This is a genomic window from Allocatelliglobosispora scoriae, assembly GCF_014204945.1.
GTDB lineage: Bacteria > Actinomycetota > Actinomycetes > Mycobacteriales > Micromonosporaceae > Allocatelliglobosispora > Allocatelliglobosispora scoriae.
The window spans coordinates 398,991-453,008 of record NZ_JACHMN010000001.1 but is presented as its reverse complement, the minus strand read 5'-3'; the positions used below and the strand labels follow the sequence as shown (position 1 = coordinate 453,008).

64 protein-coding genes (2 of these 64 running past the window's edge) are annotated in these 54,018 nt (G+C 70.9%); 26 read left to right on the top strand and 38 right to left on the bottom strand.

The features are described 5' to 3' along the window. From F4553_RS02040 to F4553_RS02030, 3 genes are all read left to right on the top strand, one after another. A protein-coding gene (locus tag F4553_RS02040; RefSeq protein ID WP_184831316.1) for a hypothetical protein crosses the window boundary here: on the top strand, positions 1-385 show its 3' portion. Its footprint begins 566 nt before the window's first position; only the last 385 of its 951 coding nucleotides appear in the window; the start codon falls outside the window, past its left edge; it ends in the stop codon at positions 383-385. A 6-nt stretch (positions 386-391) separates the two neighbouring features. Further along, positions 392-1,393 (top strand): cation:proton antiporter, encoded by a 1,002-nt coding sequence (locus F4553_RS02035; protein ID WP_184831314.1) that lies wholly within the window; start codon positions 392-394, stop codon positions 1,391-1,393. 81 nt (positions 1,394-1,474) lie between these two features. Then, the gene (locus tag F4553_RS02030) at positions 1,475-1,906 is read left to right on the top strand and encodes a GNAT family N-acetyltransferase (RefSeq protein ID WP_312875060.1); all 432 of its coding nucleotides are present in this window, start codon (positions 1,475-1,477) and stop codon (positions 1,904-1,906) included. On the opposite strand, the gene F4553_RS02025 is transcribed toward F4553_RS02030, so the two are convergent. Beyond that, positions 1,903-2,694, bottom strand: a complete 792-nt coding sequence (locus F4553_RS02025) for a DUF3592 domain-containing protein (RefSeq protein ID WP_184831310.1) — start codon at positions 2,692-2,694, stop codon at positions 1,903-1,905. The genes F4553_RS02030 and F4553_RS02025 overlap by 4 nt on opposite strands. A 96-nt stretch (positions 2,695-2,790) precedes the next feature. Then, positions 2,791-3,561: an SDR family NAD(P)-dependent oxidoreductase gene (locus tag F4553_RS02020; protein WP_184831308.1), complete on the bottom strand. Its 771-nt coding sequence runs from the start codon at positions 3,559-3,561 to the stop codon at positions 2,791-2,793. Between the two features lie 47 nt (positions 3,562-3,608). Here F4553_RS02020 and F4553_RS02015 point away from each other — a divergent pair, with 47 nt between their 5' ends. Both F4553_RS02015 and F4553_RS02010 read left to right on the top strand, forming a co-directional pair. Further along, positions 3,609-4,226 (top strand): TetR/AcrR family transcriptional regulator, encoded by a 618-nt coding sequence (locus F4553_RS02015; RefSeq protein ID WP_184831306.1) that lies wholly within the window; start codon positions 3,609-3,611, stop codon positions 4,224-4,226. 59 nt (positions 4,227-4,285) lie between these two features. Further along, a complete protein-coding gene (locus tag F4553_RS02010; protein WP_184831304.1) occupies positions 4,286-5,248 on the top strand; it encodes a tyrosine-type recombinase/integrase in 963 nt (320 codons plus the stop codon). Between the two features lie 49 nt (positions 5,249-5,297). Here the strand turns inward: F4553_RS02010 and F4553_RS02005 are convergent, their stop codons facing one another. Both F4553_RS02005 and F4553_RS02000 read right to left on the bottom strand, forming a co-directional pair. Then, positions 5,298-5,687, bottom strand: a complete 390-nt coding sequence (locus tag F4553_RS02005; RefSeq protein ID WP_184831302.1) for a hypothetical protein — start codon at positions 5,685-5,687, stop codon at positions 5,298-5,300. Positions 5,688-5,778: 91 nt separating this feature from the next. Continuing rightward, positions 5,779-6,309, bottom strand: a complete 531-nt coding sequence (locus F4553_RS02000; RefSeq protein WP_184831300.1) for a DinB family protein — start codon at positions 6,307-6,309, stop codon at positions 5,779-5,781. Positions 6,310-6,464: 155 nt separating this feature from the next. On the opposite strand from F4553_RS02000, the gene F4553_RS01995 reads away from it, so the two are divergent. Beyond that, positions 6,465-6,818: a YciI family protein gene (locus F4553_RS01995; protein ID WP_184831298.1), complete on the top strand. Its 354-nt coding sequence runs from the start codon at positions 6,465-6,467 to the stop codon at positions 6,816-6,818. 96 nt (positions 6,819-6,914) lie between these two features. Further along, positions 6,915-7,589 (top strand): GOLPH3/VPS74 family protein, encoded by a 675-nt coding sequence (locus tag F4553_RS01990; RefSeq protein ID WP_184831296.1) that lies wholly within the window; start codon positions 6,915-6,917, stop codon positions 7,587-7,589. 48 nt (positions 7,590-7,637) lie between these two features. On the opposite strand, the gene F4553_RS01985 is transcribed toward F4553_RS01990, so the two are convergent. Further along, positions 7,638-8,120, bottom strand: coding sequence for an RICIN domain-containing protein (locus F4553_RS01985; protein WP_184831294.1), 483 nt, complete (start codon positions 8,118-8,120; stop codon positions 7,638-7,640). Positions 8,121-8,276: 156 nt separating this feature from the next. Between F4553_RS01985 and F4553_RS01980 the strand changes: the two genes are divergently transcribed. Next, a complete protein-coding gene (locus F4553_RS01980; protein WP_184831291.1) occupies positions 8,277-8,990 on the top strand; it encodes a VOC family protein in 714 nt (237 codons plus the stop codon). 100 nt (positions 8,991-9,090) lie between these two features. Here the strand turns inward: F4553_RS01980 and corA (F4553_RS01975) are convergent, their stop codons facing one another. The 6 genes from corA (F4553_RS01975) to F4553_RS41655 all read right to left on the bottom strand — a co-directional run bounded on the left by corA (F4553_RS01975) (position 9,091) and on the right by F4553_RS41655 (position 14,078). Continuing rightward, on the bottom strand, positions 9,091-10,209 hold the full coding sequence (corA, locus tag F4553_RS01975) for a magnesium/cobalt transporter CorA (RefSeq protein WP_184831289.1): 1,119 nt from the start codon (positions 10,207-10,209) through the stop codon (positions 9,091-9,093). 263 nt (positions 10,210-10,472) lie between these two features. Beyond that, a complete protein-coding gene (locus F4553_RS01970) occupies positions 10,473-10,667 on the bottom strand; it encodes a hypothetical protein (protein WP_184831287.1) in 195 nt (64 codons plus the stop codon). A gap of 134 nt (positions 10,668-10,801) precedes the next feature. Further along, complete coding sequence (gene corA / locus F4553_RS01965; protein ID WP_184831285.1) at positions 10,802-11,800, bottom strand: magnesium/cobalt transporter CorA; 999 nt, start codon at positions 11,798-11,800, stop codon at positions 10,802-10,804. A 295-nt stretch (positions 11,801-12,095) separates the two neighbouring features. Further along, a complete protein-coding gene (locus tag F4553_RS01960) occupies positions 12,096-12,599 on the bottom strand; it encodes a PLL family lectin (RefSeq protein ID WP_184831283.1) in 504 nt (167 codons plus the stop codon). Positions 12,600-12,857: 258 nt separating this feature from the next. Continuing rightward, complete coding sequence (locus F4553_RS01955) at positions 12,858-13,946, bottom strand: methyltransferase domain-containing protein (RefSeq protein ID WP_184831281.1); 1,089 nt, start codon at positions 13,944-13,946, stop codon at positions 12,858-12,860. Continuing rightward, positions 13,947-14,078 (bottom strand): hypothetical protein, encoded by a 132-nt coding sequence (locus tag F4553_RS41655; RefSeq protein WP_281394929.1) that lies wholly within the window; start codon positions 14,076-14,078, stop codon positions 13,947-13,949. It abuts the gene before it with no gap. 212 nt (positions 14,079-14,290) lie between these two features. Here F4553_RS41655 and F4553_RS01950 point away from each other — a divergent pair, with 212 nt between their 5' ends. Next, complete coding sequence (locus F4553_RS01950) at positions 14,291-15,052, top strand: helix-turn-helix domain-containing protein (protein WP_184833124.1); 762 nt, start codon at positions 14,291-14,293, stop codon at positions 15,050-15,052. 3 nt (positions 15,053-15,055) lie between these two features. On the opposite strand, the gene F4553_RS40545 is transcribed toward F4553_RS01950, so the two are convergent. Both F4553_RS40545 and F4553_RS40540 read right to left on the bottom strand, forming a co-directional pair. Beyond that, positions 15,056-15,322, bottom strand: coding sequence for a hypothetical protein (locus tag F4553_RS40545; RefSeq protein WP_184831279.1), 267 nt, complete (start codon positions 15,320-15,322; stop codon positions 15,056-15,058). A gap of 45 nt (positions 15,323-15,367) precedes the next feature. Then, complete coding sequence (locus F4553_RS40540; RefSeq protein ID WP_184831277.1) at positions 15,368-15,751, bottom strand: hypothetical protein; 384 nt, start codon at positions 15,749-15,751, stop codon at positions 15,368-15,370. Positions 15,752-15,928: 177 nt separating this feature from the next. Between F4553_RS40540 and F4553_RS01935 the strand changes: the two genes are divergently transcribed. Genes F4553_RS01935 through F4553_RS01920 form a run of 4 tightly spaced genes read left to right on the top strand, consistent with a single transcriptional unit; the run spans position 15,929 to position 17,783 of the window. Then, positions 15,929-16,291, top strand: coding sequence for a DUF2089 domain-containing protein (locus F4553_RS01935; protein ID WP_184831275.1), 363 nt, complete (start codon positions 15,929-15,931; stop codon positions 16,289-16,291). Continuing rightward, positions 16,288-16,536 carry a hypothetical protein gene (locus F4553_RS01930; protein WP_246465802.1) on the top strand — a complete coding sequence of 83 codons (249 nt, stop codon included), beginning with the start codon at positions 16,288-16,290 and terminating at the stop codon, positions 16,534-16,536. The genes F4553_RS01935 and F4553_RS01930 overlap by 4 nt, the downstream gene beginning before the upstream one ends. A 33-nt stretch (positions 16,537-16,569) precedes the next feature. Continuing rightward, complete coding sequence (locus F4553_RS01925; protein WP_184831274.1) at positions 16,570-17,001, top strand: SHOCT-like domain-containing protein; 432 nt, start codon at positions 16,570-16,572, stop codon at positions 16,999-17,001. After that, the gene (locus F4553_RS01920) at positions 16,998-17,783 is read left to right on the top strand and encodes an alpha/beta fold hydrolase (RefSeq protein ID WP_221469655.1); all 786 of its coding nucleotides are present in this window, start codon (positions 16,998-17,000) and stop codon (positions 17,781-17,783) included. The genes F4553_RS01925 and F4553_RS01920 overlap by 4 nt, the downstream gene beginning before the upstream one ends. 16 nt (positions 17,784-17,799) lie before the next feature. Here the strand turns inward: F4553_RS01920 and F4553_RS01915 are convergent, their stop codons facing one another. Together F4553_RS01915 and F4553_RS01910 are read right to left on the bottom strand one after the other, a co-directional pair. Then, positions 17,800-18,159, bottom strand: coding sequence for a VOC family protein (locus F4553_RS01915; protein ID WP_184831272.1), 360 nt, complete (start codon positions 18,157-18,159; stop codon positions 17,800-17,802). Between the two features lie 146 nt (positions 18,160-18,305). After that, positions 18,306-20,120, bottom strand: coding sequence for a right-handed parallel beta-helix repeat-containing protein (locus tag F4553_RS01910; RefSeq protein WP_184831270.1), 1,815 nt, complete (start codon positions 20,118-20,120; stop codon positions 18,306-18,308). A gap of 159 nt (positions 20,121-20,279) precedes the next feature. Between F4553_RS01910 and F4553_RS01905 the strand changes: the two genes are divergently transcribed. Next, positions 20,280-21,434, top strand: coding sequence for a hypothetical protein (locus tag F4553_RS01905; RefSeq protein WP_184831267.1), 1,155 nt, complete (start codon positions 20,280-20,282; stop codon positions 21,432-21,434). A 5-nt stretch (positions 21,435-21,439) separates the two neighbouring features. Here F4553_RS01905 and F4553_RS01900 read toward each other — a convergent pair whose 3' ends face one another. From F4553_RS01900 to F4553_RS01875, 7 genes are all read right to left on the bottom strand, one after another. Then, a complete protein-coding gene (locus F4553_RS01900) occupies positions 21,440-22,342 on the bottom strand; it encodes an alpha/beta hydrolase family protein (protein WP_184831265.1) in 903 nt (300 codons plus the stop codon). Continuing rightward, positions 22,339-23,379: a glutathione S-transferase family protein gene (locus F4553_RS01895; protein WP_246465801.1), complete on the bottom strand. Its 1,041-nt coding sequence runs from the start codon at positions 23,377-23,379 to the stop codon at positions 22,339-22,341. The genes F4553_RS01900 and F4553_RS01895 overlap by 4 nt, the downstream gene beginning before the upstream one ends. 154 nt (positions 23,380-23,533) lie before the next feature. Next, complete coding sequence (locus tag F4553_RS01890) at positions 23,534-24,484, bottom strand: acyl-CoA desaturase (protein ID WP_184831261.1); 951 nt, start codon at positions 24,482-24,484, stop codon at positions 23,534-23,536. Between the two features lie 106 nt (positions 24,485-24,590). Then, positions 24,591-25,007 (bottom strand): DUF4395 domain-containing protein, encoded by a 417-nt coding sequence (locus F4553_RS01885; RefSeq protein WP_184831259.1) that lies wholly within the window; start codon positions 25,005-25,007, stop codon positions 24,591-24,593. An 87-nt stretch (positions 25,008-25,094) separates the two neighbouring features. Further along, a complete protein-coding gene (locus tag F4553_RS42800) occupies positions 25,095-25,175 on the bottom strand; it encodes a putative leader peptide (RefSeq protein ID WP_376776186.1) in 81 nt (26 codons plus the stop codon). After that, positions 25,175-25,678: a TlpA family protein disulfide reductase gene (locus tag F4553_RS01880; protein WP_184831257.1), complete on the bottom strand. Its 504-nt coding sequence runs from the start codon at positions 25,676-25,678 to the stop codon at positions 25,175-25,177. The genes F4553_RS42800 and F4553_RS01880 overlap by 1 nt, the downstream gene beginning before the upstream one ends. 4 nt (positions 25,679-25,682) lie before the next feature. Beyond that, positions 25,683-26,885 (bottom strand): MFS transporter, encoded by a 1,203-nt coding sequence (locus F4553_RS01875; RefSeq protein WP_184831255.1) that lies wholly within the window; start codon positions 26,883-26,885, stop codon positions 25,683-25,685. A 62-nt stretch (positions 26,886-26,947) separates the two neighbouring features. Here F4553_RS01875 and F4553_RS01870 point away from each other — a divergent pair, with 62 nt between their 5' ends. Next, the gene (locus F4553_RS01870) at positions 26,948-27,916 is read left to right on the top strand and encodes a phosphotransferase (protein WP_184831253.1); all 969 of its coding nucleotides are present in this window, start codon (positions 26,948-26,950) and stop codon (positions 27,914-27,916) included. A gap of 116 nt (positions 27,917-28,032) precedes the next feature. After that, entirely contained in the window at positions 28,033-29,109 is a 1,077-nt protein-coding gene (locus tag F4553_RS01865) for a class I SAM-dependent methyltransferase (protein ID WP_184831245.1), read from the top strand. 175 nt (positions 29,110-29,284) lie between these two features. On the opposite strand, the gene F4553_RS01860 is transcribed toward F4553_RS01865, so the two are convergent. Further along, on the bottom strand, positions 29,285-31,990 hold the full coding sequence (locus F4553_RS01860) for a VWA domain-containing protein (RefSeq protein ID WP_184831243.1): 2,706 nt from the start codon (positions 31,988-31,990) through the stop codon (positions 29,285-29,287). A 216-nt stretch (positions 31,991-32,206) separates the two neighbouring features. On the opposite strand from F4553_RS01860, the gene F4553_RS01855 reads away from it, so the two are divergent. After that, positions 32,207-33,091, top strand: coding sequence for a hypothetical protein (locus F4553_RS01855; protein ID WP_184831242.1), 885 nt, complete (start codon positions 32,207-32,209; stop codon positions 33,089-33,091). A gap of 120 nt (positions 33,092-33,211) precedes the next feature. On the opposite strand, the gene F4553_RS01850 is transcribed toward F4553_RS01855, so the two are convergent. After that, entirely contained in the window at positions 33,212-33,709 is a 498-nt protein-coding gene (locus F4553_RS01850) for a GNAT family N-acetyltransferase (RefSeq protein WP_184831240.1), read from the bottom strand. Positions 33,710-33,756: 47 nt separating this feature from the next. Next, positions 33,757-34,701: a DUF3500 domain-containing protein gene (locus F4553_RS01845; RefSeq protein WP_376776156.1), complete on the bottom strand. Its 945-nt coding sequence runs from the start codon at positions 34,699-34,701 to the stop codon at positions 33,757-33,759. A gap of 114 nt (positions 34,702-34,815) precedes the next feature. On the opposite strand from F4553_RS01845, the gene F4553_RS01840 reads away from it, so the two are divergent. The 4 genes from F4553_RS01840 to F4553_RS01825 all read left to right on the top strand — a co-directional run bounded on the left by F4553_RS01840 (position 34,816) and on the right by F4553_RS01825 (position 38,009). Beyond that, positions 34,816-35,148, top strand: a complete 333-nt coding sequence (locus F4553_RS01840) for a hypothetical protein (protein ID WP_184831238.1) — start codon at positions 34,816-34,818, stop codon at positions 35,146-35,148. A gap of 111 nt (positions 35,149-35,259) precedes the next feature. Further along, entirely contained in the window at positions 35,260-35,742 is a 483-nt protein-coding gene (locus F4553_RS01835; protein ID WP_184831236.1) for an SRPBCC family protein, read from the top strand. Then, positions 35,739-37,112 (top strand): methyltransferase family protein, encoded by a 1,374-nt coding sequence (locus F4553_RS42190; protein WP_184831234.1) that lies wholly within the window; start codon positions 35,739-35,741, stop codon positions 37,110-37,112. Before F4553_RS01835 ends, F4553_RS42190 begins: the two co-directional genes overlap by 4 nt. A 213-nt stretch (positions 37,113-37,325) precedes the next feature. Then, complete coding sequence (locus F4553_RS01825; RefSeq protein WP_184831232.1) at positions 37,326-38,009, top strand: hypothetical protein; 684 nt, start codon at positions 37,326-37,328, stop codon at positions 38,007-38,009. A 143-nt stretch (positions 38,010-38,152) separates the two neighbouring features. Here F4553_RS01825 and F4553_RS01820 read toward each other — a convergent pair whose 3' ends face one another. Continuing rightward, positions 38,153-38,485 carry a hypothetical protein gene (locus F4553_RS01820; protein ID WP_184831230.1) on the bottom strand — a complete coding sequence of 111 codons (333 nt, stop codon included), beginning with the start codon at positions 38,483-38,485 and terminating at the stop codon, positions 38,153-38,155. Between the two features lie 279 nt (positions 38,486-38,764). Between F4553_RS01820 and F4553_RS01815 the strand changes: the two genes are divergently transcribed. Then, positions 38,765-39,709 (top strand): helix-turn-helix domain-containing protein, encoded by a 945-nt coding sequence (locus F4553_RS01815; RefSeq protein ID WP_184831228.1) that lies wholly within the window; start codon positions 38,765-38,767, stop codon positions 39,707-39,709. A 9-nt stretch (positions 39,710-39,718) separates the two neighbouring features. On the opposite strand, the gene F4553_RS01810 is transcribed toward F4553_RS01815, so the two are convergent. From F4553_RS01810 to F4553_RS01800, 3 genes are all read right to left on the bottom strand, one after another. Further along, positions 39,719-40,750: a carcinine hydrolase/isopenicillin-N N-acyltransferase family protein gene (locus F4553_RS01810; protein ID WP_184831226.1), complete on the bottom strand. Its 1,032-nt coding sequence runs from the start codon at positions 40,748-40,750 to the stop codon at positions 39,719-39,721. 34 nt (positions 40,751-40,784) lie between these two features. Continuing rightward, entirely contained in the window at positions 40,785-41,324 is a 540-nt protein-coding gene (locus F4553_RS01805) for a hypothetical protein (protein WP_184831224.1), read from the bottom strand. A gap of 90 nt (positions 41,325-41,414) precedes the next feature. Continuing rightward, entirely contained in the window at positions 41,415-42,320 is a 906-nt protein-coding gene (locus F4553_RS01800) for a homogentisate phytyltransferase (protein ID WP_184831222.1), read from the bottom strand. A gap of 102 nt (positions 42,321-42,422) precedes the next feature. Here F4553_RS01800 and F4553_RS01795 point away from each other — a divergent pair, with 102 nt between their 5' ends. After that, positions 42,423-42,776 carry a hypothetical protein gene (locus F4553_RS01795; protein ID WP_184831220.1) on the top strand — a complete coding sequence of 118 codons (354 nt, stop codon included), beginning with the start codon at positions 42,423-42,425 and terminating at the stop codon, positions 42,774-42,776. 115 nt (positions 42,777-42,891) lie between these two features. On the opposite strand, the gene F4553_RS01790 is transcribed toward F4553_RS01795, so the two are convergent. Then, complete coding sequence (locus F4553_RS01790; RefSeq protein WP_184831218.1) at positions 42,892-43,524, bottom strand: TMEM175 family protein; 633 nt, start codon at positions 43,522-43,524, stop codon at positions 42,892-42,894. Between the two features lie 81 nt (positions 43,525-43,605). Between F4553_RS01790 and F4553_RS01785 the strand changes: the two genes are divergently transcribed. Both F4553_RS01785 and F4553_RS01780 read left to right on the top strand, forming a co-directional pair. Next, entirely contained in the window at positions 43,606-44,196 is a 591-nt protein-coding gene (locus F4553_RS01785; protein WP_184831216.1) for a hypothetical protein, read from the top strand. Continuing rightward, entirely contained in the window at positions 44,193-44,588 is a 396-nt protein-coding gene (locus tag F4553_RS01780; RefSeq protein WP_184831214.1) for a hypothetical protein, read from the top strand. The genes F4553_RS01785 and F4553_RS01780 overlap by 4 nt, the downstream gene beginning before the upstream one ends. A 10-nt stretch (positions 44,589-44,598) precedes the next feature. On the opposite strand, the gene F4553_RS01775 is transcribed toward F4553_RS01780, so the two are convergent. The 5 genes from F4553_RS01775 to F4553_RS01755 all read right to left on the bottom strand — a co-directional run bounded on the left by F4553_RS01775 (position 44,599) and on the right by F4553_RS01755 (position 51,506). After that, complete coding sequence (locus F4553_RS01775; protein WP_184831212.1) at positions 44,599-45,375, bottom strand: hypothetical protein; 777 nt, start codon at positions 45,373-45,375, stop codon at positions 44,599-44,601. Positions 45,376-45,540: 165 nt separating this feature from the next. Next, positions 45,541-46,065 carry an SMI1/KNR4 family protein gene (locus tag F4553_RS01770; RefSeq protein ID WP_312875059.1) on the bottom strand — a complete coding sequence of 175 codons (525 nt, stop codon included), beginning with the start codon at positions 46,063-46,065 and terminating at the stop codon, positions 45,541-45,543. Continuing rightward, on the bottom strand, positions 46,062-46,805 hold the full coding sequence (locus F4553_RS01765) for a dienelactone hydrolase family protein (protein WP_184831210.1): 744 nt from the start codon (positions 46,803-46,805) through the stop codon (positions 46,062-46,064). The genes F4553_RS01770 and F4553_RS01765 overlap by 4 nt, the downstream gene beginning before the upstream one ends. A gap of 166 nt (positions 46,806-46,971) precedes the next feature. After that, the gene (locus tag F4553_RS01760) at positions 46,972-49,176 is read right to left on the bottom strand and encodes a M4 family metallopeptidase (RefSeq protein ID WP_184831208.1); all 2,205 of its coding nucleotides are present in this window, start codon (positions 49,174-49,176) and stop codon (positions 46,972-46,974) included. 83 nt (positions 49,177-49,259) lie between these two features. Then, positions 49,260-51,506, bottom strand: coding sequence for a M4 family metallopeptidase (locus F4553_RS01755; RefSeq protein WP_184831206.1), 2,247 nt, complete (start codon positions 51,504-51,506; stop codon positions 49,260-49,262). A gap of 149 nt (positions 51,507-51,655) precedes the next feature. Between F4553_RS01755 and F4553_RS01750 the strand changes: the two genes are divergently transcribed. Next, a complete protein-coding gene (locus F4553_RS01750; protein ID WP_184831204.1) occupies positions 51,656-52,108 on the top strand; it encodes a GNAT family N-acetyltransferase in 453 nt (150 codons plus the stop codon). 239 nt (positions 52,109-52,347) lie between these two features. On the opposite strand, the gene F4553_RS01745 is transcribed toward F4553_RS01750, so the two are convergent. The 3 genes in view from F4553_RS01745 to F4553_RS01735 are tightly spaced (at most 51 nt apart) and all read right to left on the bottom strand, a layout consistent with a single transcriptional unit that may run on beyond the window. Continuing rightward, complete coding sequence (locus tag F4553_RS01745; RefSeq protein ID WP_184831203.1) at positions 52,348-53,262, bottom strand: aminoglycoside phosphotransferase family protein; 915 nt, start codon at positions 53,260-53,262, stop codon at positions 52,348-52,350. 51 nt (positions 53,263-53,313) lie between these two features. Further along, entirely contained in the window at positions 53,314-53,772 is a 459-nt protein-coding gene (locus F4553_RS01740) for a hypothetical protein (RefSeq protein ID WP_184831201.1), read from the bottom strand. 10 nt (positions 53,773-53,782) lie between these two features. Next, on the bottom strand, positions 53,783-54,018 hold the end of the coding sequence (locus F4553_RS01735; RefSeq protein ID WP_184831199.1) for an alpha/beta hydrolase. The gene runs 1,186 nt beyond the window's last position; only the last 236 of its 1,422 coding nucleotides appear in the window; its start codon lies beyond the right edge, outside the window — the gene reads right to left on this strand; its stop codon occupies positions 53,783-53,785.

The window sequence follows — 54,018 nt, the reverse complement described above, 5'->3', positions numbered from 1 at the left end:
CTACGTCGCCTACTACGAGGGCGGCCACCGCATCTTCAACGTCGACGTCTTCGACCAGCTCACCAAGTTCGCCCCCATCGAGACCACCCACGCCGTCCGCCGCGAGCAGTACAACGACTACGGACCCACCATCATCGACCTGCTCGCCGACCTCAACACCAAGTTCTCCGTCCTGGAGACCGGCCCCCTGGTGCGCCTCGTCTTCGACGTCGAGCAGGGTGCGATCTACTACTACCTCGTCAGCAGCTCGCCCCGCCTGCACGTCATCGGCGTCACCCTCGACCAGGAGCAGATCCACCGCACCGACGACGACCTCGAACACCTCACCGACCAGCTCCGCGCCATCCGGGGCCTGCTCCCCGTCAACCGCGTCCGCACGGTCTGACCCGCCGTGCGACGCTTCGCGGCCCTCATCGCCGCCGTCGGCCTCGGCGCGGCCATCGCGTGGGTCACCGGCCTGCACGTGGCGGACCTCCCCGACACCGCCGGCTACCTGGTGGGTACGGCGGCCCTGCTCGCCATCGGACTCTACGGCTCGACATACGGCATCGACCTGCCCTCGGCCCGCCAGGACGGCAGGCTCATCGCCACCGCCGTCACCGTCGGCGTCGTCGCCAAGGCGGCCCTCATCGGCACCGTGCTCGCCCTCGCCTGGCAGGACCCGCTCTTCCTGCTCCTCGGCGTCGTCGTCGCCCAGATCGACCCGCTGTCGGTGGCCGCACTCATGGGCGACGACCGGATGACGCCCCGCGCGAAGACGATCCTCGCCGCCTGGTCCTCCTTCGACGACCCGGTGACGGTGATCCTCACCGTCTACGTCGCCGCGATCGCCCTGGACTCCACCGCCCGCCACGACCCGCTCTCCATCGCCGCCGACCTCGCCCTCAACCTCGCCTTCGCCGCCGTCGCATGGCTGGTGTGGCGGCTGGTCCGCACCCGCGAATGGGCCGTCACCGCGCTGGTCGCGCTCGCGGCGGGCGTCGCGGTGTGGCAGCTCTGGATGCTGGGCCTCGCCCTGGTCGGCCTGTTCGCCCGCCCCCGATGGCTGGACCGATGGCTGCCCCGCCTCACCACCGGCGCCCTGCTGGCGGCGGCGGTCCTGGTCGGTGTCCTGCTGACCGGCCTGACCGCACCGATCGCCCTCGTCCAGGGCGCCACCCTGGGCCTGGCCGCGTTCACCGCCCAGATCGCCGTCGGGTGGCTGCTCACGAAGGGCCTGCCCCGCCAGGACCGGTGGCACCTGGCCCTGGCCCAGCAGAACGGCATCACCGCGATCATCCTCGCCCTGCGCCTGGAGTCGACCTTCACCGGCATCGCCGCGATCGTCGCCCCCGCGATCGTCGCCACCAACCTGACCCACGCAGCGGTCAACCGGGCCCACGACCACCCCTGAATTTTAATGCTGGACACGCCGCTGAAACTGCAACAAAAGTCAGGGTCACTCCGTACGCGCGGCTCGCCTACACTCCGGCGGGTGATCATCAGGAAGGCCGGCACGGCGGACGCGGCGGCGCTCGCCGAACTGCGCGGCATCGACGCGGACAACCTCGCGGCCTACACGGGCTGGGTCGACGCCCACGCGGAGACACACCTGCCGTTCGTGGCCGAGGTCGACGGGTCCGTGGTCGGCGCCGCCTGGCTGCACGTCGCCGAACGGGTGCCCGGCAACGCCTCACTGGACCGGCGCTACGGCGACGTCCAGTCCGTCGAGGTACGCGAGGAGCACCGCAACCGCGGCATCGGCAGCGCGCTGATCGCCGCGATCCTGGCCGAGGCCGCCGCCCGTGGCCTGCTCCACGTGACCGTCCACTCCGGCCGCCGCGCCGTCGACTTCTACCAACGCGCAGGCTTCCGCCACCACCGCCGGCTCCTGCTGTGGAAACAGGTCTCGGAAGCCGACGCCTAGCCCAGGAGCCGGGACTTCGCGGCGCTGAACTCCCCGTCGGTCAGGCTGCCGTCACGGTGCAGGCGGGCCAGCCGCTCCAACTCCAGCGACAGGCCCCCGGCGGGAGCAGGCACCACCGGGACCCGGTTCTCCTGAATGTCCACGACGGCCGGGTCCTCAGGCAGGTAGCGGACGATGACCTGGTCACCGCTCCGGGGCAGGTCGTGCTCGGGGTAGAACGCGGTCGCCGTACCGGTCCGCTCGCTGCCGTCCACGGTGAACCGGACGTTCAGCAGCAGCTCGGGATCCTCACCGGACGTCCGGCCCGTCTGCTGAACACCGATGACCACCCCCGAGGAGATCACACCTCGAGCGGTCAGAGCCGCGACGCGTCCCTCGTCACGCTGCTCGCGCCCGAGCTGCCGGGCCCGCCACCGCTCGTGCATCACCACGGAGAGGACGGCGAAGGGCAGCGTCACCGCGACCACGATCAGCATCACCGGTGACCGGTTCGCCCAGTAGCCGCCGAGCAGGCCGAAGCTCAGGCAGATCCACAGCACCAGGCCCAGCGGCAGCCGACCGGCGGTGCCGCCTCGGTAGCAGAGGCCACCGGCCCAGGTCAGACCGGTGATGGCGAGCAGCAGCCCACCGACGATCCGCAGCGCCGACCCCGCGCTCTCGGCTCCGGCCTCGTTCTGGATGGTGATGCCGTCGACGAGCAGACGACCGGCGGCCAGGGTGAGAAGTGCTGCGCAGCCGATGCCGGCGATGCGGGCGAGGGTGAGGCGCCGGGGGGCGGATGGATCCACCGGGGAATCCTAGTCCCGGCTCGGGGGGCTCGCCGCTCGCGAGTTGATCCTGACTTCTGTTGCGGTTTCAGCGGCGTGTCCAGCATTAAAATTCAGTTAGTGGACGGAGAAACCGCCGTCGACGTAGATGGTCTGGCCGGTGACATAGGACGACGCGTCGCTCGCCAGGAAGACCGTGGTGCCGGCGAAGTCCTGCGGTAGGCCGTTGCGGCCGGTCATGGTGCGGGCGGCGAGCGCCTCCACGCGGCCGGGGACCGCCAGGTGCGGAGCGGCGAGCGGGGTGATGACGAAGCCGGGCATGACGGTGTTGACGCAGACGCCGTGCGGGGACCACGCTTCGGCCTGGGACCGGGTGAGGCCGGTGATGGCGGCTTTGGCGACGCCGTAGATCCCGCTGTTGCCGAAGGCCCGCACGGCCTGCTGGGAGCCGATGTTGATGATCCGGCCCCAGCCGCGCTCGGCCATCCGGGGTCCGAAGGCCTGCCCGAGGAGGTAGGGGGCGGTGACGTTGACGGCGTGGTTGAGGTCCCAGTCGGCGTCGGTCAGCTCACCCATCGGCGGGCGGATGTTGACGGCTGCGGAGTTCACCAGGATGTCGATGTCGCCGAAGTGGTCGGCGGCGGTAGCGATGACGCGGTTGACGTCGGCGCGTTCGCCGAGGTCGGCGCTGATGGCGGTGGCGGTCACGGCGTACCCGGCGAGGGTGTCGACTGCCGCTGCGAGCTCGCGCTCGCGGCGGGCGACCAGGACCACCGCGGCGCCCGCGCGTCCGAGTGCCTCGGCCATGCCGAGGCCGATGCCGGAACTGCCGCCGGTGACGAGGGCGGTACGGCCGGCCAGTGAGAAGAGCTCCCCCAGGTAGGTCATGGAGCACACGCTAGCATTTCCTAATGCCGTTAGGATAACCTTCGGGCATGAGTACGATTGACCGCCGCCAGACGCGGCACCTGGAAACCCGCGACGAGGTGGTCGCGACGGCGCTGGAGATCATGGCGGAGTCCGGCCCGGGCAGCGTCAGCCTCGGCGAGGTGGCCCGCCGGATGGGGATCAAACCGCCGTCGCTGTATGTCTATTTCCCCAGCAAGGCGGCGCTCTATGACGAGCTGTTCGTGCGCGGCTGGGCCGGGCTGCTGCTCGCGATGGGCCGCTACACGGACTTCGTCGCGCCCGGGACGGAGCCGTTCGCGGTGCTGCGCGACGCGGGCGCGGAGTTCGTCCGGTGGTCGGTGGAGCACTCGAGTGAGGCGCAGCTCATATTCTGGCGGCCGGTGCCGGGCTGGGAGCCGTCGGTGCGGGCGGCCGGTGCTGCGGCGGGCGTGATGGATCAGCTCCAGCGGACCCTGGCGGGGCTGTCCGAGCGCGGTGCCCTGCGCCCCGATGCCGACCTGGTCGAGGCGGGCCGGGTCTGGCTGGTGCTGCTCGCCGGGGTGATCGGGCTGCATCTGGGCAACGAGCCCGCCGACGGGACTCGTTTCACGTCGCTGGTCGAGCCGCTGACGGAGATGTTCCTCGCCCGGTACGGCGCCGTTTAGCTGCGCGAATTCAACTTCCATTGTGGACATGCGTGCTAAATTGGTGCATAATATCCCTTATGCACCAATCGAACCGAGCGCTGATCGTCCTCTTCGAGGAGTTCCTCGCGGACCGCGGCACCCGCAAGCCGTCGCCGCACACCCTCGCCGCCTATCGCCGGGATCTGACCACGATCGGTGACCTCCTCGGGCCACTCCCCCAGCTCAGCCTCGATGATTGCACCGTCAAGGCGCTGCGGGCGGCGTTCGCCGAGTTCGCCCTCCCCCGGTCCGTCGCCTCGATCCGCCGGGCCTGGTCGACGTGGAACGCGTTCTTCACGTTCCTCGTCACCGACGGGGTGGTGCCCGGCAACCCGATGTCGGGCATCGCGAAGCCCCGCTCCCCCCTCGCCACGCCGAAACCGCTGCGCGGTGAGCAGACCCCGGAGCACCTGCTCACCGCCGTGTCGGAGGCCGACCCGAACGCCCGGCACCCGTGGCCCGAGCGGGACCTGGCGGTGCTGGCGCTGGCGCTGTGCGCGGGGCTGCGCTCGGCGGAGCTGCTGTCGCTGCGGGTCGGCTCGATCGCGGGTCGGCCCGGCGAGCGGCGGGTCGACGTGCTGGGCAAGGGTGGTCAGCCGCGGACGATCCCGATCAGCGACGACCTCGACGCGGTGCTGGAGGCCTATCTGGCGTCCCGGCGGTCGAAGTTCGGGTCGCGGGCGGTGCTGCGCAGCTCTCCCCTGTTCGTGGACCGCCACGGCGAGCAGCTGCTGCGCGGCGGTATGCAGTATCTGGTGAAGTCGTGCTTCCGGCGGGCGCAGATCACCGACCGGGTGCCGCGCGGTGCGCAGCTGCACTCGTTGCGGCACACGTTCGCGACGCGGCTGGCCGAGGACGGGGCGTCGGCGGTGGAGATCATGCGGTTGCTGGGGCATGCGAGCCTGGCGACGAGCCAGAACTACATCGACTCGACGGCGGAGCAGCAGCGGGCTGCGGTGCTGTCCAACCGCACCAACCGGGCGCTGCGCGGGCTGGGCTGAGATGGACGCGGGTAGCACCACACTGCTACCCGCGTCCCGGTGTGGTCGGTCAGCTGGGGCTGCAGAGGTGGCCGAACCTGTCGTCGTCGCTGACGGCGGTCTGCATGCCGTCGAGCGTCGCGAGCACCTTGCCCTTGTAGTCCGTCCCGGCGGCTTTCAGCGCCGCCGTGTGCTTCGCCCAGGCGGCGATGTCCGAGGTGATCGCGGCCTTCAGCTCGGCGGTGGTCACGGTCGGCAGGATCTTCTTCAGGTACGCCTGGTAAGAGCTGATGTCGGCCTTGAGGTCGACCAGCACTTTCCACATCGATGTCGTGCCGCCCTTGTAGGTGCCCTTGGCGAAGCCGGAGTAGAGGACCCGCAGCGTGAAGATGCTGCCGCAGGCCGTCCCGGTGAGGAGGATAGCGCTGGTGAATGCGGCCAGGATGATGGTTCGACGCACTGAGAATGCTCCCCGTTGTCAGTTGAGTGCGTCAGCATCACCGATCCGGCCGCGGAGTGTCCAGCTCGGCGGATTCCAGTTTGATCACGTGCTATTCGGCGGCTGCGCTGCGGTCCAGTGCCGGCATGTAGGCGCGCCAGGGGCCGACGTCGTGGCGGTAGCGGCCGGCGAGGACCTCGGCGATCTGTGCGAGGTGGGTGAGGTCGTGTGCCACCCATGCCGCGAGCAGCTGCCCGAGGGTGACGTCGCCGAGCTCGGGGTGGGTGCCGCGGCGGTCCAGGTCGGCCGGTGTGAGGTGCCATGAGGCGAGTTCGGTGAGGCTGGTCCGGCGGGCGGTGTGGAGTTGGTCGACGAGGTCGGCGACGGGTTCGGGTGCGTGCCGCAGCATCGCTTCCCGGTCGAACGGTTCGAATGCGCGTTCGGTGCCGTGGGTGCGGATGAGGTGTGCTCGGGGTACCCAGTTGGTCGCGTCGCCGTGCAGGAGGTGGCCGACGATGTCGTAGGCGCTCCAGGTGCCGGGGCCGTCGTCGCGGTGGACCCATGCGGGTGGCAGGTCGGTGAGCAGGGCTGCGACGACCGCGGGTGTCTTGGAGAGGGTGAGGGTGGCCTCGGACAGATCCATAGGGCCAGGTTAGGCGGGTTGCGGGGCGCGGTCCGCAAGCGTCGGGACAGTCTGCGAACGATTCGGGCCGTGGTTGGTGTCGTTATCGGGGTGTCCCGTTCGTCGTAGGGGTGGATGCACTCGTGGGAGTGTGGTTTTCCGAGCTGGAGGTTGAGATGAAGTACCTGATGCTGGTGTGTGTCGAGGACAAGGGCGCCGTTGTCGAGGCGGGCCGGCCGGCGGGGGTCGCCCCGGTGGAGGTCGACATCGACTCGTGGGTGGAGGAGATGGACGGCCGGGGTGCGCGGCTGATGGGTGACCGGGTCCGGCCGGGCAGCGATGCGACGGTGGTCCGGGTCGTGAACGGTGAGGTGCTGCTGACCGACGGCCCGTACGCGGAGACGAAGGACCTGATCGCGGGGTTCGATGTGATCGAGTGCGCGGATCTGGACGAGGCGATCCAGATCGCGGCGAAGCATCCGATGTCGCGGGGCGGGGTTCTGGAGCTGCGGGCGTTCTGGACGGACTGAGCGGGTCGGCCGGGGGTGTACGACCGACACGGGGCGGTCCGTGCGCCCCCGGCTGAGCGGTCGCAGCGCCGGCGGAGTGGATCTATGCTCGGGTTCATGACGAGCCTGGCTGAGGATCTGCTGCTGCTGGCCTATAACGCCGAGGGTGCGAACTCGGTGGGGCAACCGGGTCTGGACTACGGTCTCGCGGGTGCGCTCCTGGTGGCCCTGACCCTGGAGGGCCGGGTCGACGTGGTGGACAAGCGGGTGGTGGTGCTGGACTCCCGCCCGACGGGTGAGGTGCTCGCCGATGCGGCGCTGGCGGTGATCGCCGCCGATCCGAAGGCCCGCAAGCCCGAGGACTGGATCTCCCGGCTCAGCAAGGGGCTGCGTGAGCGGGTGCTTGCCGGGCTGGTCGAGGCGGGTGTGCTGCGGGCGGAGTCGGATCGGGTGCTGTGGGTGTTCCCGCGTACCCGTTATCCGGCGGCTGTCGGCACGGAGGCGCCGGCCGAGACGCAGGTGCGGTTCGAGCTGGGTGCGGCGCTCGACACGGCGGGTCCGGTGGCGCAGCGGACGGCGGCGCTGATGGCGCTGGTCGAAGCGGTGGGTGCGGTGCGCAGGGTGTTCCCGGACCGCCCGGCGAAGCAGACGAAGGCGCGCGTCGCGGAGATCACGGCCGGGAACTGGGGTGCGGCGGCGGCGAAGAAGGCGATCGAGCAGGTGCAGGCGGCGTTGGCGGCGACGATCGCGATCACGGCCGCTACGTCTGCGGCGACGTCGGCCGGTTCGTGACGGCTCGGTCGTGCCCATCCGTTGCCGGACGGGCACGACCGTCGGGGTTCAGCTGAAGTACCACTTCTGGGTTTGCCAGCCGTAGCAGGTCCACTGCCCGATCGGGGCGAAGTTGTCGATGCGGCCGCCGGTGATCTCCAGGCATTTTCCGCTGTACTCGTTGTAGATCATGCCGGTCGACGGGTTGAGCAGCCAGTGCTGGTTCATGCCGCCGGTGCAGGTGTACTGGACGACGGGTGCGCCGTCGGCGGTGTTCCAGTTGAGCAGGTCCAGGCATTTGCCGCTGTTCTGGTTCATGACCAGGTGGGTGGTGGTGCTGTAGTACCACTTCTGGGTGGCGATGCCGGTGCAGGTGTACTGGCTGATGGGGGCGAGGTTGTCGGTGCGGCTGTAGGGGACCTCCATGCACAGGCCGCTGTAGCGGTTCTGGACGAGGGTCGGCCCGTTGGCGGACGCGGGTGCTGCGAACCCGGTGACGGCGAGCAGGACGGTGCTGAGGGCGAGGGCTGCTCGCCGTAGGCGGTGCTTCATGGGGTGGTGTTCCTTCACTGTCGGCGGTGTGTCAGGTGAGGGGGGCGGTGGGGCCGTCCAGATACATCATCGGGTGGTTATTTCGAGCGGTGTCGCGGGTGCCCCCGTTTCGGGTGATGGCGAGCAGGTTGCCGCTGCGTCGGGAAGGATGGGGCGATGATCGGTGAGCTGAAGACGGTGGTGCTCGATGCGCCCGATATCGCGGCGCTGTCTGCGTTCTATACGGGGTTGGCGGGGTGGACGCAGCGTTACGCCGACGACGAGTGGGTGACGTTGACGACGGATGACGGCTGGCGGGTCGGGTTGCAGGCGGCGCCGGACCTGGTGGCGCCGCGCTGGCCGGATCCGGCGTTTCCGCAGCAGGCGCATCTGGATTTCCGGGTGCCGGATCTGGCGGCGGGGACGGCTTTGGCGGTGGGGTTGGGTGCGACGCTGCTGCGGGAGAACGAGTCGTGGCATACGCTCGCCGATCCGGCCGGTCACCCGTTTGACCTGTGCTTGCGGGCGGAGGATCCGCGTACCACCCTGATGGGGGTGATGCTGGACTGTCCCGATGCGAAGGAGCTGGCGGGGTTTTATGCGGAGCTGCTCGGCAAGCCGGTGACCTTTGCGGGTGACGGGATGGCGATGGTCGGTGACGACGGCGCGCAGCCGGTGCTGTTCCAGCAGGTGGAGGCTTATGCGGCGCCGTCGTGGGCGGATCCGGCGCGCCCGCAGCAGCTGCACCTGGATGTCACGGTCGCCGAGATCGAGGCGGCGGAGCGGGCGGCGCTGGCGATCGGCGCGACGCGGCTGCCGGGTGCGGGTGAGAACTGGCGGGTCTACGCCGACCCGGCCGGCAAGCCCTTCTGCCTGATCTGGACGGAATGAAGCGCGTAGGGGGCCCGTCAGTGGGCCGCTGGCAGGGTGCACGGCGCCGCCGTGTGCGTTGCGTGCACACAAGGCGACGAGCAACGCCGCCAGCGGCCCCCTACAGCCAGCCGGAGCGGCGGAAGGCTCGGTGCAGGGAGTAGGCGCTGACCACCATCAGCAGGAAGACGACCGGGTAGCCGTAGCGCCAGTGGAGTTCGGGCATGTAGTCGAAGTTCATGCCGTAGACCCCGGCGATGGCGGTCTGCGCGGCGGCGATGGCGGCCCAGGACGCGATCTTGCGCATGTCGTTGTTCTGGGTGACGGTGACCTGCGCGAGGTGGGCCTGCAGGATCGAGTTGAGCAGGTCGTCGTAGGACGCGACGCGTTCGACGACGCGCAGCAGGGTGTCGTTGACATCGCGGAAGTAGCGGCGGATCTCCTTGGCGAGCAGGTCCTTGTCCTCGACGATGGCGGCGAGGGGGCGCTGCAGCGGGGCGACGGCGCGCTTGAACTCCATGAGTTCGCGTTTGAGCTGGTAGATGTGGGCGATGCGGTCGCTGGTGACCTGGGAGAAGACGTGTTCCTCGAGAACGTCGAGGTCGGCTTCGAAGCCGTGGGCGACCTCGAGGTAGCTGTCGACGAGGCGGTCGCTGACGGCGTGCGCGACCGACCAGGGTCCGAAACGCAGCAGGTCGGGGCGTTTCTCCAGGTCGGCGCGGACGGTGGCGAGTTCGCCGGGTGCGCCGTGGCGGACGGTGATGACGAAGTGGTCGCCGATGAAGACGAGGACTTCGCCGGTCTCGACCACTTCGGAGGTCTCGGACAGGAACGGGTGGTCGAGGTAGCGGGTGGTGCGCATGACGAAGAGGGTGACGTCGCCGTACCGTTCGATCTTGGGTCGGTGGGAGGCGGTGACGGCTTCCTCGACGGCGAGTTCGTGGAGGCCGAAGACATCGGCGACCTGCTGGAACTCGGCTTGGGTGGGGTCGCGGACGCCGAGCCAGACGAAGCCGTCCTCGCGGGCGGCGGTCCGCAGCGCGGCGCGGAAGTCGGGTTCGTTGGGCAGCCGTCTGCCGTCGACGTAGACGGCGCAGTCGACGAGCCATTCGCCGGCGGGGATGTCGGGGGCGGCGGGGTCGTCGTCGCCGGGCAGGATGCGGGAGACGACGCGGCGCATCGGCTCCGCCCACGCTCCGACGGGCCTGCCTGCGATCCGCCATGCGCCTCGCTCGGCCATCTGCCACCACCTCTCGCGGTTGTCGTCACCTGCCGTGATCATTCCATCGCGGCGATCACCGTCCAACTGCGCTGGTCGGGTGCGGTTCGGCGGGCGGGCGCGGTGCCCGTCCCGCTGCCGGGTGCGGCGGCGGGAGCCCAGCCCCGGCGGTGTGAGAATCTCTCCTGTTAGGGGGCGACCGACACCGGTGTTCCCTGAACGCGGGTGTCGCGGTGCCAGGACCGGACGGCCGGGTGCGGCGTTCCCGCCGCACCCGGCGGTGATCAGCTCGGCTCCTCCGGCGGGCCGGGGACCTCAGGCTCGGTGTCGTTCGCGAGTTCGCGCTCGTGCTCGTGCTCGCGATGCAGGACCAGGGCGACGACGGCGACCCCGGTCAACGCGAGGCACCCCACCGTCAGCCAGACGACGCCGTCGGACGCCGGTGCGTCCAAGAGCCAGTTACCCACCACGGTTGGCACTGTTTCCTCCCACCACCCCGCCAGGAGCGGCCGGTTCGAGGGGGCCGCGTGCCTGCGGAGTCATATGTGTGGGCCTCAATGTAGATGATGGACGCGCGTCGGGTAATGGCACGGTTACCCAGAGGTACCCGGCTCTACAGCCACCCGGATCGGCGGAACGCCCGGTAGAGCCCGACCGCGACCAGGGCCATCAGCGCCATCACCCCGGCGTACCCGTACCGCCAGTGCAGTTCGGGCATGAAGTCGAAGTTCATGCCGTAGACCCCGGCGATCGCCGTCTGGGCGGCCGCGATCGCCGCCCACGCGGCGATCTTGCGCATGTCGTTGTTCTGGTCCACCGAGACCTGCGCCAGCCGGGCCTGCAGGATCGAGTTGAGCAGCTCGTCGTAGGCGGTGATGCGTTCGACCGTCCGCAGCAGGTGGTCGTTGACGTCGCCGAAGTATTTGCGGACCTCCTTGGGCAGCAGCGCCCGGTCCTCGATGATCGCGGCCATCGGCCGCTGTAGCGGCGCCACTGCCCGCTTGAACTCCATCAGCTCGCGTTTGAGCTGGTAGATCTGCGCCGCCCGGCTCGCCGGGGCGTTGCCGAAGACCCGCTCCTCCAGCTCGTCGAGGTCGGTCTCGAACTCCTGCGCGACGACCAGATAGGAGTCGACGAGCCGGTCGCAGACCGCGTGCGCCACCGACCACGGCCCCCACGCCAGCAGGTCGGGGCGCTTCTCCAGATCGGACCGGACCGTCGCCAGGTCGCCGGGCTCGCCGTGGCGGACCGTGATGACGAACCGCTCCCCCAGGAAGATCAGCACCTCGCCGGTCTCGACCACCTCGGAGGTCTCCGTCAGCTGCGCGTGCTCGACATACCGGGTGGTGCGCAGCACGAAGAAGGTCACGTCGCCGAAGCGCTCGATCTTGGGCCGGTGGCGGGTCGTCACCGCCTGCTCCACGGCGAGCTCGTGCAGCCCGTAGCGGTCGGCGACGAGCGAGAACTCGTCGGCGGTCGGGTCGCGGATGCCGAGCCACACGAACCCGTCGTGCTCGGTCGCCACGTCCAGCGCGTCGAGGTAGGTCACCGGCTGCTCCAGCCGCTGCCCGTCGACGTAGACGGCGCACCCGACCAGCCACTGCGAGCTCATCGCCTCATCAGATCACCTGTCACGCCTGGCCGTGCCGATAATCGCGCTCCTCGCACATCGTGCACGGCGATCGCCCGCGCTGCGGTGAGGGTCCCCAGACGGCGGTGCAGGGTGTCGGTGCACCTGCGGTCGGCGCACTGGGCCCAGCCGTGCGTGGCGTCGGGGTTCCACGCGATCGACGACACCGTGATCACGGTGCTCGGCGGCGGCATGGTCGTAGTACTCGACAGGCAGCCGGCGCGACTCGGATCGAGTCGCGCCGGCTGTTGTCACTGACGGCTGGAGTGCTGACGGATCAGCAGTTGTACCAGCCGCTCCAGTTCGGGTTCCAGGTGTTGCAGTAGCGGCTGTCGGTCCCGACGACCTTGATGGTCAGCGGCGAGTCGTCCGCGAGCCACACGCCGTTGATGGCGGTGCCGTTGCCGGCGACCGGTGCCCAGCCGCTCCAGGACGAGTCGCCCGCCCAGCGCTGCCAGATGTTGTAGATGTTGTTCGACGAGGTGGTCCCGACGACGAACGTCTGCCAGCGGCCGTCGCTCCACAGAACGTCCAGGATGTTGGTGCCGTAGCAGACGGCGCCGGTGTAGGCGCCGCGGGTGATCGACACCCCGGAGCAGCTGACGAGGGGTACCCGGCTCTCGCCGTTGGCCCCGGCAACAGTGATCTTGGTTGCGACCACCCGGATCGACGACGGCGGTGCCGCTCGATCCGCGGTGGCGGCGGCCGGTCCGGCGAACACGAGGACGAGTCCGGCGACCGCGGCACAGAGACCTGCGATGCGGCGTGCGTTTACCTTCACGATTTTCCCTCCCGTGAATTGGAAATCGATACGCCCACCTTCGCCCATTTAATTTGCATGCGTCAATGTAAATAAGGTGGATTTAACCCACTGTTCAGTACTGACACCAGGTGTTCCGGGACACCTGGACTTACAGGCGGGCGCCCGCGTCGGCCGTTGACCGGCCACAGGAAATTCGAGCCGGGATCGGCGAAGTCGAACCCGTTGCCGCCATTGCGCCTCGACGTGCTGCGGCCGATCCGGCGGCCCCGCCACCGTTCACACGGGGACGGTGCGGGCAGGGTCGTCGAGGAAGGTCCACTGCCCGCCGGTGACGGTGTCGACGGCCACGCCGAACCGGGTGTACTCGGGTTCGCCTGCCTCGGCCCACCACGCGTGCGCCGACACCACCTCGTCCCAGAGCCGGCGGGTCCCCGCCTGGCGGACCGTGCCGTCGTAGGGGTCGACCGCAGCCCAGGCGTCCGGAGCCAGGAACCACAACTGCTCGAGGTAGCCGGTGTCGTCGTTGATGTCCATGGTCATGCGCATGTCCGGGATGAGCAGGCCGACGGCGGTACGGGCGTGCCCCGACACCACCTCCGGGGCGTCGAGATCGGTACTGCCGACGGTGGCGAGCTCGTCGAAGTCGTCGGGCTCGCCACCGATCACCCGGTCCTGGCTGCGCAGAGTCATGAACCCGGCGGTACCGACGAACCTCCCCGCCGCCGTACGGCTGCCGTCGACGGAGAGCTTGAGCAGCAGCCCGGCCGAGGCGGTCTCCCACGGGGCGACGATCAATCCGCCGGGTCTGGTCTGCTCGACCCAGGCCCGCGGGACGCTGCGGACGGAGCAGGTCGCCTCGACGCGGTCATAGGGCGCGTTCGGCTTGTAGCCCTGCTCGCCGTCACCGGTGACCACCAGGGGCGAGCGCCCGGCCCGGCGCAGATTCTCCCGCGCCCGCGCGGCTACCGGGGCGTCGATCTCGATGCTGGTCGTGTTGCCGTCGCCGATGCGTCGGGCGACCAGGCCGGCGTTCCAGCCGGTACCGGTGCCGATCTCCAGGAAGGACTGCCCATGCCGGAGATCGCAGTGACCGAGCATGGCGAACACCATGCTCGGTTTGGAACTCGACGAGGTGGCTCGACCGCCTTCGTGCTGGGTGACGAACGCCGCGTCGGAGTAGACACCGGCCAGCCAATCGGATTCGGCGACAGCGCGGTTGACCGGGATCGAATCCGCGCCGTTGTCTTCGACCACCCAGCCGACGTCGGGGACGAATAACTCCCGGGGGACCTCATCGAACGCCGCTCGCCACTCTGGAGGGAGCTGGTCGCCGAGCACGGCCGCCAGCTCCTGTCGCGTGCTCACCTACTTACCCCGCTTTCCCTTGCCCGCGTCCGGGTCCACCCACTTGTTCGGGTCGACCTGGTCCTTGCTCTTCCCGCCGTCAACCTGCTGGTTGGGATTGTTCTGGTCATTCGGTTTTTCGTGCTTGGCCATCGCTCGCCGTTTCCCTTCACTGTAGGACCGGAGGATGTGCCAGGTCGGATCTGGCTTCGTGCCGCTGCCTGCTTCAGGATTTGCCAGCGGGTGCCTTGACCGACACCAGCATTGCATTGACATAAAGCTATGCGGCGATGTTCCGCGGCGCGGCGTCTTTGTGGGCGACATTCCGGCGTCATCAGGGGCGTCATTTAGGCGACATCGAGCGTATGGTGATTGCCATGACAGTGACGCCGAACTCGACGCTGAGAGCTGTCCGTATGGGCATGCTGATGAGTCAGGACGACTTCGCCAAAGCCATCCGGGCTGTCGGCGACAGTGCCGGCCAGCCCAACGATGCCAACAAGCGCCTCGTCCAACGCTGGGAAGCCGGACTGATCGTCAGCCCGCGCCCGACGTACGCTCGCGCACTCGAGGCCGTCACCGGGCTTCCGCTCGCATCGCTGGGATTCACCGTCCCGGTTCCCGGCTCGGATCTGACCGACGGCGACGCGACCGTTGCGCCGGTCGCCAACGGCGCGGCTCTCACCGCTGGTTCGACCGGCACGCACCGCAACTACTCCGGCGTGTGGCTGTCCCGCTACGAGTACCAGTCCAGCGGACGCGGAGGAATCTTCACCGGCCTGCACCATGTGGTGATCCTCCAGCACGGCGACCGGCTCACCGTCCGATCCCTGCCGAACGGCTCCTCGAATCCGAACTCGCCACTGACCATGGACCTGACCGTGGACGGCAGTGTCGTCACCGGAACATGGGTGGAGCAGACAGCGGCCGAGGGCTACTACCGCGGCGCTCGCTATCACGGCGCGATCCAGATGCTCGCCGAGCCGACCGGTCGGCGTATCGCCGGTAGGTGGGTCGGCTTCGGCAAGGAGATGGATGTCAACACAGGGCCCTGGGAGCTCGTCTTCTACGACGCCTCCACCAGCAAGGCCACCCTGAACAGCTACAACCGCCCACCGGAAGCCTGAAGCTCAGGTCCCTGCGGCGGAGGCGAGCCAACGCCGCCAGCTCACGTACCTGACGCGCTGCTCCGGGTGCCGGGCGACGTGGAGGATGAACTGCGCGCGTAACCGCACCACCGGATCGTCGGCATCCGACAGGGCCTCGATCCGGTCGGTGAACTGTTCGTCCGCGACGTGTCGGACCAGGCGGGCGAAGAGCCAGTCCTTGCAGCGGTAGGTCCGCTGGAGCGCTGCGATGATCAGGTCGACGATCTGCGGCCGGATCTCCTCAGGCACACCGTCGTCGGCGAGCCGCCCGAGAATCCCCTCCTTCGCTCCCCATCACGACCACCTGTTCGATTCGCGCGCTCCCCACTCGTCCGGGTGCTCCATCTCCCACCGCAGGTAGAGCGCGACATAGGGGGCGTACGGCAGCGGGTATGCGGGGCCGGTCCAGCGGTCGAAGAACGCGTCGTGCGCGCCGAAGATCGTCTGGCCCTCGTGCCAGCGGCGATCGGCCCGGGCCTGGTCCATCTCGGCGGCGAGGTGCGGCTCGGCGGGTGCCGGGGTGCCGGCTTGCGCCCAGACCCGGTTCGACCAATGCAGCGCCTCCGCCGCCGCGGCGAGCAGCGCCTGGTGCCGGGCGAGCGCACGGCGGCGTACGGCCTCGTCGGGCGAGATGAGGTCGTAGGTCCACAGGTAGCTCTCCGGCGGCATCTCGAACACACCGGCAGACTGCCATCCCGGGCGCCGTTCGACGACACCATTTCCGTGCTTGGGGCACCCTGTCGGCGACCACACCAGCCGCCGTCATGAGGAAAATCAATTTTTTGGCGTTGCAATATTGAGAAACTCAAGCTACAAATTAACTATGAGCACCGCGATGCAGGCAAGGAGCCGAGAGTGGACTGGCAGGAGCTGACGGATCTGACGCGGGGGCGGCCGTTCGTCGTCGAGCGGGTCCGCCTCACCGGCAGCGGTGTCGCGGTCGAGGGGCAGTTCGAGCCGCCGCAGCTGGCCCAGCTCAGCGGCGACGACCAGGTCTTCGTCGCCGCGTTCGTCCGGTCGCACGGTTCGATCAAGGAGATGGAGCGGATCTTCGGGGTGAGCTACCCGACGATCAAGGCCCGGCTCAACCGGATCGGCGAGCAGCTGGACTTCGTCGAGACCGACCCGGCGCCCACCGGCGGCGATGTCGTCGAGCGCCTGCGGCGGGGGGAGATCAGCGTCGAGGAGGCGCTGGCCGAGTTGGAGCGGTCGCGATGATGCCGCAGCTGGTGACCTACCGCCAGCGCCGCCGCGACGGCCGCTGGCTGCGGCTGCACGTCCCGGTGATTCCGGTCGTGCTGCTGCTGTCCCCGCTGCTGCTGATCGTCGTGCTGGCCGGGCTGGTCGCCTGCCTCGTCTTCCGGATCAGTCCGGTGGGCGCGCTGCGGGGCGCGGGGCGCTGCTGTGCGCGCTGCCCGGCGCCCGGTTCGAGATCGACGACGGCCAGACGGCCGTGCTGGTGAGCGTCAGATGAGCAGAGAGGGAGTGCAACGACCATGAGCGAGCAGCGGCGCCAGGTCCTGGAGATGCTGGCGGCGGGCAAAATCACCGCAGCTGAGGCGGAGCGGCTGATCAGCGCCCTCGAACGGGAACAGCCCGTGTCGCCGGCGGGAGCGGCGTCGCGCCCGAAGCCCCGGCCCAAGTACCTGCGGGTGGTGGTGAACTCGGAGGACAACCCCGGCGGCGACGGACCGGTCCGGGTCAACATCCGGGTCCCGCTCCAACTGCTGCGCGCCGGGGTGCGGCTCACCAGCCTCGTCCCACCGCAGGCGCTCACCCAGATCAACGCCCAGCTGACCAGGTCCGGGGTCCCGATCGACATCACCCAGCTCAAGCCGCAGCACATCGAGGAGCTCATCGAGCACCTCGACGAGCTCACCGTCGACGTCGACGACCCCGGCACCAAGGTGCAGGTGTTCTGCGAATGAGCACCGATCGGTCCGCCTGGGCCGGCATGGTGCCGGTCGACGACACCGCGCTCTACGTGACCGACACCGGTGGCCCCGGGCGGCCCGTGGTCTACCTCAACGGCGCCTACGCCGACCAGTCGCACTGGAAGCGCGTCATCGCCGATCTGGGCAGCGGCTTCCGGCACATCGCCTACGACGAGCGCGCCCGCGGCCGGTCGAAACGGTCGGCGGACTACTCGTTCGAGGGCAGCATCCGCGGCCTGGACGCGGTGCTGCGGGCCAGGGGCGTGGACCGGCCGCTGCTGGTGGGCTGGTCCTACGGCGGCATCCTGGCCTGGCACTGGGCCGACCGGCACCCGGACCGGGTCCAAGCGGCGGTGATCGTGGACGCCTTCCCGGTCGGGGTGACCGGCGCGGCGGGCCAGGAGCAGATCCGCAAGCTGTTCCGCCGGATGCGGTTCTTCTTCCCGGTCGCCGCCCGCCTGGGCCTGGCCGCGCGGATGACCGCCGCCCAGCACGCCGACGTCAACATCGAGCTCAACGAGATCGCCGCCGCCAGCGTGCCGGTCCTGGAGCGGCTGACCTGCCCGGTGCGGTTCGTCCTGGCCACCGGCGACAGCCTCGGGTCCAAGGGCGGGGAGATGGACCAGGGGCGGGCCACTCTCGAGCCGGTGCTCGCCCGCAACCCGAACCTGACGGTGAGCGCCAGGGTCGCGAGCAACCACAGCAAGATCCTGCGCCACGACTCCCCCGCCGTCGCCCGGACCGTCCGCGAGGTCGCAGCCGAGGTCTCGCTCTGACGGAGGAGGCCCGATGTCAGGGTGTCAGGCAGAAGGGGTGGCCGGCCGGGTCCAGGAGCACCCGCCAGCGTCCGTCGCCGGGCTGACGGTCCGGTCTGGCCGCGCCGAGTTCCAGCGCCAGCGCTTCCATCGCATCGAGGTCGTCGGCGCGGAAATCCAGATGGAGCTGCTGCGGCACGTCCTGACCCGGCCACTGCGGGGGCCGGTATCCGGCAACCCGCTGGAACCCCAGGTCACAGCCGGAGCCGTCCGTCAGGGCGACGAATTCATCCGAACTGAACAGCTCGCTCATCCCGGTCAGCGCACCGTAGAAGCCCGCCAGTGACTGCGGGTCGGCACAGTCCAGGGTCACCCCTCGGAGTTTGGCGCCTGGCACTGGTCGCTCCTTCGTGTCCGCGCGGCTGTCTCCGTGAGCGGCCGCTGCGCGCGATCACCGGCCCACGGCCACACCGTACGCACCACATCCACCGCTGGGGTAGCGGTTTACCGCTACCCCAGCGTCCGCGTTCCGGGACGCGGTGTTCAGAGGCGGGCGCCCGCGTCGGCACCGTTGGCCGGCCACAGGAAGTTCGAGCCGGGAATCGACCCGCTCGCCGTCCGGGCACCGGTGATCGTCGCGGCGTTGGTGCTGGTGAACGACGCGTCGTTCCAGGTGCCGCCGAGGTCCCACGAGTTGCCGCTGCCCGAGGAGTTCGACCCCAGCGACACCGCCGTCCCGTTGCCCGCCGACACGTTCCTGGTCAGGGTGGCGTCCGCGTCGGCGAAGTCGAACCCGTTGCCGCCGTTGCGCCACGACGTGCTGCGCTCGATCACCATCGCACCGGGGTTGGCGTTGTCGATGAACCCGCCGGCCGAGTTGCTCCACGCCATGCTGTTGCGTACGACGTGCGCTGCGGGCAGGTCGACATCGCCGCCGCCGAGCTTGAAGCCGTTGCCGTCGCCGGTGTAGTCGGGGATGTTCCACCGGTTGTAGCCGTTGCCGTAGGCGACGCTCGACTCGATGACGACCGGCGACAGGAACTCCCACGCGTCGAAGCCGTCGTCGGAGTTGTTCCACAGGCGGGCACCGCGCACGACGTTGCCGGTGCCGGAGCCCTCCTTGATGGCGAGCCCGTCGGCGCTCTCGCCGTTCTTGCGAGGGTCGCGGTTGCCGTAGCTGTCGAGGTTGAGGATCTGGTTGTTGCCCGACGCGCCCTGCAGGTGCAGGCCGCTCTCGTAGTTGTCCCGGGTGGTCAGCCGGTCGAAGACGTTGTAGCTGGTGTCGACGCCGAAGATCCCGTAGGCGCCGTGCACGATCTCCAGGCCGATCAGGCGCCAGTACTCGCCCTCGATGTGGATCGCTCCCCGGTCGGCGCGCGGGATGCTGCTGTCGACGGCCCCGGGGGTGTAGGGCAGGTTCTCCCCGTCGAGGACGACCTTCTCCCCGTTGTACGCGGTGATGGTGATCGGGGAGGCTGCGGTGCCGCTCTTGAGGAGCTGGATGTTCGTGGCGAGCAGGTAGGTTCCCCCGCGTACCTGGATGGTGGTTCCGGGTTGGGCGAGCGTGACCGCCCGGTGGACGGTGGCGAGCGGCGCGGCGATGGTCCCCGGGTTGGCGTCGTTGCCGTTGACCGCGACGTAGAGCCCGGCCGCGGGCGGCGACTGGCTCGGCAGCGACGAGGGCGACGCGGACGGCGAGGCCGGTGGGGACACCGACGTGGAGGCCGACGGCGACGGGGTGGTGCCGCCGGTGGTGACGATCACGTCGTCGAAGGACCCGGTGGCGCGGAACGTCTGGACGCCGATGCGGCCGGTCGCCGACTGGCTGGAGCCGGAACCTGCGGCGACGCCGTTGACGAAGCCGCGGATCGTGCCGCCGGACGCCTCCAGGCGCAGTGTGTACCAGGTGCCGGTGGTGACGGTGAGCGGCAGCGAGCCGAGGACGGTGACGGCGCCGCTGCGGACGGCCTGGAGTTCGGCGCGGCCGGTGTTGCGCAGCACGAGCCGGTCGAAGGAGGTGGAGCCGGACGAGCGGGCGACCAGGCCGAGGAAGCGGTCGGCGCCGTCGAAGCCGAGCGGTTTGACGCGGGCTTCGACGGTGTAGTCGGTCCAGGTCGTGGTGCCGGCGAAGAGCCGGGCGAGGTCGCTGTCGACCTTGGACTGGCGCAGCGCCGGGGTGCCGTCGGTGACGACGGACCAGGTGCCGCCGGACTGGGACCAGCCGCTGGAGTTGCCGTCGTTGAAATCGTCGCTGAACAGGGTCGCCGCGGTGGCGCTGGTGCCGAAGGCGAGGACGGCCGTGGCGGCGGCCGCGAGGCAGGCCGCCAGGGCGGCGGCGAGGGGAGCGGTTCGGGGCATCGGGAACCTCCGTGGGGACGGATATCGACGCCAGCCTACGGAAAGCGCTTTCCGCAGAGCAAGGGCTGAGGCATGCAGTTTTGTTGCAGTCAATACCGCCCCGTGTTGACCCCGACGGGTTGACGACAGGCACCCGGCGCCTGCGGAATCGTGGCGGCCATGACTTCCACGAATCGCCGCAGTGCGTTCAAAGTCCTCGGAGTCGCCGCGGCCGGGGCCACGGCAGGCGCGCTCGTCGGAGCCGCACCGGCTCTCGCCGACACCGCCTCCGGCACCATCGAGGTGGACAGCCAGGCACCCACGGGCGACGACGCCAAGCTCGCCGCCGCGATGGCCGCCGCCGCGGCATCGCCCCTGAAGCCGACCATCGTCTTCTCCGCGCGCACCTACACGCTGAACAACACCTACACCTACTTCCCGGGGATGCGCTGGTCCGGGCCGCTCGGCGGCACCGAGAACGAGTTCGGCAACACCTGCGTCGTCAAGGTCAACGGCGCCTACCTCTTCGCCTCGACCGCGGTGCGGGACACCTCGATCCGGGGGATCTGCTTCCAGGGCACCGGCGGCAACGACTTCCACCAGCAGACCGCCGACCTCGGCGGCGGGCCGCTGCACCAGGACGGCAAGTGGCGCGAGGTCGGCTTCAAGGCGTTCCGCTCGGTGATGCAGTCACGGCACCTGCGGTGCTCGATCGAGAAGATGTACTGCAACAACGGCACCGGCACCCAGTTCAAGCTGGGCGGCTCGGACAACTACTACTTCGTCGAGGGCAGCTCCTACATCAGCTCGCCGGTGCTGCCCGCGTCGGCGTACTACTTCCACTTCACGCACATGAGCGAGTCCAGGTTCGGCGAGATCTACATCACGACCGAAACCGCCACGGGGGTACGCGTCGACGGGTCCTACGGCGACCTTCAGTTCCTCGGTACGAAGTTCGACTGCACCGGGCGTACCGGTGCCGACAACTGCCAGGGCGCCCAGATCATCATCACCGGCGGTCAGGGCGTGCACCTGGACCGGTGCTGGTTCTACGGCGGCATGACCAACCCGGCGGCGACCGGCCGCAGCGGTGTCGACAACGGACTGATCTCCATCACCGGCGGCACCGAGCACCTGGTCACGTCGCCGAAGTTCGGATTCGGCCCCTACGGCCCGCCGGCCGGGACGAAGCTGGTCGCCTCCACCGTGCCGACCGAGGTCACCCACCCGCAGGCCATCAGCTTCGGCGGCGCCGCGGTCACCAGGACCGGCGCGTTCAAGGGCGGCTCGGTCTACCTCACCACCGGCGCTCCCGGGTGGACGGTGGTGCCGTAACGGGGCTACGCGGGCGACAGCCGGCGCCGCAGCCAGCCGGTGACGAACTCGTCGAAGCCCGGGGCGCGCTCGCCCGTGCCGAGCCGGACGGCATGGTCGGCCCCGGGGAAGACGACCGTCGTGAAGTCGGGATGGCCGGTCGACGACAGGATCCGCTCCACCGCGCGGACGCTGTCGTCGACCGGGACCAGGACGTCGTCCCCGCCGAAGACCAGCAGCAGCGGGCACCGCAACCGCGCCAGCACCGGCTCCGGGTCGTGGCCGGCGATCCGGGCGAGGAAGGCTATCGACGCCGGGGTGGTGCCGGCGAGCAGCGGGTACCACCCCTCGCCCTGCCAGCGGACCTGGTGGGCGTGCACGGCCGCCGGGTCGGCACCGGGACGCAGCTGCGCGGCGAGCAGCGCCAGTGCGGTCTCGACGGTGTCGGCGCCGAAGCCGTACGCCGGCAGCTGGTGGCGCAGGCGGTACTCCTCCTGGGCGGCCACTCCCACACCGGGGCCGGAGACGGTGACGACGGCGGCGATCCCCTGGTCCGCGGCGGCGGCCAACTGGGCCACCCAGCCGCCCTGGCTGCCGCCGATCAGCGCCACCGGGGCACCGGCCACCGCGGGGTGGCCGCGCAGTGCCCGCACGGCGGCGACCGTCTCCCGGGCCCGGTCGTCGAGGCTCTGCGTCGTCCAGTCGCCGGTCGAGGCACCGGAGCCGGGCTTGTCGTAGGCGAGGCTGGCGAGCCCCGCCGCGGCGAGCCGGACCGGCCAGTCCCCCAGGTCGCGGCCGCCCGGTCCGGAGCCCTCCACGAAGACGACCCCGGGGTGCGGGCCGGGCCAGGGCGGGGTGACGACATCGCCGACGAGGCGGTTGCCCGCACCGGTGAACGCGAGCTCCGCCTTCCCCGGTTGGAAGATCACGAGCCGAGCGGGGTGTGCTCCGGCGGCACGGTCTCGTCGGGGCGGACGGGGCCGGGCGGCGTACCGTCGCCGAACGGGCGCCCGCCCAGCGCTTCGCGCCCGTGCGGCGTGAGCCACCCCGACAGGTCCGGTCCGAGCGGCACGATGCCGGTCGGGTTGATGTCCCGGTGCACCTCGTAGTAGTGCCGCTTGATGTGGTCGAAGTCGACGGTGTCGCCGAACCCGGGCGTCATGAATAGGTCCCGCGCGTACGCCCACAGCACCGGCATCTCGGTGAGCTTGCTCCGGTTGCACTTGAAGTGCCCGTGGTAGACGGCGTCGAACCGGACCAGGGTCGTGAACAGCCGGATGTCGGCCTCGGTGATCGTGTCCCCCACCAGGTACCGCTGCCCGGCCAGCCGCGCCGACAGCTCGTCGAGCCGGGCGAACAGCCGCCGGTAGGACGCGTCGTAGGCCCGCTGCGACCCGGCGAACCCGCACTTGTAGACACCGTTGTTGACATCGGTGAAGACGCCCTTGTTGACCTCGTCGATCTCGGCCCGCAGCGCCTGCGGGTAGAGGTCGGGCGCACCGGGGCGGTGGTGGGCGCGCCACTGCGTCGACAGGTCGATCGTCATCGGGGCGTAGTCGTTGGTGACGACCTGGCCGGTGGTGGTGTCGACGATCGCGGGCACCGTGATGCCGCGCTCGTAGCCGGGGAACCGGGCGAAGTAGGCGTCCTGGATCCGCTCGATGCCGAGCACCGGGTCGACGCCGCCGGGGTCCAGGTCGAAGGTCCAGCTCCGCTTGTCGTGGGTGGGGCCGGTGATGCCCATCGACAGCGCGTCCTCCAGGCCCAGCAGCCGCCGCACGATGACGGCGCGGCTCGCCCAGGGGCAGGCGCGGCTGACGACCAGGCGGTAGCGGCCGGGCTCGACCGGATAGCCGTCGCGGCCGTCCTCGGTGATGCGGGTGGCGATGTAGCGCTGGTCGCGGCTGAACTCACCGCCCGGGTTGACGTAGCTGCCCTGGCTGTCGGCCTCGCTCGTCTCTGCCATGCCACCCATCCTGCCCCACCCGGAGCGCCTCTGCCCACGCCAGGGCTCACGCGAGATCGCGCTGCTTCCGGGAGACAAGCCTCTCACCAGGTACGGGAGGGGACTCTTTCCCGGAAACAACGTGGTCAGCGCCGAGGCGCACGCAGCGGGCGAGCTACGCGGCGGGGGCGTTGCGCTTCGCGGCGAGGCGCTGGGCGTTGGGCCAGCGGACGTCGTGCGCCCAGCCGAGCTTCTCGAAGACCCAGATCAGCCGCGCCGACGGGTCGATCTGGCCGCGCAGCACGCCGTGGCGGGCGCCGGTCGGGTCGGCGTGGTGCGAGTTGTGCCAGCTCTCGCCGAACGACATGATCGCCAGCGGCCAGAAGTTGGTGGCCTTGTCCTTGCTGGCGAAGGGGCGCTCGCCGAAGACGTGGCAGACCGAGTTGACGGCCCAGGTGACGTGGTGCAGCAGCGCCATGCGGACCAGGCCCGCCCAGAAGAACGCGGTCAGCGCGCCGACCCAGCTCCAGGTGATGAGGCCGCCGAGGACCGCGGGGCCGAGCAGTGACACGGCGACCAGCGGCCCGAAGAGCCGCCCGACGACCCGCATGTCACGGTCGGCGAGCAGGTCGGGGGCGAAGCGGGACCGGTTGCTCAGCTCGCGGCGCAGCATCCAGCCGATGTGGGCGTAGCCGAGGCCCTTGAGCACGGCCAGGACGCTGGTGCCGTAGCGCCACGGGGAGTGCGGGTCGCCCTCGCGGTCGGAGAAGGCGTGGTGGCGGCGGTGGTTGGCGACCCACTGGGTGGGTGAGCCCTGCACCGCGAGGGACCCGGCGACGGCGAGGCCGATGCGCAGGGCCCGGTTGGCCTTGAACGAGCCGTGGGTGAGGTAGCGGTGGAAACCGGCGGTGACGCCGAACCCGGAGAGCAGGTAGATGCCGACCGCGATGAGGATGTCCACGAGCGCGAGGCCCCAGCCCCAGGCGAGCGGGATCGCGGCCAGCAGTGCGACGAAGGGCAGCACGACGAAGAGCCACATGGTGACCGCCGCTGCACCTCCCTGCCGGGCGTCCAGGAGCGGCTTGGGGCCGCTGAGCTGGTCGGGCATCGTGGTCACAGCGTTCATGTGGCTCCCGCCGGGTGGGTGTTGCCGGTGCGGGCCTGCCTGTGGCCCGGCACGAGGCTACACGCCGCGCGTGGATATCACCCTGGAACCGCCACGGACGGACCCCTCAGGCCGTACGCGGGCCGAAGGCGCGCCGCAGCAGCAGGTACATCTCGCAGCCGAGGCAGAACCCGAACGCGGCGTTGAGGAAGGCGGCGATCAGCGCGAACGCCGCCGCGACGAACCCGACGACGGGGACGCCGGACAGGAAACCGGCGGCGGCGACGGCCGCGAAGACGAACCCGACGCCCTGGGCGAACCGGACCGGCTCGGACGGCTCGAACTCGGTCGCCTTGGCGAGCCGCGGCGCGACGAGCTTGCGGTAGAGCACGCCGTAGAGCATGGTGCGGGCGCTGATCGCGCCGGCGAGGAAGACGACGGCCTGCGCGGCGGCGAGCCAGCCGCTGCCGGTGAGCAGGATGGCGATGAGGACGACGGTGGTGACGGTGGCCGCGAAGCGCGGGCCGCGAACGTCAAGCTGCATGGAAGGACTCTCTGCGTCAGAGGTCTGCGCTGGGGTGGGGGGAGCGACCGGGCCCGCAGGGCCCGCTGGGACGAGTGAGCGAAGGTGTCAGGCGCAGCGAGGGCGACACAGGCACGACGAGACGCGGCAGTAGTCCACCGCTCGGCGCTTCGTCAGGTTCACGGTCATCAGGCTACGGCCGCGTCCGCGTCCGGCGCCAGTACGGTGCCGATGGCGACCACGAGTTGAGACCTGGTGGGCAGGCCGCTGGCGCGCAGCCGCTCGCGGCCCTGGCCGTCGATGAGCAGCAGGGTCGGGGTCTTCCAGATGTCGAGCTCGCGGACCTCGGCGAGGTGGCTCTCGGCGTCGACCTCGACGTGGGCGACGCCGGGGATCGCCGCGGCGACGTCGGTGCACAGCGCCCGGGTGGCGCGGCACGGCGCGCAGAAGGCGCTGGAGAACTGGACGAGGGTGACCGGGGTGCCGGGCACGAGGCCGAGCCGCTGCCAGACGTCGGGCCAGGCCGGTGCGGCGTCGACCGACGATTCGGTGAGGACGGCGGGGCCGTCGGCGACGGGCAGGGAGTCCGCCGCGCGTGTGCTGCGGAAGGTGCCGTTGCGGCGTTGCCACACCACACCGGCGACGGAGGCGACGGCGAGCGCGGCGATGACGGTGAGGAGGCCGGGGAGCACCCGTCTACGGTAACGCGGGCTGCGGCACGGGGTGCCGGTGCAGGAGGGTGAGGCACGCCGCGGAGACGAGGCAGCAGACCGCGACGCCGGCCATCACCAGGCCGTAGTGCCCGAGGGTGGCGACGGCTGCGGCGGCGACCGGCGTACCGGCCTTGACCAGCTCCAACGGGAGTTGCAGGGTGCCGGTGAGGGTGCCGAAGGCGGCGGTGCCGTAGCGCTCGGTGAGCAGCGCCGGGCGGGTCAGGGTGGAGACGCCGAACCCGAGTCCGAACAGGGCGACGCAGGTCACCGCACCCCAGGTGCTGCCGCCGACGGCGGGCATCGCGGCGATCGCGACCGCCTGCAGGGCGAAGACGGCGGCGGCGACGAGCGCGGTCGGCATACGCCGCCGGAACCCGGTGGTGACGATCCGCCCGGTGACCGAGAGCACCCCGAGGAGCCCGGCGATCGCGGCGGCGAAAGCAGCCGGGTGACCCACGGAGATCAGGAAACTGACCAGGTGGATCGGGACGACGGTGATCGCCACCCCGTTGGCCATGAACGCCGCCGCGAGCAGCCAGAACGCCGGGTCCCGGCGGGCGTCGGCGACGATCCGGGCCCGCTGCTGCGCGGTGACGGGGACGGTGGTCGGGTGGTGTCCGGCGCCGCGCGGCACGACGAGCAGGTGCAGCGGCAGCGTCACCGCGAGCAGCACCACGGCGAGCAGCAGCAGGGCGCGGCGCCAGCCGAACTCCTCGGTCAGCCAGCCGGTGAGCGGGGTGAAGACGGAGGTGGCCAGCCCGGCGACGATCGTCACCGCGAGCAGGGCGCTCGCGTGCCGTTCGGTCGGCAGGTGCCGGACCAGCACCGCGAACGCCGGTCCGTAGAGCGTCATCGCCGACGCGAGGCCGATGAGCGCGAAGACGGCGTACAACTCGGGGATCGAATCGACGCGCGACCAGGCGGCGACCGCGGCGAACGCGATCAGCGCGCCCGCGGTCATCAGCGTGCGGCCGCCGCGGTGGTCCAGCCATTTCCCGACGGGTACGGCGACCGCGGCCATCACCAGCGTCGAGACGGTGACGGCGCCGGTGACCGCGGCCGGGCTGGTGTGCAGGTCGGCGGTGATCGGGGTGAGGAAGACCGCGAAGGCGTAGAAGAGCACGCCGTAGCCGACGGTGGACGAGATCGCGAGCGCGGCGACGAGGCCCCACCGGCTGCGCAACATGATCGTCAGTGTGCCCGAATATCCCGTCGCGGCGCGACCGGGTTACCCCTAGCCTCAGCCGCGTGGATGAGACCGAGTGGGCGCTGGCCCAGACCTGGATCGCGGCGGCCCTCGCCGACCGCGGCACCCCTGCCACCGGCCCGGCCGTCATCGACCGCGACCGCCCGTGGTCGCGGGTGGCGCGGGTGCCCGTCGACGGCGGCGAGGTGTGGTTCAAGCGCAACAACGAGGGCAGCCGCTACGAGGCGGGGCTGATGCGGCTGCTCGCGACGCTGCTGCCGGACCATGTGATCGTGCCGATCGCGGTCGACGTGCCGCGCGGCTGGATGCTGCTGCCCGACGGCGGTCACACGCTGCGGTCGCTCACCGGCGACGTGTTCCACGAGGACCGGTGGGAGGTGCTGCTGCGCCGCTACGCCGAACTGCAGCAGGCGGTCGCCCCGCGCGCCGAGGAGCTGCTCGCGATGGGTGTGCCCGACGTACGTCCGCGGGCGGTCCCGGAGATCTTCGCGCAGCTGCTCGACGACCCGTATGTCGTGGCGAACACGTCGGCGGAGAACCTGGCGGCGCTGCGCGCCTGGGAGCCGCGCCTGGCCGAGCTCGCGGCCCGGCTGGACGCGTCCGGCATCGCGCCCAGCGTGCAGCACGACGACCTGCACACCGGCAACGTCTTCGCCGACGCCGAGGGTGGTCTGCGGTTCTTCGACTTCGGCGACGCGAGTCTCGCCCACCCGTTCGGCACGATGCTGGTGGCGCTGCGGGTGGTGCACCGCGACGCGAAGGTCGAGCACGACGACCCGGTCCTGCACCGCCTGCGCGACCACTACCTCAGCGCCTGGGGCGGCGAGGCGGACCTGCCGGAGCTCCGCCGGATCTGCCAGGACGCGATCGAGGTGACGAAGGTCAGCAAGGCGCTGTCCTACCACCGCTCCCTCATCGACGCCGACGAGCAGGCGCTGACGGAGTACGGCGACGGCATCACCGGCTGGCTGGAGGAACTCCTGGGCCCCGATGTCGTCTCGCGTCCCTGAAATTCGCGTTGATCAAGGGAAGACTCGCCGCGAATCGGGCACCCGGGATGGCGAGTCTTCCCTTGATCAACGCGAATTGGCGAGCGCCGCGACCCGTACCGCATAGAGTGGCGGCTATGGGTGGCAGTGGAGTGGATGACGTGGCGGGGCGAGTACTCGCCGCCGCCGTGGGTGGGACCGAGATCGCCAACATCTACCTCGGGGACCGGCTGGGGCTCTACCGGGTGCTGGCCGACAAGGGGCCGCTCACCAGTGCGGAGCTGGCGCTCGCGGCGGGGTGCGACGAGCGCTATACGCGGGAGTGGCTGCAGGGCCAGGTGGTCTCCGGGTTCGTCGGCACCACCGGCGACGACCTCACCGTCGCCGAGTTCGCGCTCGCCGACGGTGCCCGGGAGGTCTTCGTCGACGAGCTCTCCCCCTCCTACATGGCGCCGCTGGGCACCGCGATGGCCTCCGCCGGGGCGATGCTCCCGGCGCTGCTCGACGCGTTCCGCACCGGTGCGGGCGTCCCCTACTCCGCCTACCCGGCCGGGGTCTCCGCGCAGGCCGCGCTCAACCGGCCCGCGTACGCCAACGATCTGATCCCGACGTGGCTGCCCGCGATCCCCGGGCTCGTCGAGCGCCTGAGCGACGCCGGGCAGCCGGCGGTCGTCGCGGACCTGGGCTGCGGTGCGGGCTGGTCGACGATCGAGATCGCCCGCGCCTACCCGCACACCCGGGTCACCGGATACGACGGGGACCCGGCCTCGATCGAGGAGGCGCTGCGCCACGCCGCCGACGAGGGCCTCGCCGACCGGGTCGCGTTCCACCGCCACGACCTCGCCGAACCGCTCGCGCAGGGCGGTGTCGACGTGGCGTTCATGTTCGAGTGCCTGCACGACATGGGCTACCCGGACCGCGTCCTGCGGACGGCTCGCCGGGCGCTGGGCGACGGCGGTTCGCTGATCGTGATGGACGAGGCGGTCGACGAGACCCTGGTCCCGGCGAGCGACGACATCGTGCAGCGGTTCTTCGCCAACATGAGCCCGCTGTGGTGCCTGCCGCAGGGCCGCGACGCCGCCGACATGGACCCGGTCGGCACGGTGATGCGCCCGGCGAAGCTGCGCCAACTCGCCGAGGCGGCGGGGTTCGCCGGCACCGAGGTCCTCCCGATCGAGCACCCGTTCTTCCGCTTCTACCGCCTCACGACGTAGGAGCGGCCGTCCCGCGCGCTGTCACGTTTTGCAGCAAAGCGTGGCCTCGCGGCGCGAAATGGTCACGCTTTGCAGCAAAGCGTGACAGCGCGGTGGACCGAAACGGCGGACCGAAACGGCGTGTGCCGCGGACCTGGCGAGGGGTCCGCGGCACACGCCGTTCTCACGGGGAGCGTCAGCCGAGCTCGGCGTCATCTCCGTCGAACTTGCGGCGTCGGGCCAGGAACAGCAGCACCACGCCGATGCCGATCGCGAGCAGTCCGCCGCCGGCGATGCCGGTCAGGGCCATACCGGTCACCGGGATCGGTGGCGGGCTCACCGACGGGCTCACCGACGGCGAGACCGGTGGCGGCGGCGGTGCCACCGAGGGCGACGGGGACGGCGGCGGCTCCCGGTCGGCGTTGGTGAAGGTGCAGGTGATGTCCTGCCCGATCAGCGCCGTCAGGACGCTGCCGGGTGTGTCGACCGGGGTCTGCGTACCGGTGAGCAGGCAGACCGGCAGCCCGACCTCGTCGTAGCCGATGGGTCCGGCGAGCTCGTCGAGCGTGTAGGCGAGGTTCGGGATCATCGCCGCGCCCGTCACGGCCGGCTGGCCGTCGCGGCCGCTGATCAGTACCGCGTCCGGGTTGCCGGGCTGCGGTGCCGCCTCCAGGAGCCAGTCGGTGGGGACGGCGGTGCCGCCGTGGGTGTTGTCCACCGTCTTCTTCAGGGTCAGCTTCGCCTTCTGCGCGATGTTCTTCGCCGTGCACTCCGCCTGCTGGCCGAGCTGCACGGTGACGCCGCCGTTGAGGCCGTCGTACTCGGGGCCGAGCGTGCCGTCGCGCAGGCGCAGCACGCAGTGCCACGTGCCGGTCGACGGCGGGTTGATCACCGAGCCGGGTGCGCGTTCCTGCACGTAGCCCGCGACCGCGGTCTCGCCGAGCGCGTAGCGCGAGTTCGCGGTGACGGTGCCGGAGATCCCGGTGGTCCCGGTGATCGCGGGCGTGTTCGACCCCGTCGGGTACGCCATGAGCGTCCACGCGTCCAGCGGGCTCTGCGGCGGCCCGTACGGGTTGACGATCTCCTTGAGCAGCTTCAGCGATGTCGTGCAGACCACGGTGTTGGTGACGGTGTAGGTGTTGGTGCCCGCGGCGAGGGTCTTGGCCCCGAGGTCGCCGCTGGGGGTGTTGGTGCAGCCCGGCGGCAGCAGGTCCTGGTTGACGGTCTCGCCGATGGTGACCGAGTCGCCGGCCTGGTATCCGGCGTAGACCTGCCCCCACGTCGGGACGGTCTGCCCGGTCAGCTCGAGCGCCGACTGGAACTCCGACGGCTGCGCCGGCTCGTTGTAGCTGGTGCCGTTGATGCTCCACACCTTGTTGACCTGCACCGAAGCGGGCGGGATCGTGGTGCGGTTGTAGACGGTGCAGGTGACGATCGCGTTGCGCAGCGCGTCGACGGTGAAGCCGAGCGCGCCGCTGTTGGTGGCGGTGACCGGGTTGCCGTCCGAGGTGCAGGTGGCGTTGTTGCCGCCGACCTGCTCCAGGGTGTGGTCGGGCTGGGCGGTCTCGGTGATGGTGACGGGCAGCGAGGCCGCGCCGCCGAGGGTCGCGGTGAAGCTCACCGCACCGGTGTCGGCGGCGGTGTCGCCGGTGGCCGGGGTAACTCCGCCGGTGGCGGTGCTGAAGGTCCAGCCGCCGGTGGGCAGCGCGTCGGCGATGACCCCGCCGGGCGGGATGACCTTCTTGACGACGCTGATGGTGCCAGCGCACGTACGCAGGGCGATCTCGCGGAAGACCGCGGCGAGCGCGGCGTAGCCGGTCTGCACGTAGTCGACGCCGACGACCGGGCCGGAGATGGCCTGGAGGTTCTGCGCGGAGCCGCTGATGCCGGCGCCGACGCCGACCGCGACGATCTTCGTGCCGAGGGCCTTGATGGCGTTGGCGGAGAAGATGCCGTTCTCGACCTCGCGGAAGCGGGTGTAGTTGCCCGGTCCCTCGGAGTTGGGGCCGTAGAAGGTCGGGTTGCCGTCGGTGAGCATCACGACCGCGTCGTAGGTGCTGGTGGCGGCCGCGATCTGGAAGAGGCCGGAGTCCCAGTTGGTGCCGCCGCCCGCGACGAGCGCGTTGATCGCCGCCTTGACGGTGTCGGCGCCGGCGGCGTCGGGCACCGGTGTCGGGCCGAGCAGGGCGTCGGCGCCGGTGGCGAAGGAGTAGAGGGCGATCTTCGACGGCGTACCGGTGAGGGCGTCGACGAAGCCGTTGGCCGCGTCCTTGACCGACTGCAGGTCCGGGATGATCGAGCCGGAGACGTCGATGAGCAGCGCGATGTTGAGCCCGCACCGGTCCGGCAGGGCCGGGTTGTTGCGGATGTCGGCCCAGGTGTCCTCGCGCGCGAGCGGGTTGGTGTTGCCCGTGCTCGCCTGCGGGAAGTTGTAGCCGACGTTGTTGGAGACGTTGCCGGTGAAGTACCGGTTGTAGACCGTCGAGACGGTGGGTCCGGCGCCGGTGTCGAGGCTCTGCGGCGCGGTGTATCCGGCCGGTGCGGTCCGCTCGATGACCCAGTAGCCCTGCACGTTGTTGCCGGTGCCGCCGGTCCGCCCGGCCACGTCCACGCTGCAGGTGCCGTCGGCGACGGTGGTGCAGGACGCCGCGACCGGGGTGGTTCCCGGCGTCGGCGGCGTGCCCGCGATCCCGGCGTAGAAGTCGAAGGTGGTCCCGGCGAGGCCGCTGACGACCTGCGGTGACGTGCGGTCGGCCGCCTTGTGCATGGTCAGGGTCGTGTTGTTCGGGCCCGGTGCGCCTTCGGAACGAGCGGGTGCCAGCACCGCCGCGAGGCTGCCCGCCGTGAGTAGCGCCGCGCCCAGGGCGGCGAACCGGCGCGCGGCCGGCCGTGCTGAAGTCATCGTTGATCGCTTTCACCATCTGCCCGGATTCGAGTACGAGCAGGTAGTGAGCATTATGACAAGATATGCCCTATATGCCGGTATTAGCACAGTCACGGTGCGTCACGCAGTCTTTTTCGGGTCCGGGCTCTTCCGTCGCATTTGCATGCCCGCGCATCCCGGCCCGTATATTCGCAACCCCACTCACCTGCTCGAACTCCGACGAGGAGGCCACCGGTGATCCTCCCGTCGTTTCTGCGCGACCTCGCGGTGGAGCTGTCGGCCTCGATCGGCGGGCACGCCACCGTCGCGCTCACCGGCACCGAGCTCTACCCGGAGCTGCACGTCACACCCCGGTCGCCGGGCCGGTGCCCGTTCGTCGTCCACGCGCAGGGCGAGTCCGAGCTCACGATCGAGTTCGGGGTGATGTCGCGGCTCGCGGTCGGCGGCGCCGACGCCGAGCAGATGGCGCAGTCCTGCCGGCGGCTCGTCGCCCGCCTGGTCAGCGGCGCCGTCACCGAGACGGTGTGGCGCAAGGGCGGCGTGCCCTACCGGGCCATCGCCACGATCGGCGCAGGCACCGCGGCGGTCACGGTCCGCACCCGGCGCGGCCTGGGTCTGACCAAGCCCGAGCGCATCCGGTACGACCGCTACCGCACCTCGGCACCGTCGGCCGAGGCACCGGCGATCAACGGACGGCACGGCTTCACCCGTCGGATGCAGACCCTGCTCGCCCCGCTCAACGGCGGCGCCACCGTCTCCTGGAGCCTCAACGATCTGGGCGTCTCCTTCGTCGAGGTACGCCCCACCGCACCGGGGCCGTTCCCGTTCAGCGTCGGCTGGAGCGAGCACGAGGTCGTCGTCGGCCTCGGCCCGGAGCTGCGCGTCGAACTCGGCCCGCCCGGCACCGACGACGAGGTGGCGGCCCGGCTCGTCCGGTCGCTGCTCGCCGGCGCCGTCACCGAGACCGAGGACGACGACCGCCGGGTGGTCGCGATCGCCCTGGACGGCGGTACCGTCTGGACGCAGGCCGCCACCGCCCGCGGCTCCGCCCGGGTGCACCCCGGCGAGACCAAGCACTTCCCGCCCTTCACCCCGAAGCCGCCGGCACCGGGGCACTGACCGCGGTCCGCGCCAGGCCACAACCCAAGATCGCCGCAACTCTTGAAGAGTTGGTCCTAACGGGTTTTAGGACCAACTCTTCAAGAGTTGCGGCGATCTTGGGGTCGGTCCTAGGCGCCGTCAGGGCTTGGTCAGGTCGCGGAACATGATGAGCAGGTCGACGTACCCGAGGGTGGCGTGGCGGTAGGCGCCGGGCGAGGTGCCGACGACCTCGAACCCCATCGACCGCCACAGTGCCACCGCCCGGGTGTTGGTGCTGACCACCGCGTTGAACTGCATCGACCGGAACCCGAGCTCGCGGGCCCGCTCGATGATCCGCTCGGCGAGCGCCCGCCCGACGCCCCGGCCGCCGGCGGACGCGGGCACCATGAAGCTCGCGTTGGCGACGTGGTCGCCGAGCGTCGGGTAGTTCGGCCGCAGCATCGCGGTGCCGATGACGGTGCCGTCGTCGTCGGTGGCGACCCAGACCTCGGCGGGTGCGGGCAGCATCCACGCGGTTCGCCCCGCAGCCTCGTCCATCGTCGGCGACCAGGTGTATGTCTCCCCGGTGGCCACGACCTCCCGCACGATGGGCCAGATCCCGGCCCAGTCCTCATTGCTCGCCTGCCTGAACTTCATGCCGGCATCGTGACCCGCCGTCGCACCGGCGGGCAACACGATTCGGGTCAGCGGTGGTCGGCGGCGTGGTGCCGGCGCAGGATGTCGTCGCCGAAGTCGCTCGCCGGGCGCCGGAGCACGGTGTGCGCGTGGTTGCCGTCGTCGCTGGTGTTGTCGTACTCGATGAGCAGGTCCTCGCCCTGGATCCGGTAGTAGTGGCGCCGTCCGGGGTCGGGGGATCCGGCCCAGGCGAAGTGCAGCGGCCCGGTCAGGCGCTGCGACTCGGCGCGGGCTAGCTCGTCGGGGAGCCGGTCGAGGTAGAGGGCGACGAGCTCGTCGAGCAGCCCCCGGGCGGTGAGCGGCAGGTCGGTGGCGGGCATCCCGAGCGGCTGGATCCAGGCCTCGGCGCGGGCGCTGGTGCCGCTGACGATGTCGAAGGGTGCCTCGTCGGCGATGATCACCGCGGCCCGGTGCGCGGGGCTGAGCGCGGTGAGCAGCTCGCGCGCCATGTCCTCCTCGGGCGCCAGGGGCCGGGAGACCGCCCGGCCCCGGTAGCCGACGCGGGCCGGGTTGGCGCCGAGGAAGACCGGCGACGGGGAGATCCGGTCCCCGGCGACGGTCATGGTGACCGAGATGTGGTGCCCCTCGAAGCGCCAGGCCCAGCGGTCGTCGGCGGGGTGGCCGAAGACCGCGATCCAGTAGTCGTCGCTGTGGCGGCCCCGGCCCCAGCCCTCCCTGCGGTCGAGCACCTCCTCCAGCGCGGTGACGGCCATGACCTGGGCGTACGCGTGTGGGCTGAGCGCGGTCGCGAGGAGCCGGTGCACGGCTTTGCGGGCGGGGGCGGGGATCTCGGCGAGGCTGACGCCGGGTCGGGGGCGGGGGCGGTACTCGATCCAGCGGCGGGCTTCGTCGTCGGCGAATCTGCGCGTGGCCCGGGCCAGCAACTCCTCGTCGAGGGTGGTCAACAGGTGGCTGGCGGCGGCACGCATCAGCACAGGCAAGGTGTCGGTCACCTGAACTTTATAGACCTCCCGCGCACAGGTGTAATACAGGACACACTTGAGCGCTCGCTCAAATGCCCTTTAAGCTCTCGCTTTAAGCGACCGCTCAAACAAGGGGAGACCAGCATGACCACGCCACTGACGCCCGACTTCACGCCGCCACCGCCGCCCGAGTCGCCTCAACCGCTTTCCAGCAGCCGCGCCCGGATGATCCTCTGCGGAGGCATCGTCGCCGTCGCCGTGCTCGCCTTCATCGCCGCCGTCGAGACCGGCGCCCGGGACTCGGCGCTGCTCTTCGTCGGGCTGCCCACCGTCATCGCGCTCGCCGTCGCCGCCGCCAAGCCCGCCCGCAGCCTGCACGGCACCGTCTTCAAGGCGATCACGATCTGCCTCATGCTCTCCGCGGTGTGGCTGCACGAGGGCGCGATCTGCGTCGTCTTCGCCGCTCCCCTCGTCTAGGGCGTCGGCCACGGCATCACCGCCATCGTCCAGGCCGCGCAGAAGCGCACCGGCACCTACGCGCTCATCCCGCTGATCCTGCTCAGCAGCATCGAGGGCACCACCCCCGAGATGCGGATCGAACCCGTGCAGACCGTCACCGTCACCCGCGCCGTCGCCGCCGCACCCGACACCGTCGCCGCCCGCATCGCGAAGGGACCGGTCCCCCGCGAGCCGCGCCCGCTGCTGCTGCGCCTGGGCATCCCGCTGCCCGCCACCGTCTCGGGGATCTCGCTCACCCCCGGCGCCCGGTGGACCTTCTGCTACCACGGCGACGCGCACGGCGACGGCGGCCAGATCACCGCCGAGGTCGCCGAGTCCGCCCCCGGCCGGGTCGCCTTCCGCGTCGTCGGCGACACCACCATCACCGCCCGCTGGCTCGCACTCCAGCACGCCGACCTCACCTGGCACCCCGGCACCGGCGGCGGCACCGAGGTCACCATGTCGATGACGTTCCGCCGCGGTCTCGACCCGGTCTGGTATTTCGGCCCCGTCGAGAACGCCTTCGTCACCGCCGCCGCCGAGCACCTGCTCGACACCCTGGACGTGTCGTGACCGCCGTCGGCTGGCTGCGCTACGCCGTGCTCCTCGCCCCGCTGGCCCTGCTCGCGGTCGCGGGGCTGCTCGGTGGGCGTACCCCCCAGGATCGTCGGCGGGAGTGGGGCGCGGCGCTGCTCGCGGGCGCTGCCGCGGCCATCGGCCTGGCCGCGCTGCATCATCTCGCCCTGGTCTTCGGCTGGTGGCGTTACGCGGCGGTCGAGGGCTCGATCTGGGGCCTGCCCGTCGACCTGTGGCTGGGCTGGTCGGTGCTGTGGGGCGCGGTGCCCGTCTTCGTCCGGCGGGTGCCGGTGCCGGTCCTGCTCGCGGTGCTGGCCTGGGTCGACGTGCTGGCGATGCCGCGCCTGTCGCCGCTCGTCGTGCTCGGCGACCGGTGGCTGCTCGGCGAGGCGGCCGGGCTGGCCCTCGTGGCGCTGCCGGTGCTGCTGCTCGGCCGCTGGACCGTGACCCGCCGCCGGCTCGCCGCCCGCGCCACGCTGCAGGTCGCCGTCTTCGGTGGGCTGTCGATGTGGCTGCTGCCGACCGTCGCGATCACCCTCGGCGACGGCTCCTGGGACCATCTGCTCGCCCTGCCCGCGCCGTGGCTCGCGGTGATCGCGCAGGTCGCGCTCCTGCTCGCCCTGCCGGGCCTGTCGGCGGTACGCGAATTCGCCACCCGTGGCGGCGGCACCCCGTTCCCGTGGGACCCGCCGCAGCGGCTCGTCACGACCGGCCCCTACGCCTACGTCGCGAACCCGATGCAGCTGTCCTGCTCGGCGTCCACACTGCTCATCGCCGCCCTGACCCACAGCCTGTCCACGGTGGGCGCCGCCGCCATGACCGTCGCGTTCTCCGTCGCGATCGCCGCCGTCCACGAGCGCGACGACCTCACCGTCCGGCTCGGCGCGCCGTGGCTCGCCTATCGCGAGCACGTCCGCGACTGGCTGCCGCGCACGACACCGCACGTCACGGCCGAGGCGACACTGTTCCTGGCCCGCGCGTGTGATCCCTGCGACCAGACGCGGGTCTTCGTCGAGGGCCGACACCCGGTGGGCCTGCGGATCGCGGCTGCCGAGTCCTACCCCCCTGGTGCTGCACCGCGCCCGGTATGTCGGCCACGACGGCCACACCGCCGACGGGGTCGCCGCCGTCGGCCGTGGACTCGAGCACGCGGGCCTGGCCTGGGCGATCGCGGCGTGGCTGCTGCGCCTTCCGGTGCTCGGCGCCGTCGCGCAACTCCTCGTCGACGCCCTGGGGCAGGGGGTCACCACCCCCGGAAGCTGTGCGGAGCGCGCCGCGCTGCCTGGACTGAGGAGCCCGGGAGCTGTGCGGAGCGCGCCGCGCTGCCTGGACTGAGGAGCGAAGCGACGAGGGAAGGCAGCGCATAGAGGCGCGCGGAGCGCAGCGACCCAGAAATACAGCGACGAGGGAAGGCAGTGCACAGGGGCGCGCGGAGCGCAGCGACCCAGCAACAGGTGAAGCGGGCCACTCAGTAATCTGTGCCGGGTGTCGGTGCTGAAAGTGTCGGCACCCTCTGGTAGACACTGCTGTGTCAAACATATGTTCGGGCACAACCACCGTAGGGAAGCGAGGGAGCGACGATGGCAGGTCTATCAGCGCCGCAGATAGAGCAGATTCAGGAGACCCTCGCGGCCGGGAAACGGCCACGGGTGATGTTCACCGAGGCGGCGGGGCAGATCGCGGGTCAGATCGGGCAGGTCATCCAGCTCGACGACCCCGCGGTCCACGACGAATGGATCCTGGTCAAGTTCGGCGGCGACGCGCTGCCGTTCGCGCCCAGCGACCTCACGCTGCCGCCCAAGGGTGCACCCAAGCCTGCGGCGGTGCGCAAGGCCGAGCCCGTCGAGGCACCGGTCGAGACCGCACCCGAACCTGAATTCATCCTCGATAAGCCCATTGCCCGTCAGGAGCGTTCCGTGCAGCCAGAGTCCCCAGTGGAGCCCGCACCGCAGGCCACCCCGGCCCCCCGCAAGCCGGCCGGCAAGACCGCCAAGGTGAAGGCTCCCCCCGGGCTGACCGTGACCATCGCCTACACCGAGGGCGAGTGGACGGTCGGCGCGATCCAGGGCACGAAGGCGCTCGCCAAGCCCTATGTCATCAAGCCCGCCGAGGCGCTGCAGATGGTGAGCCTGCTCGACGTTCCCGGTGTGCAGGAGGCCGTGGAGCAGATCCTGTCCAGCGAGCGCGCCGAGGCCCAGGCCCACGCCGAGCGGCTGCGTGCCGAGCTCGCGGAGCTCGAGGTCAAGCTCGCCGAGCTCGGCTGACGGGCTGACCCGCCGGGGGCGGCGCAGACCTTCCCCTGCCGTTTTCGACTGATGCCCGCCCGGCAGCGCGACGAGCGTTGCCGGGCGGGCATCACATTGCTCTCAACCTCGGCGTGCGGGCGAAGCCTCGCGCACGACCGGGATCAGTACCAGGAGTAGCCCCAGCCGCCGGTCGCACGGCCGCCGTAACCAGGGCATTCGGCCTTGTTGTAACCGTTGCGGAATCCGGGGCTGGAGGCGTTGCCGGTGTTGCAGTAGATCTCGACCTGCACGTAGTAGCCGCTGTTGCACTGAACGTGGCGCCGCGCGCCGCCACCGGGCCCGGACGTGTCGCTCCAGGTGGTGTACCCGGGGCAGTTGGCGTTCGGGGTGATGACGCTGGCGGCCTGGGCCGGTGCGGCGATGCCGCTCACCGCCATGGCCGCGCCGGCCGTCGCGATCGTGGCGAGCCGGGCGAGAGTTCGACGAGAACTCATGGTGAAACCTCCGGTAAGGGTCGACCCAGTCGGCCGGAGCGCCGGATCGCAAAGGAACCCGTTGCCGACCCCGGCCGATGGGAGGGCTGATGCCGTCGAGCCTGTCGGGGACGCGGAGCCTCCGGCAAGGAGATCGGCTGTCCGGGACAGGGCTCGCGATGTCCGGACTGGTCATGCCACGGACGTCCGCCAAACCCGGACAGGGTCGAGGGGCGCTGATCGCGAAACATGTCATGCAGCCGACATAATTTCATCGACGATTGACTATCGTTTCTGCCTATGGGGGATTTGGATCCTGTGGAGCTCCATCCGGAGCGAGCAGATTCCACGGCAGAATTCGTCGACCTGTTGGGCCGGCTCCGGCACCGGAGCGGACGTACCTACCGGGAGTTGGAGCGCCGCGCCGCCGAGCGCGGCGACCTCCTGCCCCGCAGTACGATCGCCGATGTCCTGCGGCGTTCGGCGTTGCCGCGGGAGGATCTTCTCGCCGCGTTCATCCGGGCCTGCGGGGCCGAGGACGAGTTGAAGCGGTGGATGGCGGCACGCGATCGGCTCGCCGACGCCCAGGGCGAAGGCGGCGAAGGCGCGGACGCGCAGGCTGCGTCCCACCGGATCGGCGAGGACGCGAACGTGGCAGCCGAGCCGAACGCCGACGACACCTCCGCCCACGCCGTTCGGGGCCGACGGGACGGCCGGCCGCCCGAGCCCGCTGCACCGACGGCGGCGGCGCCCCCGCGAGCGGGATTCGGCGCGGCCTTCGGCGCCGTCCTCCTGGTCGGGCTCGTTCTCATCCTGCTGGTCACCCGTGGCGACTCGCCACCATCGGTCGTGAGCGGACCCGTCGACGATGCCGCGGTCGGACCTGGTTCGACGCACTGCACGTCGACCAACCCGTGGGGAAGTCTCTGCATCCGCGTCACCCGAGCCGCCAACACGGCCTCGCAGATCGAGGGGTCCGTAGAGACCACGACACCCCATTGCAGCATGGCGCTGATGGTGAGCGGAACCTCTCCCGACGGAAGGTGGTACGGCAGCGCCAAACGCACGCCGTGTGGTGTCGTCGCGAACGGCGTCTACGTCCATACGTACGTGTGGAAGCACGATTCCGGACTCGTCCTCAAGCCCGGCACGAGGCTGTGCGTGCAGGCCGGTGTGTTCACCGGCAACGAGCCCAACCCCACCGACTGGAGTCGTAGCAAGGCGTGCGTCTGGATCAGCGGGTGATGCCGCCGGTCACCCGGCCATCGGCAGGCGGAAGTCGTAGGTCTTCTCCCACCGCTGGCCGGACACGACCGTGATGGTGCCGGTCTTCAAGCCGTACGTCACCGACCAGCGGGTGTGCGACTGGACCACGTCGTGCAGCAGTCCCAGCGCCGCGGTGGCGTCGAGCTTGCCGCCGGTCGCCGTCAGCTTCCCCGATGCCACCCGGTAGCGCTCGTCGCGCTGGCGGGTGGCATCGTTGGCTCCGGCGAGCTGGATGTTGGTGAGCACCTGCCACGGCGGGGTGCCGCGCTCGACGGTCATCGCGCCGTTGACGAACTCCACGACGGCGGAGCGGCCGGTCGCGTCGGCGATCAGGTAGTGCAGCGCCGGTCCGCCGTCGAAGTCGAGGTTGTAGCTGCCCATCAGGGTCAGCGCCTCCTCGACGGTGGCGGCGTGGTCGAGGAGCAGCCGCAGGATCCGGACGCTGCCGACGGTGCGTTTGCGCGGGTTGGCCATGGCGTTGCCGAGGTCGTCGGCGGCGAGGCCCACGGCGAGGCCGCGCTCGTTCATCCCGTCGAAGGGCAGCAGCGGGGCGTTGAGCAGCTTGCGCTTGTCGGCCTCGGTGGTGAGGGTGCTGACGCCGAGGTAGGAGATGTCGACGATCGAGAACGACGCGTAGCCGTCCGGCGGGTCGGTGTGCAGGACCAGCGCCGGGTTGGGGTCCCAGTCGAAGTTGCGCGCGAAGAGCGGGTTCTGCGGGTCGCCGGCCGCGACGAAGAGCGAGCAGCCGAAGGGCGTGGCGGTCGGGCCGGGCCCAGGGATGCCGGAGAGCTCGTCGTAGTCGCCGGTGTAGGTCATCTCGTAGAGCGGCAGCTTGTCGATCTGCTTGAGGCTGGCGAGGGTGGCCTCGGCTTCGGCGGGGGTCTGCCGGGACGCCGACGCGGTCCCGGTCGACGCCGTGCCGCTCGGGCCGGCGTCGACCTCCGACGGCTCTGAGCAGCCGGCCACGCCGAGCGTGACGACGGCGGCCAACGCGATGATCCTCCTGGCGACAGTACCCATCGACCAACTATATGCCTCGATGGGCCCGATGGATCTACGCCGGGTAGCAGTCCTGGTTGGCGAGCATCAGCGACAGCTCGACCACCTTGTCGTCGGACATCATGATGATCTTGTATTCGGCTTTCGGGTTACCGGGCACCGGGGTCACCTCGTATTGGCCGTCCTTATGCAGCCCCGGGTAGGCCTTGACCACGTCGGCGCGGGTCGAGCCGAGGCCGATCCCCTCGACGGTCCGGATGCCGGCGGGCACGCCGATGACCGCGACGCCCAGGTTCTCCGAGATCAGCACGCTGCCGCCCTGAGGCTTGCGGATCCAGCTCTTCAACGTGCACGCCCCGTAGGGGAAGGAGCCGAAGTTGCCGGCCACACCGGTCGCGTCGGCCTGGTCCTTGGTCATGCCGAGCATGAGCGTGCCGAGCCCCGCAGGCCCGAGGACCGGCGGCACCGTGGAGGCCGACGGGCTCGGCGCGGCGGCGGCCGGTGCCGGAGCTCCGTCCTGCCCGCAGCCCGCAGCCGTCACGGCCGACACCACCAGCAGCGCGCTCACGGCGGCAACCTGGAAACCCCTGATCATCGACACTCCCTCGGATGTGCGCGCCGAGGAAGGGCGGCGAGCCGTGCCAGCCTCCTACCCGGACGCGACACCCGTCAAGGCACAAGATCGTCACGCCAGCAGGCAGGCGACCGGGAAGATGAGGAACTCCAGGTAGAACAGCTTCCAGATGAACATGTAGTAGCGCACCACGGCCGCGGAGTCCTCGGCGTCGACCCGGGCGGCGGCGAGCCAGACCGCGGCGAGCCCCAGCACGTGCGCGGCGATCAGCACCGCCGCGTTGACCCCGTCGATGCCGATCAGGGCGGCGGCGATGACACCGGTGTAGCAGGCGGTGAGCACGATCTGGCACAGCAGCAGGGTCCTGGCCGGGCCGATGCGCAGCACCACGGTGGAGATCCGGTGCCGCCGGTCGCCCTCGACGTCGGGGATGTCCTTCATGACGGCGATGACGACGGCGAAGCCGAGCATGAACCCGACCAGCAGCAGCACGTAGCCGGGCAGTTGCGGGGTGCCGGTGAGCGCCGTGGAGTAGGTCAGGTAGACGCCGATGTTGGCCACGACCGCCCGGGCCAGCACGATCGACGCGGCGGCGAAGAGCGGGTATCGCTTGAGCCGGATCGGCGGCAGCGAATAGCAGGTGCCGATGACGAAGACGATCGCTATCGCCGCGAGCAGCCAGCCGCCGTGCAGGGCGGCGAGCACGAGCGATCCGAGTCCGGTGGCGGCGACGAGTCCGGTGGCGACGCCGCGGCCCATGCTCCCGGCGGCGAGCGGCAGGTAGGGCTTGCTGATCCGGTCGATCTCGACGTCGGTGATCTGGTTGAGCCCGACGATGTAGACGTTGACGGCGATGCTGGCGATGAGCACGAGGACCCACAGCGACCAGCTCGTACGCTGGGCCGTATGCGCGGCGAGCACGTAGAGCGCGCAGACGGCGAGGACTGTCCCGATGATCGTGTGTGGCCTGCTGAACTCCCATAGCGTGCGAAGTCGCGGCGCCGCTGCCTGCGTCACGGTGGCAACGTAGCACCTGCTCCTGACAGGTGCTCCCACTTCTGTGCGACACCGCCCGGTAACCATCTGGCATAGACATTGATGTATCGATAGGGTGCGGTGATGACACGATCACTTCGGACCGCCGGGCTCGTCGCGACAGCGGCGCTGCTGGCCGCCGCCGGGCTCGTCCCCGCCTCCCCCGCCCACGCCGCCGCGCTGACGGTCGACGTCTCCTGCGAGTCGCTCGGCCACTACGCGGTGCTCTGCGAGCGCACCATCGCCGGCGGCGTCGCGCCCTTCAAGACCCGCTGGTACTACAACGGCAACTACTTCGCCGGCCAGGACGACAAGGCCTTCACCAGCTGGTCCTGCACCCTGAGCGGCCCCAACTCCTACAAGGCGACCGTCACCGACGCGGTCGGCGCCTCGGCCACCGACACCAGCGGCGTCGGCTGCCGCAGCGGCAACCCGTAACGCGCCCCCCTGGCTTGCGCTTGATCGCGCAGAAAGCCGGAAACAGGCTCCTCCGAGGCGGGAGACAGGGCGAGTTTCCGGCTTTCAACGCGATCAAGCCCCGCAGGCGCCGCGCTCAGGCGCGGGCGCGCGCACTCGGGCGCCGCACCCGCCCCGCCAGCACCGACGCCGGTGCGGCGAGGATCCAGACGTACTGGGCGGCCGACGGGCTGGCGAACGCCACCGGGATCGACAGGGCGAAAGGCGCCAGCGCCACCGCCGCCCCGGTGATCATCCGGCGTCCGGTCCCGGCGGGCAGGTCGTCGCGCCACAGCCCGTCGCGCTGCGCAGTGACCACCAGCAGCGTGTAGACCGCGCCCCAGCTCAGCATCACCACCGCGTAGAAGACCACCCCGAACGCGGTGTCGGGGCCGCCGAGGACCTTCGTCGCGAACGGCACGACCACCACGACGAGCAGGCACGCCAGGTTGACCACGAGCAGCCGGCCGCTGGCCCGGTCCACCCGCTGGAAGAACCGGTGGTGCTGGAACCAGAACAGCCCGATCACCGCGAAGCTGATCAGGAACGGCACGTACTCGTCGCCGAGGTGCTCGGTGAACGAGTGCCACAGCTGCGAACTCGTGTCGCCCTGCGGGACCGGCAGCTCGATCGCGAGCAGCGTCATCGCGATCGCGATCACCGCGTCGGAGAAGTAGACGGTCCGCTCCAGGCTGAGCCGGACCAGGGGTCGGTCTTCGGTGTCGGTCACGGCGCCATTATCGCCACGTGATATCCATATGCGGCTCTGGAAACGCCATTTTCCGCAGCAGTGCTCCTATGTGGAGGACACGTGAGAAGGATTCTCGCCGCCGGCATCGTCGCCGCGCTCGTGACTGTCACCCCCGCGACCGGCGCCGCGGCCCCGGCGGGCCCGTCCCCCGCCGCCCGCGCCGCGCAGGCCGTCGGGGCCGACCCGGCCGATCTGCGCTCATCCGACTTCGACGGGTACGCCGTCAGCCGCACCGTCACCGACCCCGACGGTGCCCGGCACACCCGCTATACGCCCTCCCCTGAAATTCGCGTTGATCAAGGGAAGACTCGCCATCCGGGGTGTCCGATTCGCGGCGAGTCTTCCCTTGATCAACGCGAATTCGGCGGCGGGTCGTTGATGATCTTATGTGACACGCGGTACCGTGTCGGTATGACAGAGGAGCATCGGCGGCGGATGACGATCAGCTTCCCGGCGGATGTGGCCGAGATCCTCGAGGGCGTGCCCAACGCCTCGGCATACATCACGGCCGCCGTGCGGCGGCAGGCCAAGCTGGGCCGGTTGCACGAGGTGCTCGGCCGGCGCGGCATCACCGTCACGCCCGAGGGCGTCGCCCGCGCCGGTGACCGGCTGCGCGCCGCCGAGGGCCTGCGCCGGGCCGCGGCCGAGTGACGATCCGGCTGGTCCTGGACACGTCCGCGCTCACCGCCTACCTCGCCGACGACCTGCGGGCGATGGAGATCGCCGAGCTGCTCGTGACCGTCGCCGAGGACGACGGCATCACCGCGTTCCCCGCGCTCTGCGTCATCGAGGCCTACCGCACCGCCACCCCCGAGCAGCGGCGGCGCCTGTCCGACCTCGCGGCCGACGACGACGGCCACACGGTGATGCTGCCGGTGCTCGCCGCCGACGTCCCGGCCGTCGCGGAGCTGCGGCTCGGCCTGACGCTCGACCGGGCCCAGGCCGCCGCAGAAGCGCTCAAGCACGGCGTCGTCCTGGGCACCTACGACCCCCGGGGGTACGCCGCCAGCACCTTCCCCGCCGACAGCATCCTGGAGCTGTGAACCGACCGTTTCACTTCTCGTAGTAGATGTCGGCCGCCTCGTCCACCTTCGACTTCGGCGGGGCCTTGATCCCGAGCTTCGTGCCGTGGCCGCTCAGGTCGGTCGTCATCGTCAGCGCCGGACCCTTGGCCGCCTGCACCTCGATGGTGATCGAGGTGACCCACCCCTGCGCGTTGGTCGTGGCGGTGAAGTCCGCGGAGTAGACGCCCAGCGAAACGATGCTCGGCGCGCCCAGCGGGATGAAGGGCTTCAGCCCGCTGGTGGCCGGGCTGAACGTGCCCTTGTACGCGTTCGGGCCGCTCTGCTGCACCGTCCCGATCATCGAGGTGAACTTCACCAGGCCGGTCGGGTCCGCCATGTCGAACCAGACGAGGCTGTCGGGCTTGACCCGGCTGAGGTCCAGGTGCACCCACGTCTTGTCGGCCAGTGCCCGGGCGTAGCTGTTCGCGCCGACCACGATCCGCTGGTCGGTCTCGGTCTTCTTGCCGTCGTTGCTCTTCGTCGTCGACTCGAACAGCCGCGCCACCGGGTCGAACGCGCCGGTCGCCTGCACGCTGGCACCGTCGGGCAGGTCGCCGCGCACCGCGTACCGGTAGGGGGCGCCGTTGGTCCGCCGCAGTGCCTGCAGGAACTCCTCCTGCGCCGGGTTCGGCGTGGGCGAGGTGGTCGGCACGCCCGGGTGCGGCAGCGACCGGGCGGGCTCCGGTTCGTCGGCGACGCATCCGCCGGTGCCGAGCAGCACGCCGACAAGACCCAGTGCGAGCAGGACGTTTCCCCGTGCAGCCATGTGTCGCAGACCCCCGTCGCCACCGCCCACCACCCGGCGGACGACGCCACGATAGCCGACGCGATCCGGGTGGCGCTGCCCTGCAACGTCGCGACGCCCGGTGACGGGCGTCGATGGCGTCGTCCAGGGTGGACGACGGCCTGGCTGCCGCCGGGATGCCGCGGCTCAGCGGCAGACGCCCTCGATCGTCTGCTCGAATTCCGGGAACTCCGCCCGGGCCGCCGCGATGACCTCGTGACCGCTCCGACGAGCGTGCGGCGCGTAACGCGAGGCGATCCCGGTCAGCCGCTCGTCGGGCTCGGCGGCCCGCGACGGGTAGGCGACCGCCTCGTAGGGCCCGAAGCCGTCCGCGAGCAGCCACAGGTAGTCGTCGAGGTCGCGGGCGACGACCCCGGTCTCGCCCTCCGACCCGAGGAACACCACCGGCTGCCGCTCCACCGGCGCACCGGCCCGGACCAGCCAGAACGCGGCCTGCCCGCCGGTGCCGTCCATCCCGAAGCACCGGAACTCGGCGCCGTCGAGCTCCGGGTTGCCGGTCCAGGCCCGCCACCAGTCCCCGGTCTCGGCGGCGGTCATGAACTCGTCGTAGGGCTCGAAGTCCACCCCGCCGTCCTCGCGGTAGCGGAACGGCGCCGCGTGGGCCTCGGTCAGCGCCGCGGGCAGCTCGCGGTCCTCGGCGGTCACGGTCACGCCGTCGGGAAGGTACGCCCGAGCAGCGCGAACAGGCTCTCCCAGTGCCGCCGCTCGCCCTCGGCGTCGTAGGCCGCGGTATCGGTCATCGTGTAGCCGTGGGCGGCGCCCTCGTAGAGCTCGGAGGTGTAGCGCACCCCGGCGTCGTCGAGGGTCGCCTCGAGGGTCTTGATCTGCTCCGGGGTCATCGAACCGTCGTTGTCGGCGTGGCCGAAGTAGAGCTCGGCGGTGATCCGACCGGCGCCCCGGTGCGGGCTGTCCTCGGCGTCGGTGACGGTGCGCCCGGCGTGGCAGCTCCCGACGGCGGCGATCCGGTCCGGGTAGGTCGCCGCGGCGATGAGCGCGTTGCGCCCGCCCATGCAGTAGCCGGTCAGCGCGGCGGGCCCGGGTGCGATCGTGTCGAGGTAGTCGAGGTAGGAGCCGATGTCGCGCATCGCGAGCTCCGGGGTGAGCGACGGCATGATCGCCCCGATCGCGGCCATGAGCTGCTCCCGGTTCTCCTGCTTCATCAGCTCCGGCAGGCCGGGGATGAGCGGTGAGCGGCCCTTGCGGTAGAAGACGTTGGGCGCGATGACGGTGTAGCCCCGCGCTGCGATCCGGTCGGCCATCTCCTCGATGCGCGGGCGCAGCCCGAACGCGTCCACGAGCAGCAGCACGCCGGGGTGCGGCCCGTCGCCGTCGGGCTGGGCGAGGTAGGCGTCGGCGACGCCGTCGGCGGTGGGGATGTCGACCATGGTCATGTCGGAAACGTATCACCGGTGGATCGGAGCCCCGCCCCGCGTCACGTTTGCAGCACATCGTGGCCTCGTCGCGCGGAACGGCCACGCTGTGCTGCAAAACGTGACGGGTGGTCGAGCGTGCCCCGGGGCGCGGCCGCGCCGGGAGGCACGGCCGCGCCGGGAGGGGCTACGGCAGGGCGTACTTGAGGCGCAGGTAGTTGTTGGTCGTGGACCGGTTGCCCTCGGTCAGCGCGCTCGGGTAGACGAGGATCTCCGCGACGTCCCCGAGGAGGTAGTTCGTGGCGAGGTAGGAGCCGATGTTGTTGAGCAGCCACGGCCCCGTGGAGACGACCGCGGTCGACGACTTCAGCACCCCGTCGCGGTAGACCCGCAGCGTGGCGCCGTCATAGCGCACCGACAGCGCGTGGAACGCCCCGGTGCTCCCGACGGTCGTGACGGTCAGCGGGATCCCGTTGCCGGTGCCGAGGACCCCGGACTGGGTGGGGTTCTCCCAGCGGAGCTGGTTGTTGGGGTTGGCGCCGATCCCGCCGAGGATGGCACCCGGCGGTGTCGAGGCGGTGCGGCTGTTCTTGCCGACGACGAAGACGGTGAACCTCGTCGGGTTGACGGTGGTGAGGTTCAGCGACTGGGCGCCGCCGAAGCGGACGACCGGTTTGCCGTTGACGACGCCCGCGACGAGGGTCGGCTGCAGCGCGGCCACGGCCTGGCTGGCGTGGTGCGCGGTGCCGGACTGGTCGAGCCAGTTCGTCACCAGGCCGCCGCTGGTGGCGACGCCGGCGTCGGCGCGCAGCCACAGCATGCTGCCGGTGGCCGGGGCCGCGCACGGGTCGTCGGCGAGCACGTTGACGGCGTTCCACGCGGCGTGCACGGTGCGGTACTCGGCCGAGCACCGGCCGTAGAGGTCGGCGGTGGCGGCGAGGGTGCCGACGCGGGCGCCGGCGTAGGTGGTGTTCGACACGAAGTAGAGGTTCAGGGCCCGGTACCAGATCTTCTCGGCCTTGGCGCGGCCGATGCCGATGACCGGTGCCGCGGTGCCGCAGACGGGCGAGTACCCGTACGGGGTGAACCCGGTGCCCTCGGCGAGGTCGAAGAAGAAGTGGTCGCCGACCCCGGCCGCGGCGTGGTTGCCCGCTCCGGCCGTCGCCGGGGACCAGCAGGAGTGCGCGACGCCGTCGAGCGCCGGGTCGAACATGTAGCGCACCGGTTCCCCGGTGCCAAGCATGTCGATCTCCTCGCCGATGAGGTAGTCGCCGGGGTCGCCGGGTGCCGCGGCGGTGAACTCGACGGCGGTGCCCCAGATGTCGCTGCTCGCCTCGTTGATGCCGCCGGACTCGCCGGTGTAGGTGAGCGCGACGAGGGCGTTGGTGTAGCCGTGGCCGATCTCGTGGCCGCCGACGTCGAGGCTGGTGAACGGCTTGGCGTTGCCGATGCCGTCGCCGTAGGTGATCTGGGTGCCGTCCCAGAACGCGTTGTTGAAGTTGCTGCCGTAGTGCACCCGCGACACGATCCCGGCCCCGGACCCGGTGATCCCGGCCCGGCCGTGGACGTTCTTGAAGTAGTCGTAGGTGACGGCGGCGGTGAAGTGCGCGTCGGCGCCGACGGTGGCCTGGTCGGCGAGGGTGCCGTTGCCCCAGATGTTGTCGGCGTCGGTGAAGGTGATGCAGGCGGAGGTGCCGTGGTTCATGGTGCAGGTGCGGTTGTTGCCGTGCGACGGGTCGATCATGGCGTAGCTGGTGGTGAAGGTGGTGTCCAGCGGCACGGTCCCGGCGTAGAAGGTGTTGCCGGTGCCGAGCACGGTCTCGATCTCGTCCCAGGCCTCGATGACGGTGCCGCTGCCGGCGTCGGTCACGACGTGCAGCACCGACGGGGTCTGCTTGTCCAGGGTCATGCCGCGCACGACGGTCTCCCAGGCCAGGCGCCCCGGTCCGGTGGTGGCGTCGATGAGCAGTGTCGGCGTACCGGTCGAGGTGATCTGGCCGGCGAAGGCCTTGCGCGCGGTCGCGGCCGCGTCCGCGGCGGGCACCGCGGGGGTGACGGTGGGCACGGCGAGCGGCGCGGCGAGCCCGCTGGTCGCGCTCTCGAAGGCGCCGCCGGGCGCGGTGTGGACGACGACGTCGCCGCCGCGCACCGCCAACCCCCGGTGGGTACGCGTGAAGCGGACGTGCCCGCCGCCGTCGGCGTCGACGACGGAGCGCCCGGCGGCGAAGGCGTCTCCCGTGGCGGCCTGCACCGCCGGTCCGTGCTGTTGCAGGGCTTTCGCGGCGGCGGCGACCGGCGACGGCGGCGCACCGGCGGCGGGTGCGGTGGTGGTCGACGTCAGCAGTCCCGCGACGAGCAGGGCCGCGCCGATGGACGCGAGGGTTCGCCTCATGGTGTCCTCCCGACTACATAGGCGCCTGCGGCCGGTAGCCACAGACGCCTATGTATATCGAAACTAGTCGAGCATTACGAGGGTCACGGCAGGGCGTACTTCGTCTTGAGGTAGTTCGCCGTGGTGGTGCGGTCGGCGTCCGACAGCGCCGACGAGTAGGCCACGATCTCGGCCAGGTCGCCGGTCATGAAGTACGACGAGTAGTAGGCGCCGATCTGGTTGATGTTCCAGGCGGAGGCGCCCGAGACGGCCGTCGACGAGATCAGCGCGTTGTCGCGGTAGACCCGGATCGTCGCGCCGTCGTAGCGGATGATCAGGTCGTGGTAGACCCGGGTGTTGCCGATCGTCGCGGTCGTGGTCCCCAGGCCGTTGCTGCCGTAGACGAGCGCCTGGGTGCCGTTCTCCCAGCGCAGCTGGTTGTTGGGGTTGCTGCCGCCCGGGCCCAGGATCATGCTGAAGCTCTCCGCGGCGAGGCTGTTCTTGCCCACCACGAAGATCGTGAACGCGGTCGGGGCGATGTTGGCCAGGTTCAGCGACTGGGCGCCGCCGAAGCGCACGACCGGCAGGCCGTTGAGCGCGCCGGTGACGAGGGTGGGCTGCCGGGCGGCGGTCACCATCGTCGCGTGGTGCGCGGTGCCGGACTGGTCGGCCCAGGCGCTGACCTTCCCGGCGGAGGTGGTGACGCCGAGGTCGGCGCGCAGCCACAGCAGCGAGCCCGCGACGGGTCCGCTGCAGCCGTCGGAGCCGGGCACGTTGACCGCGGCCCAGGCGGCGTTGACGGCCTTGTGCTCCACCGAGCAGTTGCCGTAGAGGTCCTTCGCGGCCTGCAGGGTGTACGCGCGGGCGGTGTTGGCCGGCGTCGCGGTGTTGATGTACTTCGTGGTCGAGGTGAAGTAGACGTCCAGCGCCCGGTACCAGATGTTCTCGGCCTTGTTGCGGCCGATGCCGACGACCGCCGGTGCGCCCGCGCAGATCGGCGACGTGCCGTACGGGGTGGCGCCGGTGCCGTTGGCGAGGTTGAAGAAGAAGTGGTTGCCCACGCCCGACGAGTAGTGCACGTCGACGCTGTTGGTGCTCGTCGACCAGCAGCCGTGCGAGGACCCGTCCAGCGGCGGGTTGTACATGTAGCGCAGCGGCTGGCCGGTGCCGAAGATGTCGATCTTCTCGCCGACGTTGTAGTCGCCCGGGTCGGCGGCGACACCGGCGTAGAACTCGACCATGTTGCCGAAGATGTCGCTGGTGGCCTCGTTGAGGCCGCCGGACTCGCCGGAGTAGACCAGGCCCGCGAGCGCCTCGGTCACGCCGTGGCTCATCTCGTGCCCGGCGACGTCGAGCGAGGTCAGCGGCTTGACGTTGCCCGAGCCGTCGCCGTAGGTCATCTGGGTGCCGTCCCAGAACGCGTTGACGTAGTTGGTGCTGTAGTGCACCCGGGAGGTGACCCCGGCGCAGGCGCCGAAGATGCCGCAGCGGCCGTGGACGTTCTTGAAGTAGTCGTAGGTCTTCGCCGAGCCGAAGTGCGCGTCGACGCCCGCGGTCTGCGGGTTCGACGGCAGGCCGTTGCCCCACACGTTGTCGGGGGTGTCGGTCATCGTGGTGCAGGCGCCGGTGCCGCCGCCCATGGAGCAGGTGCGGTTGTTGCCGTGCGACGGGTCGATGAGCGAGTAGGTGTTCGGCGGGGTCGTGAGCGTCGTGTCGATCGCGACGGTGCCGGAGTACATCGAGTTGCCGGTGCCGATCACGGTCTCGACCTCGTCGAACGAGCCGACCAGGTCGCCGGTGAGGGCGTCGGTGATGACGTGCAGCTTCGACGGGGTGACGCCGTCGCGGGCCCAGCCGGCGACGGTGGTCTCCCAGGCCAGGCGCCCGGTGCCGGTGCTGGCGTCGATGAAGAGCTCCTGCGCGGCGACGCCGGTGATCGTACCGGTGAAGGCTTTGCGGGCGGTCGCGGTCGCGTCGGCCGCGGCGACCTTCGGGGTGGTGCTCAGCGCCAGCGGCGCCTGCAGGCCGCTGGACGCGCCGGTGAACGCGCCGCCCGGTGCGGTGTGGATGACGAAGTCACCGCCGTAGACCCGCAACCCCTGGTGGGTACGCGTGTAGCGGACGTGCGCGGAGCCGTCGGCGTCGGTGACGGCCCGACCGGCCGCGTACGCGTCGCCGGTGGCGGCCTTGACCGCTGATCCGTGCTGCTGCAGCGCCTGGGTGGCGGCGCTGATCGCGCTGGCGGAACGGTCCGGCGCGATCGAGGCACCCGACGCGCTGGAGGTGGCTACCGAGGTCAGCATCGCTGCGATGAGCAGCGTGCCGCCGGCGGCCGCGAGGGTTCGTCTCACTTAGTCCTCCCCGACTAATAGGCATCTGCGGCCGGGAGCCACAGATGCCTATGTATATCTAACGTGGATCAACTTGGGAAGATAGTCGGCCATAGATTTATTAAGGCACCGTGAACAACCCCGAACCGCGACGATCTAGGGTGGGCGCCATGACCGTGACCCTGCGCAGCCCCCGCCCCGACGAGGCCGATGAGCTCACCGAACTCATCCTGCGCTCCAAGGCCCACTGGGGTTACGACCAGGACTTCATCGACCTGATCCGGGCCGACATGGCCGTCGACCTCGACTCGCCCCGGCTGCGGCTCGCCACGGTCGCCGAGGTCGACGGCCGCCCCGCCGCCATGATGCTCCTGCTCGACGGTCCGCCCAGCCTGCTGCTCGACTCGCTGTTCGTCGAGCCGTGGGCCATCGGCACGGGCCTGGGCACGATGCTGTTCCGGCTCGCCGTCGACCACGCCCGGATGATCGGCTGCACCGAGATCCGGCTCGCCTCCGATCCCCACGCCGAGGGGTTCTACCTGCGCCTGGGCGCGGTCCGCGTCGGCGAGAACATCTCCCCCACCACCGGCGTGGCCCACCCCCGCCTGATCCTGGCCCTCTGACCGGGGGCGTGCTCGCATCACTGCCCGGTCCCGGCGCCCCGCGCCGCGCCTGCGCAAGATCGCGCTGCTTCCGGGAAGCAAGCCCTTCGGCGCAGCTTGATCGTGTTGTTTCCGGGAAACAGCCCCCTTGAACGCGCGCCGAGGGGACTATTTCCCGGAAACAACACGATCACGGCTCCCCGACGACCCCGAGATCGCCGCAACTCTTCAAGAGTTGGTCCTAAAGGGGGCGGTCCCGCTTAGTCGCGGGCGGCGGTGAGGCGTTGCAGCGAGGCGAGGGCCGGCGGGCCCCAGGTGGCCTTGCCGCCGGGGCGGCCGTGGACACCGGCGTCGCCGATGAGGATCCCGGCGAGGGCGCGTCCCAGCGCCCAGCCGCGGGCCCGGCGCAGGACCGCCGCGTCCGGGGTCGGCCGGTAGGCGGCGTGGAATCGGTCGAGGGCGCCGTCGGGCAGCAGGATCCACGCGGCGGCGAGGTCGCAGGCCGGGTCGCCCGCGCAGAGGTCCCCGAAGTCGATCACACCGCAGAGCGTCCCGTCGGCGGTGAGGACGTTCGCCGGGTGCAGGTCGGCGTGGATCCACATCGCCGGCCCGATCCAGGCGGGCGCGGTGACCGCGTCGTCCCAGACGGCGCGGGCGGCGTCCGGGTCGTCGACCAGCCCGAGCCCGACGGCGGCGTCGAGCATCCCGGTGAACCCCTGCGCCCGGTCGGCGAGCGGGCCGCCGCGGTGCCGTCCCGCGGGCGCACCGTCCGGGGCGGGCTGATGCAGCGCGGTCAGGAAGGCGGCGAGTGACTCGGCCGCGTCCGCCGCCCGCGTGACCGGGGCGCGGTCGGCGGGGGTGCCGGGCACCCAGGTGGTGATGATCCAGGTCCGGGGAAACCGCCCGGACGGTACGCCGATCCGCTGCGGGACGGGGACGGCCAGCGGCAGCCGCGGCGCCAGCACCGGCACCAGGTCGAACTCCTTGCGCAGCAGCGTGTCCGCGTCCGGGGTCGCCCAGGGCAGCCGGACGGCGAGGTCGTCGCCGAGGCGCCACAGCTGGTTGTCCCAGCCCCGCGCGCCCAGGACGACCGGCAGATCGGCGAGGTCGGGGTGCTGGTCGCGGACCAGGTCCCGGACCAGTTCCGCGGTGATCTCGATCTCGTCGGGGCGCATGCGGACGAACTGTAGCCGCACCGCGGGCCGTCCACCGGCGGCGGATCGCCGTCACCGACCGGGTGCGTCGCCCTGCGGCCACACGCACGGCGACGTGCCCACGACGGAGATCTCCCCGACGACGTTGGTGGTCGCGACGACCGCGTACCCGTCGTCGGCCTCGACCGCGACCTCGGCGAGCCGCCGCCCCCGCTCGTCGCGCAGCACCCGGTAGCCGTGGCCGGTCCAGTAGTCGACGAGGCCGTCCAGGACCGTGGTGTCGGCGCCGGGCAGCGTGTACCGGTGCTCGACGGTCACCCGCCCCTTCGGGCCGTGGTCGCTGGGGTCGTCGCACGGCATGGTGGACTTCGGCCCGGCCGTCAGGGTGCGCGGCGGCACCAGCGCCCCGATCGCGGCGTTGACGTGCTCGTCGACCCGCACGGCCGCCTGTTCCGAGGTCAGCGTGGGCTGCATCGGGTCCTCCTTCGCGATGAGGCCGCAGCCGCCCGCGAGCAGTGTCGCGAGCAGCACAGCGGCCAACCTACCGGACCTCGTCATAGTTCCCCGTCGCGATCCGGGCGATGTTGCTGCGTGACTCGTTGCGGGAGTCCCAGTATTCGCTGTGCGCGTGCGGGTCCACCCCGACGGGCACGTCGGTTCCGACCTCGACCGTCGGGCCGCTCCACACCGGGTTGGGCGGGACCGGCAGCAGCGGCACCTGCACCGAGACGTGCTTGGTCGTGATCAGCGGTGTGCCCGGGTCGGAGGTGAAGACGT

Bases quoted from the DNA above. Each gene is read 5' to 3' on its own strand.
- F4553_RS02020 (WP_184831308.1), bottom strand. From the start codon at position 3,561: ATGACCTACCTGGGGGAGCTCTTCTCACTGGCCGGCCGTACCGCCCTC.
- F4553_RS02015 (WP_184831306.1), top strand. From the start codon at position 3,609: ATGAGTACGATTGACCGCCGCCAGACGCGGCACCTGGAAACCCGCGAC.
- F4553_RS02010 (WP_184831304.1), top strand. From the start codon at position 4,286: ATGCACCAATCGAACCGAGCGCTGATCGTCCTCTTCGAGGAGTTCCTC.
- F4553_RS02000 (WP_184831300.1), bottom strand. From the start codon at position 6,309: ATGGATCTGTCCGAGGCCACCCTCACCCTCTCCAAGACACCCGCGGTC.
- F4553_RS01995 (WP_184831298.1), top strand. From the start codon at position 6,465: ATGAAGTACCTGATGCTGGTGTGTGTCGAGGACAAGGGCGCCGTTGTC.
- F4553_RS01990 (WP_184831296.1), top strand. From the start codon at position 6,915: ATGACGAGCCTGGCTGAGGATCTGCTGCTGCTGGCCTATAACGCCGAG.
- F4553_RS01985 (WP_184831294.1), bottom strand. From the start codon at position 8,120: ATGAAGCACCGCCTACGGCGAGCAGCCCTCGCCCTCAGCACCGTCCTG.
- F4553_RS01980 (WP_184831291.1), top strand. From the start codon at position 8,277: ATGATCGGTGAGCTGAAGACGGTGGTGCTCGATGCGCCCGATATCGCG.
- corA (WP_184831289.1), bottom strand. From the start codon at position 10,209: ATGGCCGAGCGAGGCGCATGGCGGATCGCAGGCAGGCCCGTCGGAGCG.
- corA (WP_184831285.1), bottom strand. From the start codon at position 11,800: ATGAGCTCGCAGTGGCTGGTCGGGTGCGCCGTCTACGTCGACGGGCAG.
- F4553_RS41655 (WP_281394929.1), bottom strand. From the start codon at position 14,078: ATGGCCAAGCACGAAAAACCGAATGACCAGAACAATCCCAACCAGCAG.
- F4553_RS01950 (WP_184833124.1), top strand. From the start codon at position 14,291: ATGGTGATTGCCATGACAGTGACGCCGAACTCGACGCTGAGAGCTGTC.
- F4553_RS01930 (WP_246465802.1), top strand. From the start codon at position 16,288: ATGATGCCGCAGCTGGTGACCTACCGCCAGCGCCGCCGCGACGGCCGC.
- F4553_RS01925 (WP_184831274.1), top strand. From the start codon at position 16,570: ATGAGCGAGCAGCGGCGCCAGGTCCTGGAGATGCTGGCGGCGGGCAAA.
- F4553_RS01920 (WP_221469655.1), top strand. From the start codon at position 16,998: ATGAGCACCGATCGGTCCGCCTGGGCCGGCATGGTGCCGGTCGACGAC.
- F4553_RS01910 (WP_184831270.1), bottom strand. From the start codon at position 20,120: ATGCCCCGAACCGCTCCCCTCGCCGCCGCCCTGGCGGCCTGCCTCGCG.
- F4553_RS01905 (WP_184831267.1), top strand. From the start codon at position 20,280: ATGACTTCCACGAATCGCCGCAGTGCGTTCAAAGTCCTCGGAGTCGCC.
- F4553_RS01895 (WP_246465801.1), bottom strand. From the start codon at position 23,379: ATGGCAGAGACGAGCGAGGCCGACAGCCAGGGCAGCTACGTCAACCCG.
- F4553_RS01890 (WP_184831261.1), bottom strand. From the start codon at position 24,484: ATGAACGCTGTGACCACGATGCCCGACCAGCTCAGCGGCCCCAAGCCG.
- F4553_RS01885 (WP_184831259.1), bottom strand. From the start codon at position 25,007: ATGCAGCTTGACGTTCGCGGCCCGCGCTTCGCGGCCACCGTCACCACC.
- F4553_RS42800 (WP_376776186.1), bottom strand. From the start codon at position 25,175: ATGACCGTGAACCTGACGAAGCGCCGAGCGGTGGACTACTGCCGCGTC.
- F4553_RS01875 (WP_184831255.1), bottom strand. From the start codon at position 26,885: ATGTTGCGCAGCCGGTGGGGCCTCGTCGCCGCGCTCGCGATCTCGTCC.
- F4553_RS01865 (WP_184831245.1), top strand. From the start codon at position 28,033: ATGGGTGGCAGTGGAGTGGATGACGTGGCGGGGCGAGTACTCGCCGCC.
- F4553_RS01860 (WP_184831243.1), bottom strand. From the start codon at position 31,990: ATGACTTCAGCACGGCCGGCCGCGCGCCGGTTCGCCGCCCTGGGCGCG.
- F4553_RS01850 (WP_184831240.1), bottom strand. From the start codon at position 33,709: ATGAAGTTCAGGCAGGCGAGCAATGAGGACTGGGCCGGGATCTGGCCC.
- F4553_RS01840 (WP_184831238.1), top strand. From the start codon at position 34,816: ATGACCACGCCACTGACGCCCGACTTCACGCCGCCACCGCCGCCCGAG.
- F4553_RS01835 (WP_184831236.1), top strand. From the start codon at position 35,260: ATGCGGATCGAACCCGTGCAGACCGTCACCGTCACCCGCGCCGTCGCC.
- F4553_RS01825 (WP_184831232.1), top strand. From the start codon at position 37,326: ATGGCAGGTCTATCAGCGCCGCAGATAGAGCAGATTCAGGAGACCCTC.
- F4553_RS01820 (WP_184831230.1), bottom strand. From the start codon at position 38,485: ATGAGTTCTCGTCGAACTCTCGCCCGGCTCGCCACGATCGCGACGGCC.
- F4553_RS01815 (WP_184831228.1), top strand. From the start codon at position 38,765: ATGGGGGATTTGGATCCTGTGGAGCTCCATCCGGAGCGAGCAGATTCC.
- F4553_RS01810 (WP_184831226.1), bottom strand. From the start codon at position 40,750: ATGGGTACTGTCGCCAGGAGGATCATCGCGTTGGCCGCCGTCGTCACG.
- F4553_RS01805 (WP_184831224.1), bottom strand. From the start codon at position 41,324: ATGATCAGGGGTTTCCAGGTTGCCGCCGTGAGCGCGCTGCTGGTGGTG.
- F4553_RS01795 (WP_184831220.1), top strand. From the start codon at position 42,423: ATGACACGATCACTTCGGACCGCCGGGCTCGTCGCGACAGCGGCGCTG.
- F4553_RS01775 (WP_184831212.1), bottom strand. From the start codon at position 45,375: ATGGCTGCACGGGGAAACGTCCTGCTCGCACTGGGTCTTGTCGGCGTG.
- F4553_RS01765 (WP_184831210.1), bottom strand. From the start codon at position 46,805: ATGACCATGGTCGACATCCCCACCGCCGACGGCGTCGCCGACGCCTAC.
- F4553_RS01760 (WP_184831208.1), bottom strand. From the start codon at position 49,176: ATGAGGCGAACCCTCGCGTCCATCGGCGCGGCCCTGCTCGTCGCGGGA.
- F4553_RS01750 (WP_184831204.1), top strand. From the start codon at position 51,656: ATGACCGTGACCCTGCGCAGCCCCCGCCCCGACGAGGCCGATGAGCTC.
- F4553_RS01745 (WP_184831203.1), bottom strand. From the start codon at position 53,262: ATGCGCCCCGACGAGATCGAGATCACCGCGGAACTGGTCCGGGACCTG.